Genomic DNA, 53,428 nt, shown 5'->3' with positions numbered 1-53,428 from the left:
CGGTCGCCTGCACACCAAAGACAATTTGATGGAAGAGCTGAAGAAAGTCCGCCGCGTGATCGGCAAGCTCGACGCCGACGCGCCGCACGAAGTGCTGCTGGTGCTCGATGCCGGTACGGGCCAGAACGCCATCAGCCAGGCCAAACAATTCAACCAGACGGTGCAACTGACCGGCCTGGCATTGACTAAGCTCGACGGCACGGCCAAGGGCGGTGTGATCTTCGCCCTGGCCAAACAGTTCGGGTTGCCGATTCGTTATATCGGCGTCGGTGAAGGTATCGACGACCTGCGCACTTTTGAAGCCGAACCCTTTGTACAGGCACTGTTTGCCGAGCGGGAGCGTTCATGATTCGATTCGAACAGGTCGGTAAACGCTATGCCAACGGGCATGTCGGCTTGCATGAGCTGAGCTTTCGAGTACGGCGGGGCGAGTTCTTGTTTGTCACCGGCCACTCTGGCGCCGGCAAAAGTACCCTGTTGCGCCTGCTGCTGGCCATGGAACGCCCGACCACCGGCAAACTGCTGCTGGCCGGCCAGGACCTGGCCACCATCAGCAATGCACAGATTCCGTTCCTGCGCCGCCAGATCGGCGTAGTGTTCCAGAACCACCAGTTGCTGTTCGATCGCACGGTGTTCAACAACATTGCCTTGCCGCTGCAGATCCTCGGGCTGTCCAAGGCCGAGATCGTCAAGCGCGTGGATTCGGCCCTGGAGCGCGTAGCGCTGTCGGACAAGACCGACCTCTACCCCGGCGACCTGTCCACCGGCCAGCAACAGCGCGTCGGCATTGCCCGCGCTATCGTCCACCGTCCGGCCTTGCTGCTGGCGGACGAACCGACCGGCAACCTCGACCCGCGCCTGGCGGCCGAGATCATGGGGGTGTTCGAAGACATCAACCGCCTGGGCACCAGCGTGCTGATCGCCAGTCACGACCTGGCCCTGATCGCGCGCATGCGCCATCGCATGCTGACCCTGCAGCGTGGCCGCCTGATCGGTGACGGGGAGGCCGGCGTATGAGTGCTACACGCAGCCCCAAGGTGTCCGAACGCGTGGCACCGAAACCGGCCGATCCGCAGCCGAAAAAGAAAAAACACGACGAAGACGACGGTCCTGACTTCAGCACCTTGCTGCGCGCCTGGATCGAAAGCCACCGCGCCAGCCTGCTGGACAGCCTGCGTCGCTTGGGCAAACAACCGATCGGCAGCTTTTTCACCTGCCTGGTGATGGCCGTGGCCCTGAGCCTGCCGATGGGCCTGTCGCTGCTGCTCAATAATGTCGAGCGCCTGGGCGGCTCCTGGCAGCGTGCGGCGCAGATTTCGCTGTACCTGAACCTGGATGCGAGCGCCAAAGACGGCGAGAGCCTGCGCGATGACATCAAGAACCTGCCGGGTGTGGCCGATGCCGAGTACATCAGCCGCGACCAGGCCCTTGAAGAGTTCCAGCAGCAATCCGGCCTGGGCGAGGCACTGAAGGAGCTGCCGCAGAACCCACTGCCGGGCGTGGTGCTGGTGACGCCGAATGAAGTCGACAAGCCGGCCCTGGAAGCCCTGCGACAAAAACTCGCAGAGCTGCCCAAGGTTCAACAGGCACAACTTGATCTAGTCTGGGTTGAGCGGCTGGCGGCAATTCTCAAGCTGGGTGACCGGTTTGTGTTCGGCCTGACGGTGTTGTTGGTGTCTGCATTACTTTTGGTGATAGGTAATACCATTCGTCTTCATATTGAAAACCGTCGCACCGAGATAGAAGTGATTAAACTGGTCGGCGGCACGGACAGCTATGTGCGTCGGCCTTTTCTGTACATGGGCGCGCTTTATGGCTTCGGTGCCGGGATTTTGTCCTGGGGTGTGCTGGCGTTTGGCTTGAACTGGCTGAACGACGCGGTAGTCGGGCTTGCCGGCTTGTACGGCAGTGATTTTGCCCTGGCCGGTGTGCCAGTGGCCGATGGTCTGTCGCTCTTGCTTGGCGCGGTCCTGTTGGGGTATATCGGTGCTTGGATTGCGGTCGCACGGCATTTACGTGAGTTGGCGCCGAAGTAGTTAATGTCAAGGTAATGTGGTTTCGTTTGTATTGACCGTATCAGTGGTTTAGGGAACTTGTCCTACGGTTCCCGGTCAATTTTCGCAGTGCTGAACTGCACGAGTTATGTGAGTCGGAGGTTTTTTCGTATGACCACTTCTTTGCAACCTGCTTATGCTTTGGTCCCGGGTGCGAACCTGGAGGCCTATGTGCACACGGTGAACAGCATTCCATTGCTGACACCGGAGCAGGAGCGTGAACTGGCCGAGAGTCTCTACTATGAGCAGGATTTGGGGGCGGCTCGGCAGATGGTGCTCGCCCACCTGCGTTTTGTCGTACATATCGCCCGTAGCTATAGCGGCTACGGCCTGGCCCAGGCTGACCTGATCCAGGAAGGCAACGTCGGCCTGATGAAGGCTGTGAAGCGCTTCAACCCTGAGATGGGTGTGCGCCTGGTGTCGTTTGCTGTGCACTGGATCAAGGCGGAAATTCACGAGTTCATCCTGCGCAACTGGCGCATCGTGAAAGTCGCGACCACCAAGGCCCAGCGCAAGCTGTTCTTCAACCTGCGCAGCCAGAAGAAACGCCTGGCGTGGCTGAACAACGAGGAAGTCCACCGCGTGGCCGAAAGCCTCGGCGTGGAGCCGCGTGAAGTGCGCGAGATGGAAAGCCGTCTGACTGGCCATGACATGGCGTTCGACCCGGCCGCCGAAGCGGACGACGACAGTGCTTTCCAATCGCCGGCCAATTACCTGGAAGACCACCGGTACGACCCGGCGCGTCAACTGGAAGACGCCGACTGGAGCGACAACTCCAACCACAACCTGCACGAAGCGCTGGAAGTGCTGGACGACCGCAGCCGTGACATCCTCTACCAGCGCTGGCTGGCGGAAGAAAAAGCCACGCTGCACGACCTGGCGCAGAAGTACAACGTGTCGGCCGAGCGGATTCGTCAGCTTGAGAAAAGCGCGATGAACAAGCTGAAGTTGTCGATCGCCGCCTAAAACGCTGCGAAAAGCTAAAAAAATGCCCCGATCGAAAGATTGGGGCATTTTTGTTTGTGCGCAAAACCCAGAGCCTCACGCAATCCCTGGTAGGGTCTCAGTCGGACCACGGCGCCTTGCGGGAGTTATTCAACTCCACCAAGTAACCATCCCCACCCAATTGGCTCATCTGCTGGCGAATCCACGCGGCTCTCCGCGCCACATAGGCAGTCGGATGGCTGGCACTCCACACCCGAGGGTTAGGCAGCACCGCCGCCAGGTAGCTGGCCTGCTGACGGGAGAGCGCCTTGGCACTCATCCCAAAGTGATGCCGCGCGGCAGCCTCGGCGCCAAATACGCCTTCATCCCATTCCACGCTGTTGAGGTACACCTCAAGAATCCGCTGTTTGGGCCAAAGCACCTCGATCAACCCGGTAAACCAGGCCTCCAGGCCCTTGCGCAGATAACTGCGGCCGGCCCACAGGAACAGGTTTTTCGAGACCTGCTGGCTCAGCGTACTGGCGCCACGGATCGAACCACCGCGCTCGTTGTGCAGGATCGCTGCCTGGATCGCGCCGAAATCAAAGCCCCAGTGTTGCGGGAAACGCTGGTCTTCACCGGCCATCACCGCCACTTTCAGGTCATCGGAGATCTGGTCCCACGGCACCCAGGTACGTTGCAGGTCAATCGGCTCACCGTCAAACCAGGATTCGACCTTGCGCTCCACCATCAACGCGGTGAAGGGGGGCGGGACGACACGAAACAGCAGCACCAGCAAGACACTGCCGATGGCGAACCATTTCACGACTTTGAGAAAACGATTGAAGAGGAGACGCAGCATAGAGATGGCTTGGCCGAACCCGTTGAGCGGGCCATTATACAGACCCGGCCCTTTGAGTCTGACTGGAGTTCCTCATGCTGCGTGGTTTTCTGATGTTGGCTGCCTTTTTCGGCTTCACCGGTGTTGCCCTCGGCGCCTTCGCCGCCCATGGCCTGAAAAACCGCCTGAGCGCCGACTACCTGGCGATCTTCCATACCGGCGTGACCTATCAGCTGGTACACACCCTGGCACTGTTTGGCGTGGCGCTGCTGGCCGCACATATTCCTGGCCGGTTGGTCGGCTGGGCGGGCATCTCCTTTGCCGTCGGCATCCTGTTGTTCTCCGGCAGCCTGTATGTGCTGACCCTGACCGGCATCAGCAAACTGGGGATCATTACGCCGTTCGGCGGGTTGGCGTTTCTGCTCGGCTGGTTTTTCCTTGGCCTCGCTGCCTGGCGCTTGCAGCTGACCGCTTGACGCTTGGAGCTGACCTTTGGGTCCCAATCGGGCTAGAATGCTGGCCCCTAAAAACGATGGCGGCCCGTGGCATGCGCATTCAGTTGAACGGCGAATCCTTTGAACTGCCCGACGGTGAAACCGTTGCGGCCCTGCTGACCCGTCTGGACCTGACCGGGCGTCGCGTCGCAGTGGAACTCAACCTGGATATCGTCCCGCGTAGCCAGCACGCCGAGACCGCGCTCACCGAAGGTGACCAGGTCGAAGTGGTCCACGCCATCGGCGGCGGCTAGCCCGCCCGGCGCCTGTGCGCCACCGCGTATTCTGCAGAACCTCACCCACACAGAGGATTTCCCATGAGCATCGTTCGTAGCGACAAGCCCTTCGTCCTGGCCGGTCGTACCTACCAGTCCCGCCTGCTGGTCGGCACCGGCAAGTACCGCGACATGGAAGAAACCCGCCTGGCCATCGAAGCCTCGGGTGCCGAGATCGTAACCTTCGCCGTGCGCCGCACCAACCTCGGCCAGATCGAAGGCGAGCCAAACCTGCTCGAAGTGCTGTCGCCGGATCGCTACACCTTCTTGCCCAACACCGCCGGTTGCTACGACGCCATCGAGGCCGTGCGCACCTGCCGCCTGGCCCGTGAGCTGCTCGATGGCCACAACCTGGTGAAGCTGGAAGTGCTGGCCGACCAGAAAACCCTGTTTCCCAATGTGATCGAAACCCTCAAGGCCGCCGAAACGCTGGTCAAGGAAGGCTTCGACGTGATGGTCTACACCAGCGATGACCCGATCATCGCGCGCCAACTGGCAGAAATCGGCTGTATCGCCGTGATGCCGCTGGCCGGCCTGATCGGTTCCGGCTTGGGCATCTGCAACCCGTACAACCTGCAGATCATCCTCGAAGAAGCCAAGATCCCCGTGCTGGTGGATGCGGGCGTGGGCACTGCGTCCGACGCCACCATCGCCATGGAGCTGGGCTGCGACGCGGTGCTGATGAACTCGGCCATCGCTCACGCCCAGCAGCCGATCATGATGGCTGAAGCCATGAACCACGCCATCGTCGCGGGCCGCCTGGCCTACCTCGCCGGTCGCATGCCGAAAAAACTCTACGCCAGCGCCTCTTCGCCGCTGGATGGTCTGATCAAGTAAGAGCTATTGATGACTGAATCAAACGAAACGCCGAACACCGTGGACGAAGGTGACGAGTCCAAGCACCGCCGCATCAAGAGCTTTGTGATGCGTGCCGGGCGCATGACCGAAGGCCAGCAAAAGGGCCTGGAGCAGGGCACGCCACTGTTCGTCCTGCCGCTGGCCGATGCGCCGGTGGACTACGACCACGTCTTCGGCCGTTCGGCCCCGCGCTCCCTGGAAATCGGTTTCGGCATGGGGCACTCGCTGCTGGAAATGGCCGCCGCCTCGCCGGAGCAGGATTTCATCGGCGTGGAAGTACACCGTCCGGGTGTCGGCGCGCTGCTCAATGGCGTGCTGACCCAAGGCCTGACCAACCTGCGGGTGTATGACTGCGACGCGATCGAAGTGCTCAACCGCTGCATCGCCGACAACAGCCTGGATCGCCTGATGCTGTTCTTCCCCGATCCATGGCACAAGGCCCGTCACCACAAGCGCCGCATCGTCCAGGCATCCTTCGCGGAACTGGTGCGCAGCAAGCTGAAAGTCGGCGGTATCCTGCACATGGCCACCGATTGGGAGCCGTATGCTGAATACATGCTGGAAGTGATGAACGTCGCCCCTGGCTACCGCAACCTGGCCGAAGACGGCAAATGCGTGCCACGCCCGGCCGAGCGGCCGATCACCAAGTTCGAGCGCCGCGGCGAGCGGCTTGGGCATGGTGTCTGGGATTTGAAGTTCGAGAAGCTGGCTTAATCAGCTGGAAACCTGAAGTGCAATCAACTGTGGGAGCTGGCTTGCCTGCGATAGCAACACCTGGGTATCACTGATACACCGAGGTGCCTGCATCGCAGCCAAGCCAGCTCCCACAGTTGTTTTGCGGTGCGCTTTAAATCAGCGGCGGTCCGCAACTACGCCAATCAATACCAGCACCACCACCAGCACCGGTGCGAGGCTGTAGTTATTGAACTGGCTCAGCCCCCGCACGATCCATGGCGTGGCGTAGATCAGCGCGGCGCCGCTGCCGATCATGCACACCAGGGCCATCAACGGCACGCGCAATGCCCCGGCGATGCTGCCCAGGCGCGCTTCGACCCAGCCTTTGATATCGGCGCCAAACAACACCAGCAAACAGCCGACCAGGGCCAGGGAGATTTCCGACAGGTTGCTACGGCTCCAGCGGGATACGGTGGCGAGCAGGTCGAGTACCAGATCCATTCGATTTCCTTAGAGCGATCAGCTCAAAAACTTCTGCAACAGGTCATTGAGAAAGAGTTGCCCGCGGTCAGTGGCCGCCAGGCGTGACGGTTCGACCTGCATTAAGCCACTTTGTTCTGCCTCGCGGCGCGCGGCGTCCAGGCTCGCCAGCTCAAGGCCGGTGCGTTCGGCGTAGAGCTTGGCGTCGACACCTTCAGTCAGGCGCAGGGCGTTCATCAGGAACTCGAACGGCAGCTCCTCATTGGTCAGTTCTTTCGCTCCGGCCTGGAAGTTTTTGGCCGGGTTGAGGTAGTCCTTCGGCGCACGGGTCTTCCAGGTGCGCACAATGCGCCCGTCCGGGTGGCTGAGCTTGCCGTGGGCACCGGCGCCGATACCGATGAAGTCGCCGAAGCTCCAGTAGTTCAGGTTGTGCCGCGCCGGGCGACCTGGCTGGGCATAGGCCGAGACCTCATATTGCGCGTAACCGTGTTCGGCCAGCAGCGCCTGGCCGGCTTCCTGAATGTCCCACAGCGTGTCGTCTTCCGGCAGCGCGGGCGGCTGGTTCCAGAACACGGTGTTGGGTTCCAGGGTCAGCTGGTACCAGGACAAGTGCGTCGGCTTCAGTGCGATGGCCTGGCGCAAGTCGCTCAAGGCGTCGTCCAGGGACTGATCGGGCAGCCCGTGCATCAGGTCCAGGTTGAAGTTATCAAACCCGGCCTGGCGCGCCATGCCGGCAGCGCGCACGGCTTCATCGCCATTGTGGATGCGCCCGAGCGCCTCGAGCTTTTCCTGCTGGAAGCTCTGGATGCCGATCGACAGCCGGTTGATCCCCAGCTTGCGGTAGGCCACGAACTTCTCTTGTTCGAAGGTGCCGGGATTGGCTTCCAGGGTGATCTCGATATCGCTGGCAAACGGGATGCGTGCTTCCACGCCCTTGAGCAGGCGGCCCAGCGCGGCGGCGCTGAACAGGCTCGGCGTACCGCCGCCAAAGAAGATCGAACTCAGTTCCCTGCCATAAACGGCATGCAGGTCTTGATCAAGGTCGGCCAGTAACGCGTCGACATACTCTTCTTCCGGCAGCACTGCGCTGGCGGTATGGGAGTTGAAGTCGCAATATGGGCATTTGCGTACGCACCACGGGATGTGGATATACAGCGCCAGGGGCGGCAGGTGGGGCAGGGCCGCCCGTGGTGTTTGCGTGCCACCGTGGATCAGTGGCTGCGCAGAGGTGTTCTGGGTCATTTCAGGCCCAGGCGTTGGCGCAGCAAATCCATTGCGCGGGCGCGGTGGCTGATCTGGTTCTTGTCGGCGGGGCTCAGTTCGGCGCTGGAAACATTACGCTCCGGCACCCAGAACAGGGGGTCATAGCCAAACCCGTGCTCGCCGCTGGCCGCGTGCAGGATGCGCCCGTGCCACAGGCCTTCGCAGAGGATCGGCAGCGGGTCATCGGCATGCCGAACCAGGGCCAGCACGCAGACGAACTGTGCGCCGCGCAGCGCGTCCGGTACGTCCTTGAGGGCGTCCAGCAGCTTGGCGTTGTTGGCCGCATCGCCTTTGCCGTCGGCATAGCGTGCCGAATAGATGCCAGGGGCGCCGCCGAGGAAGTCCACCGCCAGGCCCGAATCATCCGCCAGCGCCGGCAGGCCGGAGATGCGTGCGGCGTTGCGAGCCTTGAGGATGGCGTTTTCGACGAACGACAGGCCGGTCTCTTCCGGCTCGACCTGGCTGAATTCGCCAATCGAGCGCAGCTGCACGGACTCACCGAGCATGGCCTGGAGTTCTTTGAGTTTGCCGGCGTTATGGCTGGCCAATACGAGTTGGGTGAGGTTCATCATTGCGCCGGAAACAGTTCTTGGTTGAATTGGAAGCTATGAGCCTTGCCACCGGTTTCAACGTTGATGGTAAAAATCTTGACCTCTTGCTGCGGTACGGAATAAGGCGCCAGGTAATTGGTCGCGCCTTTTTCGGTGATCTGCTTGAACGTCAGCACTTCGCTCTTGCCACTCAAGTCCTTGATGGTGCCAGTCACCTGCGCCACCACGGGCGTTACGCCCTTGAATACCGAAACGTTGATCAACCCCTTGTTCTTGCTGCGTACAACGCCTACCTCCTGGGCGGTTTCCGGTTGCAGGAAACTCGAGGTAAACGTGTTGTAACGCACGGTGATATCGCCAAATTCTTTCGTGCGATTGGGGTCGATAGCGTCGGCAGCCATGGCATTGGCCCCAAGCAGTGTGGTCAGTAGAAAAATAGCCAGGCGACTCATGATCGTCCCTCTTGAAGGTGATTAGACGGCAATCTTGTGGTCCGTCAGGCCAGGACTGCTGACCCGGTAAATACCGATTTCGCCCAACAGATTGGGCCATAGCTTACTCGCCCAGCCGTGGCGGTGCTGTTGATCGACGGCAAGGCGGTTGATCACCTTGGCTTCACGCTCGCCACACAGGGCTTCGAAGTCTTCGAAGGTGCAGAAGTGAATGTTCGGCGTGTTGTACCAGGTGTAGGGCAGGAAGTCCGACACCGGCATGCGGCCTTTGGTGGCCAGGTACCAGCGGCAACGCCAGTGGCCGAAGTTGGGGAAAGTGATGATGCACTGGCGGCCTACGCGCAGCATTTCGTCGAGGATGCGGTCCGGGTAGTGCACGGCCTGCAGGGCCTGGGTCATCACCACGATGTCGAAGCTGTTGCTGGCAAAATTGCCCAGGCCCTTGTCCAGGTCCTGCTCGATCACGTTGATGCCCTTGGCCACGCACTGGGCGATGTTGTCCGGGTCGTTTTCCAGGCCGTAGCCGGTGACTTGCTTGTTGTCGCGCAGCCAGCTCAGCAGTTCGCCATCGCCGCAACCAAGGTCGAGCACGCGGCTGCCGGCGGGGATCCAGTCTTGGATGATTTCCAGGTCGGCTCTCATGGCGTTCTCACAAAGTAATGCGGTTCATGTAATTGCCGAACGCCTGCAGGTAACGCGGGATCGGGATCAGGAAGGCGTCGTGGCCTTGCGGAGCATCGATCTCCAGGTAGCAGACGTCTTTGCGCGCAGCCATCAGCGCGTCCACCAGCTCACGGGAGCGGGCCGGCGAGAAGCGCCAGTCGGTGGTGAACGACATCACGCAGAACTTGGCCGTGGCAGCTTCGAAGGTTTTCGCCAGGTCATCGTCATGGTTGGCTGCCGGGTCGAAGTAGTCCAGGGCCTTGGTCATCAGCAGGTAGGTGTTGGCGTCGAAACGCCCGGAAAACTCCTCGCCCTGGTAACGCAGGTAGCTTTCGACCTGGAACTCGACGCTGTGGAAGTCGTAGTTGAGCTTTTCACTCTTGAGGCCACGGCCGAATTTCTCGCCCATGGAGTCATCGGACAGGTAGGTGATGTGCCCGACCATCCGCGCCAGCATCAAGCCACGCTTGGGGATCACGCCGGCTTCCTGGAACGAACCGCCGTGGAACTCGGGGTCGGTGAGGATGGCCTGGCGCGCCACTTCGTTGAAGGCGATGTTCTGGGCCGACAACTTGGGGGCCGAGGCGATTGCCAGACAGTGGCGCACGCGATCCGGGTAGGTGATGGTCCACTGCAGGGCCTGCATGCCGCCCAGGCTGCCGCCAATCACGGCGGCCCATTGGGCGATGCCCAGCAGGTCGGCGAGGCGTGCCTGGCTGTGCACCCAGTCTTCCACGGTCAGCACCGGGAAGTCGGCGCCGAACGGCTTGCCGGTTTCCGGGTTGAGGCTGCTGGGACCGGTGGAGCCGTTGCAGCCGCCGAGGTTGTTCAGGCTGACCACAAAGAACGTGTTGGTGTCGATGGGCTTGCCGGGGCCGATGCAGCTGTCCCACCAGCCGGGCTTGCGCTCGTCGACGCTGTGGTAGCCGGCGGCATGGTGATGGCCGGACAAGGCGTGGCAGATCAGCACGGCGTTGCTCGCCGTGGCGTTCAACTGGCCGTAGGTTTCATAGATCAGGTCGTAGGCAGGCAGCGAACGGCCGCAGGCCAGGGCCAGCGGTTCGCTGAAGTGCGCCACTTGGGGCACGACCAGTCCAACAGAATCGGGGGGGAAGGCAGCTGGCATCGACCCTGCTCTCGTTTAAATGAGGCGTAAGTCTAAAGACCGCTGCACCCAGCGGCAAGCAAAGGCCTGCACCGGTAGGCAGATACAAAATGTGGGCGCCGATTTGCCTGCGATGCGGGCACCTCGGTGTTTGGGTTACACCGCTGTGCTGCTATCGCAGGCACGCCAGCGCCCACATTTGTTCAGCGTCAGATCAGGCCGAACAGTTCCTTGGGCATGAACGCATAGAACGCCAGGCGCGGAATCACCCAGCTTTGCACCAGCTGGATCGCGATGAACGCGAAGATCGGCGAAATATCCAGGCCGCCGAGGTTGGGGATCAGGCGACGGAACGGCGCCAGCACCGGCTCGGTGATCTGGTAGACCAGTTCGGCACCCGGGCTACGGCTGCCGGGAGCGACCCAGGAGAGGATCACGCTGATGATCATCGACCAGAAGATGATCTTCAAAAACAGCGAGAAGATGCCGATCAGCGCCCAAGGCAACAGCAACACAGTGAAGGCCTGGTAGCCATTGAGCATCAGGATCACCGCGAACAGCAGGATCTGCAGCAGCAGCGCCAGCACCAGCGACGACATGTCCAGGCCGAACAGGCTCGGGATCACCCGGCGCAGCGGCTTGAGCAAGGGCTGGGTGGCCTTGACCACGAACTGGCACAGCGGGTTGTAGAAGTTCGCCCGCACCAGTTGCAGGATAAAGCGCATCAGCACGATCAGCAGGTACAGGCTGCCCAGCGTCTGGATGATGAAAATGGCAGCGTCATTGATTCCGAGCATGTTTGTTTCCTATGTAGGGGACGACTATTTGCCCAGCTGCTCGGCCATCTCAGCCGAACGATGTGCCGCGGCACCCAGAGCTTTTTCGACCAGGGCTTCAAAGCCGCCGGCCTGGAACGATTCGATAGCCGCCTGGGTGGTGCCACCTGGAGACGTCACGCGACGGCGCAGCTCGGCGGCGTCAACTTCGCTGCCAACGGCCATCTTCGCGGCGCCGAGGGCGGTTTGCTCGGCCAGTTGCTCGGCGACTTCGTGGGGCAGGCCGAGTTTCACGCCAGCGGCGGTCATGGCTTCGATCAGCAGGAAGAAGTACGCCGGGCCACTGCCGGAGACGGCGGTGACGGCGTCCAGCTGTTGTTCCTGTTCCAGCCACAGGGCAATGCCCACGGCAGACAGCAACTCCTGGGCCTGGTCGCGCTGTTCGGCGCTCACTTCGGCGGTGGCGTACAGGCCGCTCACGCCCTGGCGCAGCAGCGCCGGCGTGTTGGGCATGCAGCGTACGATCGGCTGCGCGCCGAGCCAGTTGTTCATGCTGGCGCAGGTGATGCCGGCAGCGATGGACACCACCAACTGGTGTGGCAGCAGGCTCGGGCGCAGGCTTTCGCACACGGCTTTCATCGCTTGTGGCTTGACCGCCAGCACGATCACATCGACGCCGCTGATGGCCTCGGCGTTGTCAGCAAAGGTTTGAATACCGTGTTCGGCGCTGACGCGGGCACGGGTGTCGTGACCGGGGTCGCTGGCGCGGATCTGCGCGGCGTCCAGGCCTTTGGCCCGCAGGCCGCCGATCAGGCTGGCCGCCATGTTGCCGGCGCCGATAAAGGCAATACGCGTGTTGCTCATGACAGGTCCTTATTCAGATGGATGTCAGCCATTTCATGGCTGGCCGTAGTCGCGGGCGCCAAACAGGGCGGTACCGATCCGCACCCAGGTGGCGCCTTGGGCGATGGCCGACTCGAGGTCGTGGCTCATGCCCATGGAAAGTGTGTCGAGCGCCAGGTTCAGGCTGGCTTGCAGCTCGCGCACGGCAGCGAACGCTGCATCTTGTGCGCTCCGATCTTCAGTCGGCTCAGGGATCGCCATCAGGCCACGCAGTTTCAGGCGCGGCAGGGCGCTGATGGCGTTGGCCAGGGCCGGCAGGTCGGCGGGTGTACAGCCGGACTTGCTGGCTTCGCCGCTGACATTGACCTGGATGCAGATATTCAGCGGTGGCAGGTCGGCCGGGCGTTGTTCGGACAGGCGTTGTGCGATTTTCAGGCGGTCCACGGAATGCACCCAAGCGAAGTTCTCGGCGATCGCGCGAGTCTTGTTCGATTGAATGGGGCCGATGAAGTGCCAACTCAAGGGCAGGTCGGTTAATTGCGCCTGTTTGCCCAGGGCCTCCTGCAGATAGTTCTCGCCGAAGTCGAGCAGGCCGGCGGCATAGGCTTCGCGCACGGCTTGCGCGGGTTTGGTCTTGCTCACGGCCAGCAGGTGGATGCTGCTTGCGTCACGTTGCACGGCGTCGGCTGCGGCGCGGATGCGCTGGCTAACCAGGCCGATGTTGTCTGCTATCGTCGACATTCAAGATGCGCCCGTGGATATGGAGTCCGCGGCATTCTACTGGAAATGGAAAGCCCTATGGATATCACTGAATTGCTCACGGCCAGCGTGCGTCGTGGCGCCTCTGACCTGCACCTGTCGGCAGGCCTTGCACCCATGTTGCGAATCGATGGCGAGGTTTGGCCGCTGGATTGCCCGGTGCTTTCGGCCCCGCAAGTGGCGGACTTGTTGAGCCCGTTGCTGAACAAATACCAGCAAAAGGATTTCGAAACATCTCTTGAAACGGATTTCGCCTTCGCGCTGCCGGGGCTGGCGCGGTTCCGGGCGAATGTGTTCCAGCAGGATCGCGGCATGGCCGCGGTGTTTCGCACCATTCCCTCTGAAGTCCAGAGCCTGGAAGGCCTTGAGTTGGGCGAGGTGTTCCGGCGTATCGCCCAACTGCCGCGCGGCCTGGTGCTGCTGACCGGGCCGACCGGGTCCGGCAAGTCCACCACCCTGGCGGCGATGATCGACTACCTCAACCAGCACCGACGCCAGCACATCCTCACGCTGGAAGACCCGATCGAATTTATCCACACGCCGAACCTGGCGCTGATCAACCAGCGCCAGGTCCACCGCGATAGTCATAGCTTTTCCACGGCCTTGCGCTCGGCACTGCGCGAAGACCCGGATGTGATCCTGGTGGGTGAGCTGCGCGACCTGGAAACCATCCGCCTGGCGCTGACGGCCGCTGAGACCGGCCACCTGGTCTTTGGCACCCTGCACACGTCGTCGGCGGCAAAGACCGTGGACCGCCTTGTGGACGTGTTCCCGGCGGGAGAAAAAGCCATGGTCCGCTCAATGCTGTCGGAGTCGCTGCAGGCGGTAGTGGCCCAAGTGCTGGTCAAGAAGATCGGCGGCGGGCGGGTGGCGGCCCATGAAATCATGCTGGCCACGCCGGCCATTCGCAATTTGATCCGCGAAGACAAGGTGGCGCAGATGGTCTCGGCGATTCAGACCGGCGGGGCGTTGGGGATGAAGACGCTGGACATGAGCTTGAAGGCGCTGGTCAGCGAAGGGCTGGTCAGCCAAGCGGATGCACGGGAGAAGGCGAGGGTGCCTGCAGATATCTAGAGAGTGCTGATATCAATGTGGGAGCAACTGTGGAGCCCCATTGAGGCTGCGAAGGCGACGGCATTGCGGGCGTTATCTTTGGCTGACACACCGCTTTCGCAGCCTCGCCAAGGCTCGACAACTCCCACAGGGGATAATCCGCTGTGTGATCGCCATATTCGACGCGACGCAGGTTGAATGTGGGAGCTGGCTTGCCTGCGATAGCGCACTGTCAGACGACATCTCTGCCATTGACACACCGTCATCGCAGGCAAGCCCGCTCCCACATTTGATTGCATTTCAAACAGGAGGGCGGCTGCCGGTTGGATCTAGCGCTGCACGACGCGCAGGTTGCTGTTTTGCTCTTTAGGCAGAACGCGCTTGGCAATCACGTAGTTCTTGTCCCAGAACGGCTTTTTCAGCGTGTCGATGCTGACGGCCTTGCCACGGCGTGGTGCGTGGATGAAGCGGTCGTTGCCCAGGTAGATGGCTACGTGGTTGACCTGGCGGCTCTTGAGCTTGAAGAACAACAGGTCACCCGGTTTCAGGTCCTTGCGCTCGACCTTCTGTCCGTGGCCAGCGGCCATGGCGTTGGAAGTGCGTGGCAAATCCACTGCGGCGACGTCGTTAAACGCATATTTCACCAAACCGCTGCAATCGAACCCTTTACTTGGGCTGCTGCCGCCCCAACGATAAGGTGTACCGAGCACGTTGACGGCGCGGCTGAGGACGTTGCTGCTTTGCTTGGTGTTGGCGGCAACCAGGTGTGTCGACGATTTGCCGTGCACCGTGCTCAGTTGAGTCGGGCGGTTGACGGTCTGCTTTACCGACTTGGCCGTGCTTGGCGTGCTGTGGACTTTAGGGGTGAAACCGTTGACGTTAGGAAGTCGTTGCTCACGATTGGTGGCGTGGGCGGCCAGTGGCATTAATAGGCAGATGGTTAGCCATGTCTTGAAAAATGGTCGCATTAGGCGTGGCTCTTATGGGTTTGCGCGCAACTTTATAACAGCTTTTTGTGCTGTTCTCAGGCCGTTTGTCGACTGAACCTTGGGGTCAAATTCAGGAAAAACGCGACGAATCGCCGCAATTGTCCTACACAAGTCAGGTGGCATAAGGCTTTCAGGGCAGTGAAGATACCATTGGCCGTACGTCGGGCGCCCGTAAAAAAGTCACAAAGAAAGTGAAAAAATTTATCTATCGAGGCAAAAGAGGTACTGCATGAACACCTATCAACAGATTGGTCCGCAGCAAGATACCCACAGCAAGGTGATTGGTTACCTGCTCTGGATTTTCGGTTTTACCGGCGCGCACCGCTTCTATTACGGCAAGCCCGTGACCGGTACGATCTGGTTTTTCACCTTCGGCCTGCTGGGCATCGGCTGGCTGATCGACCTGTTCCTGATCCCGGCCATGGACCGTGAAGCGGACCTGCGTTTTACCGCCGGGCCCATCGAATACAACGTGGCGTGGATTCTGTTGGCGTTCCTTGGCGTATTCGGCGTGCACCGCATGTACCAGGGCAAATGGATCACCGGCCTGATCTACCTGCTGACCGGCGGGTTGTTCCTGGTGGGGGTGCTGTATGACTTCTGGACGTTGAATACCCAGGTCTCGATCCGCAATGCCGAGCGCAACAGCGGACGCTGAGACTTTCAAGCCTAATAGAGAGTCAATGTGGGAGCGGGCTTGCTCGCGAATACGGTGTGTCAGCCGCCAAACAGGCTGACTGATCCACCGCATTCGCGAGCAAGCCCGCTTTTTTACCGCGCCCGCTTCAGGCCTGGTAGCTGATCCGCCCATCCACCAAGGTGTAGCGCACCGTCGCCGGCAGGCTATGGCCGATGAACGGGCAGTTTTCACCCTTGGACAGCCAGTGCTCACCGGCCACCGTGGAGCTGGCCGGATCAAACAGCACCAGGTCCGCCGCTGCACCCACCGCCAGTTTGCCCGCCGGCAGGCGCAGGGCTTCGGCCGGGCCGGCACTGAGGCGTGCCAGCAGGGTTGGCAAGTCCAGCAGGCCGTCTTCCACCAGGGTCATCGCCAACGGCAGCAACAGCTCTACGCTGCTGATGCCCGGCTCGGTCGCGCCAAACGGCGCCAGCTTGGCATCACGCTCGTGGGGCTGGTGATGGCTGGAGATCGCCGAGACCACGCCGGATTTGACCGCCGCACGCAACCCTTCACGGTCGGCCAGGGTGCGCAGGGGCGGTTGTACGTGGTACAGGCTGGAGAAGTCGATCAGCGCCTCGTCCGTCAAAATCAGCTGGTACAGGGCGACATCCGCCGTCACCGGCAAGCCGCGAGCCTGCGCCTGGGCGATCAGGGCCACGCCGCGAGCGCTGGTCAGCTGGCTGAAGTGCGCGCGCACGCCGCTTTGTTCCACCAGCAGCAGGTCGCGGGCCAGGGCCACGGTTTCCGCCGTTTCCGGAATGCCCGGCAGGCCGAGGAAGCTGGCGACCGCGCCTTCATGGGCCAGGCCGCCTTCCGCCAGGTCGCGGTCCTGGGAGTGGAAGATCACCGTCAGGTCGAAGGTGGCCGCGTATTCCAGGGCACGGCACAGCGTGCGGGTGCTGCGAAAGCTTTCCAGGCCGTTGCCGAAGGCCACGCAACCGGCGTCGCGCAGGGCGATCAGCTCGGCGAGTTGTTCGCCTTCCAGGCCTTTGCTCAGGGCGCCGATGGGGAACACCTTGCAATTGCCGGCTTCGCGGGCGCGGTCGAGGATCAGCTCGGTCACGGCCGAGGTGTCCAGCACAGGCTTGGTGTGTGGCGGGCAGCACAGGCTGGTCACGCCACCGGCAGCGGCGGCGCGGGTTTCGCTGGTGATGTTGCCTTTGCGGCTGTAACCCGGCTCGCGCAGGGCGACGTTCAGATCGACCAGCCCAGGCGCGGCCACCAGGCCTTTGGCGTCGATGGTCTCGCTGGCGGCGAAGCCTGCGGGCGCCGCGCCGAGGGCGATGATCTTGCCGGCTTCCAGATGAAGATCGGTAACTTGATCCAGGCCACTGGCCGGATCGATGACTCGGGCGCCGAGAATGCTGAGCTTCACTGGGCCTTCTCCTGCTCGAATTGACGTTGCGCGGTTTGCCCGCTCATGGCCATGGACAACACCGCCATGCGCACGGCGATGCCGTAGGTCACCTGGTTGAGAATCACCGACTGGTTGCCGTCGGCCACCGCCGACTCAATCTCCACCCCGCGGTTGATCGGGCCGGGGTGCATCACGATGGCATCCGGCTTGGCCCCGGCCAGGCGCGCGGTGGTCAGGCCGAACAGGCGGTAGAACTCGCCTTCGCTCGGCAGCAGGCCACCGGCCATGCGCTCGCGCTGCAGGCGCAACATGATCACCACGTCCACGTCCTTGAGGCCTTCGGTCATGTCGGTGTAGACCTTCACGCCGTATTGCTCGATGCCGATCGGCAGCAGGGTTTTCGGCGCGATCACGCGGATGTCCGGGCAACCCAGGGTCTTCAGGGCCAGCATGTTCGAGCGCGCGACCCGCGAGTGCAGGATGTCGCCGACGATGGCCACCGAGAGGTTTTCAAAGCTGCCCTTGTGCCGACGGATGGTGAGCATGTCGAGCATGCCTTGGGTCGGGTGGGCGTGACGGCCGTCGCCGCCGTTGATGATCGCGACCTGCGGGCACACGTGCTCGGCGATGAAGTGTGCGGCACCGGAGTCGCCGTGGCGGACCACGAACATGTCGGCGGCCATGGCTTCCAGGTTGCGCAGGGTGTCGAGCAGGGTCTCGCCCTTGCTCGCCGACGACGTCGACACGTTCAGCGTGATCACGTCGGCCGACAGCCGCTGGGCCGCCAGTTCAAAGGTGGTGCGGGTGCGGGTGGAGTTCTCGAAGAACACGTTGCAGATGGTCTTGCCGCGCAGCAGCGGGACCTTCTTCACCGCCCGCCCACCGACTTCGAGGAACGAGTCGGCGGTGTCGAGGATTTCGGTGAGCAGTTCGCGGGGCAAACCGTCGAGGGACAAGAAATGTTGCAACTGGCCCTGAGCATTGAGCTGCAGCGGGCGCTTGGCATCTAGAGGCGTCATCGCGGGGACTCTTTACAAGGCGGTTTAAAGGGCAAGGTCTTGCAGTTCGAGTTCGAGCGGCGTAGGACCGGACAATTTTACCCGCTGATGGGCTGAAAGCGACAGGGTGGCGCCGACCACATCCGGGCTGATCGGCAGTTCGCCGGCGTCCAGGTCCAGCAGGCAGACCAGGGTCACGCTGGCTGGGCGGCCGTAGTCGAACAGCTCGTTCATGGCGGCGCGGATGGTGCGGCCGCTCATCAGCACGTCGTCGATCAGCACCAGGTGCTGGCCTTCGATCTCGAATGGCAGGGCCGATGGGCGCACTTGTGGGTGCAGGCCGTTCTGGCTGAAGTCGTCGCGGTAGAAGGACACATCCAGTGTGCCCAGGGGCGAATCGCTGCCCAGTGCTTCCAGCAACGCCTGGGCCACCCACACACCGCCGGTGCGAATGCCGATGAAGCGCGGTTCGCTGATGGCGCGGTGTTGCAGATGGGCCGTCAGGCTCGTCGCCATCTGGCTGATCAGTTCGGCGGGATTGGGCAGGCTCATGGTGGCTCCTTCTAGGCCTTGCGCGGCGGGGTGACGGCAAGGTCCGGGCTCAAACGTAAAAAGACGCGGCAAGCCGCGTCAGTCAGGATTCAAATAAAGCGGTGTTTTCATCCAGCCAACCCTGCAACAGCAAGGCGGCGGCGATGGCGTCCACGGGGTTGTCGCGGTAGCTGCCCTTTTGCCCGCCACGGGCCAGGCGCTCACCCTTGGCTTCGAAGGTGGTGAGGCGTTCGTCGTGGGTATAGAAGGGCAGGTTGTAGCGGCCATTGAGGCGACGCGCGAACTTCTCGGCGCGCAGGCACATGTCGCTGGGTGTGCCGTCCATGTTCAAGGGCAGGCCAACCACGACGGCGTCGGGCTTCCACTCCTTGATCAGGGCTTCGACCTGGTTCCAGTCCGGCACGCCGTTCTGGGCTTTAAGGGTGCACAACTCGCGGGCCTGGCCGGTGATGACCTGGCCGACCGCGACGCCGATCTGTTTGGTGCCGTAGTCAAACCCGAGGATCAAGCGCAAAGCCATCAGGCGTGCCCCGCCTGGCTGGTGAGCAGGCTGAGGTTGACGCGCAGCTTGGCGGCGGCCGCCTCCAGGCGCAGTTCGCTGGCGGTGTGAAACAGGATGTCGGCGTCGAACGGGCAGGTCAGCCAGGCATTGCTGGCCAGTTCGGCTTCCAGCTGCCCGGCCTCCCACCCTGCGTAACCGAGGGTGATGACACTGTGCTCCGGGCCGACGCCGTCGGCGATGGCGAACAGTATGTCCTGGGAGGTGGACAGCGACACACCTTCCAGGTCAACCGTGGCCTGGAACTTTGGCCCGGTGGGGTGCAGCACAAAACCGCGATCCGTCTGCACCGGCCCGCCGATATAAATCGGCACGCCCTGGCAACGCGCCGGCGGGTCGATCTCGGGGCGCAGTTGCTCGAGGATATCCGCCAGGTTCAGCTCCTGCGGGCGGTTCACCACCAGCCCCATGGCACCATTGGCCGTGTGCTCGACTATATAGGTCAAGGTCTGCGCAAAGTTCGGGTCGGCCATATGGGGCATGGCGATCAGGAATTGGTGCTTGAGGTAGGTCGGGCTGACATTTTTCATGTCCGCTAGTGTGGCGGGGGAGGCGCGAACTGACAAGCTGCGGCGGGCCCTAATTGTCACGAGCGGGGCTGCTGTGGTGGGCGGGCTCACTGTGGCGAGCGGGCTTGCCCCGCGTTGGGCTGCGCAGCGGCCCTAAAATCTGACACTGCGGTTTTTCAGCAGGAGCGCGATGAGAAGAGTGGGGCTGCTGCGCAGCCCAACGCGGGGCAAGCCCGCTCGCCACAATAAGCCTGTTCGCCCTATTAGTCCTGCTGGCTGCCAGGGGGCGGTGTGTCAGTTACTGGACAGCCGGTCGCCCTTGGCAAACTTCCAGGTGCGGATGATTTCCAGGCGGTCGACGTCATTCAGGTCGCCGGTGAACGGCGCAAAGGGCGCGGCCAGGCGCACGATGCGCTGGGCAGCCTGGTCGAGCAGCGGCTGGCCGGAGGACTCCAGCACCTGCACCTCATATAACGTGCCGTCGCGGTTGATCGACACCAACAAGCGCAAATTGCCATAAATCTGCTGGCGTCGGGCTTCATCCGGGTAATTCAGGTTGCCGATGCGCTCGACCTTCTTGCGCCACTCATCCTTATACCAGGCGCCCTTGTCGCGCATGGTCGACGCGGCGTTCAACCGGTAGATGCGCGGGCGCTTGGCGTAGAGCTGCTGTTCGTTGGCCAGTTCGGCTTCGAGGCTGGAGATCTGGTCGGAGAGCTGCGAGCTGTCGAACGTGGGCGCCGGCTTTACAGGCTCGGGTTGCGGTTCGGTCTTGGCCTTTTCGCGCTGGGTCGGGGCTTTTTGCGGTTTGGGCGCGACGGTGGTCACGGCGGCCTTGGGCGCAGCCTGTTTGACTTCGGGCTTGGGCGCAGGCGGTGGCGGGGTGACTTTATTGACCTTGTTGTCCTGGAACGGCGCCACTTCGGTGGTCTTGGGCACCGCTTTCTTGTCGAGCGTGCCGCTGCCCTGCTGGTTGTCCTGGGCGAGAAAGTCAGCCTTTTCGGGCGGTTTTTCACTCTTGAACGTGGCGAGGGTGATTTCCAGGGTCTGGGTGATCTGCTTGGGTTCGACCATGGTGAACCCCACGCCGAGGATCAAGGCCAGGTGAATCAGTGCAGCGAGGAACAGGGTAAATCCGAGCCGATCAGCCGGGCGCACGCCGCTGTGGGAGAGTTCGGGGGGCAGATCGGACGGGAGTGTCATGACAAGAAAACCAACATCGCGCGTTTCACAGGTGGCGCATGATAACGCAATGTTGGTTTATGTCCGGCTGTTCTATGTCACTTGGCCTGGAGCTTGCGCTCAATCGCCGCCATCAGCATTTCACCAATATTGGTGCCGAACGCATTGTCGATCTCGCGGATACAGGTGGGGCTGGTGACGTTGATTTCAGTGAGGTTTTCACCAATCACGTCGAGGCCGACAAACAGCAGGCCCTTTTCGCGCAGGGTTGGGCCGACCTGGGAAGCGATCCAGCGGTCCTTGTCCGACAGCGGCCGCGCTTCACCACGGCCACCCGCGGCGAGGTTGCCACGGGTCTCGCCGGCCGCCGGGATGCGCGCCAGGCAATAGTCCACCGGCTCGCCGTCGATCATCAGGATGCGCTTGTCGCCATCCTTGATCGCCGGCAGGTAGGCCTGGCCCATGATCTGCTGGGTGCCCAGCGCGGTCAGGGTCTCCAGGATCACCGACAGGTTCGGATCCCCTGCACGGTGACGGAAGATCGAGGTACCGCCCATGCCGTCCAGCGGCTTGAGGATCACGTCGCCGTGCTTGGCGGCGAATTCACGCAGCACATCGGCGCGGCGGCTGACCACGGTCGGTGGCGTGCACTGCGGGAACAGCGTGGCGAACAGTTTTTCATTGCAGTCGCGCAGGCTCTGCGGCTTGTTGACGATCAATACCCCGGCGCGCTCGGCCTGCTCCAGCAGGTAAGTGGAGTAGACGAATTCCATGTCGAACGGCGGGTCCTTGCGCATCAGGATCACGTCCAGGTCGCTCAGGGGGCTGTCGATTTCGTCCGAAAGCTCGAACCACTTCTCGGGGTTGGCAAACACCTGCAGCGGGCGCATGCGCGCGCGAGCCTGGCCGTCACCCTGGTAAAGATCCGGCTGTTCCATATAGAACAGGCTCCAGCCGCGGGCCTGGGCGGCCAGGAGCATGGCCAGCGAGCTGTCCTTTTTATAGGAGATGCTGGCGATAGGGTCCATGACAATGCCGACGCGAACGCTCATGGGGGATTTCCTCTAGCAAATTAGGCGCATAAAAGTGGCGTCAGAGTGGCGCTGCGGCTGTTGTGGGTCAAGGAAAAACCACCTGGCCGGTTGCTCGATAGATTGCGCCCGGAGACTGTGCTAAAAAGACTGCCACGGCGCAGCAGCCCTTGAATTCCAAGGCTTGCGGCGCTCATCCTGTGCAACATCAGGCAGTACACACCGAAAACCGATTCGCTGTGGCGATGGTAGAGCAGATATGGAACAGCATTCCAACGCCTTGAGAGTGATGGTGATCGACGATTCGAAAACGATCCGCCGCACCGCCGAGACCCTGTTGAAGAACGTGGGGTGCGATGTCATCACGGCCATCGACGGTTTCGATGCCCTGGCCCGGATTGTTGATCATCACCCGCACATTATCTTTGTCGACATCATGATGCCGCGCCTGGATGGTTATCAGACCTGCGCCCTGGTGAAGAACAACCCGGCGTTCAAGTCGATCCCGGTGATCATGCTGTCCTCCAAGGACGGCCTGTTCGACAAGGCCAAGGGGCGCATCGTCGGTGTCGATCAGTTTTTGACCAAGCCTTTCAGCAAGGAAGAACTGCTGGGCGCGATCAAGGCCTACGTGCCTGGGTTCGCCGCAGTAGAACAAGCACACTGACGCCGCCCCACAAGGGCTGGCGCCGACCAATGTAGTGGGGAAAACCATGGCACGCGTTCTGATCGTCGACGATTCGCCGACTGAAATGTACAAACTCACCGGCATGCTGGAAAAGCATGGCCACCAGGTGCTCAAGGCCGAAAACGGCGCGGACGGCGTGGCCCTGGCCCGCCAGGAAAAGCCCGATGCCGTGCTGATGGACATCGTGATGCCGGGGCTCAATGGCTTCCAGGCCACGCGCCAGCTGTCCAAGGAGCCGGAAACCAACGGCATCCCGATCATCATCATCACCACCAAGGATCAGGAAACCGACAAGATCTGGGGCGCGCGCCAGGGCGCCAAGGATTACCTGACCAAACCGGTGGATGAAGAAACCCTGATCGCCACGCTGAACAAGGTGCTGGCCGGCTAAAGGCTCGCGATGATGACCGAGTCGCAAACCGCCTTCGAGCTGCTGCTGGACATCGACCGCCGCTGCCGCCTGCTGGCCGCCGACCTGCCGTCGCAGGAAACCCGCCTGCAGCGCTGGAGCGGGATCGGTTTTCGCCTGGGGCCGCATTGGTATGTGGCGCCCATGGGCGAAGTCGCCGAGGTCTTGCACGAGCCGCGCTGCACCTTGATGCCGGGGGTAAAGCCGTGGGTCAAGGGCGTGGCCAATCTGCGCGGGCGTTTGCTGCCGGTGATGGACCTGGGCGGGTTTCTCGGCCTGGAACTGTCCCGGGCGCGCAAGCAGCGGCGGGTGCTGGTAGTGGAATTCAACGACCTGTTTGTCGGGCTGCTGGTAGACGAGGTGGTAGGCATGCAGCATTTCGCACAAGACGCACTGCGGGCGAGCGCAGCTTTCGCCGCACCGTTTATCCAGGGCCAGTTCGATGGCGACCAGCAGTGGCAGGTGTTCAGCCCCTTCGCCCTGGCCCAGGCCCCAGGCTTCATGGATGTTGCCGCATGAGCACCCCGACCACGCCCAAACCCCAGGCCGCTTCACGCAGCCGCTCGCAGATCATCATGCTGTTTATCGCGCTGATCGTGTTCATCATGCTGTTGTTCGCCAACTTCGCGTACCTCAATACCCAGTCCACCTACGACAAGCAGTACATCGGCCACGCCGGTGAGTTGCGCGTGCTGTCCCAGCGCATCGCCAAGAACGCCACCGAAGCGGCTGCCGGCAAGGCGGCTGCGTTCAAGCTCTTGAGCGATGCGCGCAACGACTTCGCGCAACGCTGGGGCTACCTGAAAAAAGGTGACATTGAGACCGGGCTGCCCGCCGCGCCCAATGCTGTACGTGCGGAAATGCGCGCGGTACAGACCGACTGGGAAGCGCTGCTGAAGAACACCGACGCGATCCTCGCCAGCGAGCAGACCGTGCTGTCCCTGCACCAGGTGGCCGCAACCCTGGCTGAAACCGTGCCGCAGTTGCAGATGGAGTCGGAAAAAGTCGTCGATATCCTGCTGCAACGCGGCGCCCCGGCCAGCCAGGTGGCCTTGGCCCAGCGCCAGTCGCTGCTGGCCGAGCGCATTCTCGGCGCGGTGAATACCGTGCTCGCCGGCGACGAAACCGCCGTGCAGGCCGCCGACGCTTTCGGCCGCGACGCCAACCGCTTCGGCCAGGTGCTCAACGGCATGCTCCAGGGCAACGCCGGGCTGCGCATCACTCAGGTCGAAGACCGCGACGCCCGTGCGCGGCTGGCAGAAATTGCCGAGCTGTTCGAGTTTGTCTCCGGCTCCGTGGATGAAATCCTCGAGACCTCGCCGCAGCTGTTCCAGGTGCGCGCTTCGGCGAGCAATATTTTCAACCTGTCGCAAACCCTGCTCGATGAAGCCTCGCACCTGGCCACCGGTTTTGAAAACCTCGCCAGCGGGCGCAGCTTCGACACCATCGGCGGCTACGTGCTGGGCCTGCTGGCGCTGACCTCGATCATCCTCATCGGCCTGGTCATGGTGCGCGAGACCAACCGCCAGCTGCATGAAACCGCCGAGAAGAACGAGCGCAACCAGAACGCGATCATGCGCCTGCTGGATGAAATCGAGGACCTGGCCGACGGCGACCTCACCGTGACGGCGTCTGTGACCGAGGACTTCACCGGCGCCATCGCCGACTCCATCAACTATTCCGTCGACCAACTGCGCGACCTGGTCGCCACCATCAACCTCACCGCCGGGCAAGTCGCCGGCGCGGTGCAGGACACCCAGGCCACCGCCATGCACCTGGCCCAGGCCTCGGAGCATCAGGCCCAACAGATCGCCGAAGCCTCCACCGCGATCAACCAGATGGCCCAGTCCATCGACCAGGTCTCGGCCAACGCCGCTGAATCCTCGGCGGTGGCCGAGCGTTCGGTGGAGATTGCCAACAAAGGCAACGAGGTGGTGCACAACACCATCCACGGCATGGACAACATTCGCGAGCAGATCCAGGACACCGCCAAGCGCATCAAGCGCCTGGGCGAGTCGTCCCAGGAGATTGGCGATATCGTCAGCTTGATCGATGATATCGCCGACCAGACCAACATCCTCGCCCTCAACGCGGCGATCCAGGCGAGCATGGCCGGTGATGCCGGGCGCGGTTTTGCGGTGGTGGCCGATGAAGTGCAGCGGCTCGCCGAGCGTTCTTCCGCCGCCACCCGGCAAATCGAAACCCTGGTGCGGGCGATCCAGGCCGACACCAACGAAGCGGTGATCTCCATGGAGCAGACCACCACCGAAGTGGTGCGCGGCGCGCGGCTGGCGCAGGACGCCGGGGTGGCGCTGGAAGAGATCGAAGGCGTGTCGAAAACCCTCGCGGCACTGATCCAGAGCATCTCCAATGCGGCGCAGCAGCAGACCTCGTCGGCGGGGCAGATCTCGCTGACCATGAACGTGATCCAGCAGATCACCACCCAGACGTCGTCGGGCTCCACCGCCACTGCGGAAAGCATCGGCAACCTGGCGAAGATGGCCAGCCAGTTGCGCCGGTCGGTATCGGGGTTCACCTTGCCGCCGCCAAAACAGGTGGATGATTGAAAGGCTATCTGGAGAACACCACAGTCCAACTGTGGGAGCTGGCTTGCCTGCGATAGCGGACTGTCAGTGGATACATCTGCAGCTGACCCACCGCCATCGCAGGCAAGCCAGCGCCCACATGGATCTCCAGGGTTCTTGGCAACACACGCAATTCACGAAATCTAAGCGGAGCAGTTATGGTTGATCGGCACGACTACGTGGCCCTCGAATGGGTCAAGGGCGACATTGCCGAAACCCTGAAGCAGGCCCGGTCGGCGCTCGATACCTATGTCGACACCAGCGATGGCGACGCGATCGCCGAGTGCCTGGCCGGTATCCACCAGGTCCACGGTGCGCTGCAAATGGTCGAGTTCTACGGCGCGGCGCTGCTCGCCGAAGAGATCGAAGAACTGGCCCTGGCCCTGCAGGCCGGGCGTGTCAGCCGGCGCGATGAAAGCATCCGCCTGTTGCAACAGGCCCTCGGTCAATTGCCGTTGTACCTGGACCGCATCCACAGCGCCCGCCGCGACCTGCCGTTGGTAGTGTTGCCGCTGCTCAACGACCTGCGCACCGCACGCGGTGAAAGCCTGCTCTCGGAAACCAGCCTGTTCAGCCCGCAACTGCTGTCGATTGCACCGCTGCCCGACGAAGCCCTGGCCCAGCGCGCCGCCCCTGACCTTGCCGAGCAACTGCGCCAGTGGCACCAATTGCTGCAACAGGCCCTGGCCGGCCTGCTGCGTGAAGACCACGGCCCGAGCAACCTGGAAGACATGGCGCGGGTCTTTGCCCGCCTCGAAGCCCTGTGCCAGGGTGCGCCGCTGTTGCCGCTGTGGCAGGTCACCTCGGCGCTGGTCGAGGGCATGCTCACCGGCGTGATCGCCAACAGCCCGGCGCTGCGCAGCCTGCTCAAGGCCAGTGACAAGGAACTCAAGCGCCTGCTGGCCCAGGGCATTGGCGCGATCAACCGGCCGGCGCCGGATGAATTGCTCAAGAGCCTGCTGTTCTACGTGGCCAAGGTCACCCGGCCGACGCCGCGCATGCAAAGCCTCAAGGAGCGCTACGGCCTGGATGAGGCCTTGCCCGACAGTGCCGTGGTCGATGCCGAACGCGCGCGCCTGGCCGGGCCGGACCGCAATGCCATGGGCTCGGTACTCGGTGCGTTGTGCGAGGAACTGGTGCGGGTCAAGGAACGTCTCGACCTGTTCGTGCGCAGCGACCGCCAGCACACCAGCGACCTCGACGCGCTGCTCGCGCCGTTGCGGCAGATCGCCGATACCCTGGCCGTGCTGGGCTTTGGCCAGCCACGCAAAGTGATTATCGACCAGCTCGCCGTGGTGCTGAGCCTGGCCCAGGGGCAGCGCGAGCCGAATGACGCGGTGCTCATGGATGTCGCGGGTGCCTTGCTGTATGTCGAAGCGACGCTGGCCGGCATGGTCGGCACCGTCGAGCCGGAAAGCCGCGAAGAGAGCCGCCTGCCGACCACGGACCTGACCCAGATTCATCAACTGGTGATCCGCGAGTCCTGCCAGTGCCTGCGCCAGGCCAAGGAGTTAGTGATTGATTGCATCGAAGCGCAGTGGGGCCGCCAGCGCCTGGAATCCCTGCCGGAGCTGCTGAGCCAGGTACGCGGTGCGCTGGCGATGATTCCGCTGCCACGGGCGGCGAGCCTGATGCGCGGTTGCACCGATTATGTCGATGAACAGTTAATGACCCACGACAGCCCGCCTTCCGAGGCGCAGTTGGGGCATTTTGCCGATGTGATCAGCAGCCTGGAATACTACCTCGAACGCATGCTCCAGGACCCCGACGCCGCCGGCGAACGAGTGCTGGAGCTGGCCACCCAGGGCTTGGCCGCGCTGGGTTATCTGCCCGCCGAAAAGCCTTGGCGCCAGGCGCTGGTCGCGCCGGACGGGGCACTCTCGACCGAGATCGCGCCCAGCCAATCCCAATTCGACGCCCTGGCCAGCCCCACTTCGCGCCTCAACCCGCCGGCCCTGCAGCGTCCCGGCAGCCTGCTGCCGCCGCCGGCCGATGAGGAACCGATCGACGACGAGCTGCGTGAGGTCTTCCTCGAAGAAACCGACGAAGTCCTTGAGGTGCTGCACCGCTCCTTGCCCAACAGCGGCGATAAAACCGCCCAGGGCGAAATGCGTCGCGCCTTCCACACCCTCAAGGGCAGCGGCCGCATGGTGCGCGCGCTGGTGCTGGCCGAGCTGGCCTGGGCCGTGGAGAACCTGCTCAACCGCGTGCTGGAGCGCAGCGTGGCGCTCGGTCCCGAGGTACAACAGGTGCTGGACGAGGCGGTGGATTTGCTGCCGGAACTGATCGCCGATTTTGCCACCGACGACCAGCACCAGCGTGATGCAGTCGACGCCCTGGCCGCTCGCGCCCACGCCTTGGCCAGCGGTGCGCAGGCGCCGGTCGCCGAAGCCCATGACCCGATGCTGCTGGAGATCTTCCGCAACGAAGCCCAGAGTCACCTGGAGAGCCTCAACCACTTCCTGCAAGAAGCCGCCGAGCATGTGCCGCTGCAAGTCAGCGATGAATTGCAGCGCGCCCTGCATACCCTCAAGGGCAGCGCCTACATGGCTGGCGTGCTGCCTATCGCCGAGCTGGCGCGTCCGCTCGATCACCTGACCCGCGAGTACAAGGCGCACCGCCTGCCACTGGACCTGGACGAAGTGGAGTTGCTGCTCGAAGCCGAGGGCCTGTTCCAGCGCGGGCTGCGCCGCCTGAGCGATCCCCTGGCGCCGATCCAGGGCGCGCAGGACCTGATCAATCGGACCCAAAGCCTGCTCGATCAACAGCTCGCAGCGCTGCTCGATGCGCCCAACACCGGCCTGCGCATCAAGCGCGACCCGCAGTTGATCGCCAACTTCCTGGCCCAGGGCATGGACATCCTGCTGGACGCCGAAAGCCTGCTGCGCCGCTGGCAACAGCATCCCGGCGAACGCCAGGAGCTCACCGCGCTGCTCGACGAACTGACTACGCTGGGCGAGGGCGCGCACGTCGCCGACCTGCACGCCATCGACGAACTGTGTGAAGCCTTGCTCGACCTGTATGGCGCCGTGGAAGAGAGCAGCCTGGCGGTCAGCGAGCGGTTTTTCCATGAGGCCGAGCAGGCCCATGAAGCGTTGATCAGCATGCTCGACCAACTGGCCGCGGGGCAGGAAATCAATCCGGCGCCGGCACGGGTCGAGGCGCTGCGTGAACTGTTGGATGAGGCGCTCGACCCGTCCGCCACCGGCCTGATCAAAAGTGATGGCAGCCGCGCCCTGAGCATCTCCGAACTGGGCGCCGCGACGCAGCAGTTGGAGCACGACACCGTCATGGACGACGAGATCGTCGAGATCTTCCTGGAAGAGGCGGTGGATATCCTCGACAGCGCCGGGCAGTCCCTCAAGCGCTGGTTGCTGGAGCCCGACAGCGCGGCGCCGTTGTCCTCATTGCAGCGCGACCTGCACACCCTCAAGGGCGGCGCGCGGATGGCCGAAATCGGCCCGGTGGGCGACCTGGCCCATGAGCTGGAATGCCTTTACGAAGGCCTGGTGGACCGTCGCTACAGCTACTCCCCCGAGCTGTCCCAAGTACTGATGGCCAGCCATGAACGCTTGGCGCTGCAGTTGGAAGAGCTGCAACACCATCAGCCCCTGAGTGACAGCGCCGAGCTGATCGCCAAGGTGCGCGCGCTGCGCCAGGGCGGTACGCCCTCCGCCGCGGCGCAGGCCGCTGAAACTTCGAGCGCCGACCCGGAGTTGCTGGATATCTTCCTTGAAGAGGCCGCCGACATTCTCGACAGTTCCGGCAGCGCGTTGCTGCGCTGGCAGGCCGAGCCGAACAATCGCCAGGAAGTCGAAACCCTGCTGCGCGACCTGCACACCCTCAAGGGTGGCGCGCGCATGGTCGAGATCGGGCCGATTGGTGATCTGGCGCATGAACTGGAGTTTCTCTACGAGGGTTTGTCCGCCGGCTTGCTGGCGCCGTCCGACGAGTTGTTTGCATTGCTGCAAGGCTGCCATGACCGCCTGGCGCAGATGATCGATGCGGTCGCCGATGGCCTGCCGGTGGGTTCGGTGGACAAGCTGATCGAGCGCATCAAAAGCCTCGTGCACCCCAGCGATGAACCGGTGGTGCCGGTGGCATTGCCGGCGGGCAAGGTCGAAGCCGCGGTAGACCCCGCTGCGGACATGGTGAAAATCTCCGCCGACCTGCTCGACGACCTGGTCAACCTCGCCGGTGAAACCTCGATTTTTCGTGGCCGGATCGAGCAGCAGGTCAACGACGCGCGCATCGCTCTGACTGAAGTGGAAACCACCATCGAGCGCATGCGCGACCAACTGCGCCGCCTCGACACCGAGACCCAGGGCCGCATCCTCAGTCGCCAGCAGGCCGAGGCCGAACGCCTGGGGTATGAAGAATTCGACCCGCTGGAAATGGACCGCCATTCACAGTTGCAGCAATTGTCCCGCGCACTCTCTGAATCGGCCTCCGACCTGCTCGACCTCAAGGACACGCTCGAACGCCGCAACCAGGACGCCCACGACCTGTTGCAGCAACAGGCACGCATCAACACCGAGTTGCAGGAAGGCCTGATGCGCACGCGCATGGTGCCGTTCGAGCGCATGCTGCCGCGCCTCAAGCGCATCGTGCGCCAAGTGGCGGGCGAGCTGGGCAAGGACGTGGAATTCATCGTCGGCAATGCCGAGGGTGAGATGGACCGCAACGTGCTGGAGCGCATGGCCGCGCCGCTCGAACATATGCTGCGCAACGCCGTCGACCATGGCCTGGAATCCCGCGACGCACGCTTGGCCGCCGGCAAGCCGGAGAAGGGGCGCATCACCCTGGACCTGACCCACGAAGGCGGCGACATCGTCTTCGACATGCGCGACGACGGCGCCGGCGTGCCCCTCGAAGCGGTGCGGCGCAAGGCGATCAAGCGTGGCCTGCTCGATCCCAATCAAGAGATCAGCGACCGCGATGTCTTGCAGTTCATCCTGCAGCCGGGGTTCTCCACGGCGGAAAAAATCACGCAGATTTCCGGGCGTGGCGTGGGCATGGACGTAGTGCATGAAGAGGTGCGTCAACTCGGCGGCTCGATGTTCATTGATTCGACGCCGGGCGAGGGCGTGCACTTTCGCATTCGCCTGCCCTTCACCGTGTCGGTCAACCGCGCGCTGATGGTGCAATGCGCAGACGATCAATACGCGATCCCGCTCAACACCATCGAGGGCCTGGTGCGCGTGCTGCCGCACGAGTTGGCCGGGCACTATCAGCAAGACCCGCCGCGCTACGAATACGCCGGCCAGCGCTACGAGCTGTTCTACCTCGGCGACCTGCTACACACCGTTGCCCGTCCGAAATTGCTGGGTCAGTACCAGCCGGTGCCGGTGCTACTGGTGCAGTGCAACGAGCGCCGCGTGGCGGTGCACGTGGATGCCATGGCCGGCACGCGCGAGATTGTGGTCAAGGGCCTGGGCCCGCAGTTTGCCGGGGTCCAGGGCTTGTCCGGGGCGACCATCCTCGGCGATGGCCGCGTGGTGCTGATCATCGATTTGCTCGCGCATATCCGCGCGCGGCAACCGGCGTTGCCCGCGCAGACGGTTGATGCACCACTGATCCTCAACGACCCGCTGAAAAAGCGCCCATTGCTGGTGTTGGTGGTGGACGACTCGGTCACCGTGCGCAAAGTTACCAGCCGCCTGCTGGAGCGCAACGGCATGAACGTGCTCACGGCCAAAGACGGCATCGACGCCATCGCCGTGCTCGAAGAACACACCCCGGACCTGATGCTGCTCGACATCGAAATGCCGCGCATGGACGGTTTCGAGGTGGCCATCCAGGTGCGCAACGACCCGCGCCTGATGCGGCTGCCGATCATCATGATCACCTCGCGTACCGGCCAGAAACACCGCGACCGCGCCATGGCGATTGGCGTCAACGACTACCTCGGCAAGCCGTATCAAGAGTCGGTGCTGCTGGAAAGCATCGCCTATTGGAGCAAGTCCCATGCTTGACCACCGCACCAGCCAACTCACCGGCCTGCTCCTGCCCCTGGCCGACCGCCACCTGGTGCTGCCCAACGTCGCCATCGCCGAGCTGATCGACTTCCAACGCGGCGAACCGGCCAGTGATGCGCCGCCATGGTATTTGCGGCAAGTGACGTGGCGTGATCGGCAATTGCCATTGATCAGCTTCGAAGCGGTATGCGGCGAGGCCATCGTGACGGGAGAGCGCTCGCGCATTGTGGTGTTGAACGCCTTGGGCGGGCGGCCGACGTTGAAGTTTATTGCGCTGGTGATTCAGGGAATTCCGCGTTCTTACAAGCTCGATAGCCAGTTGAGCTATGTCGATGTACCGCTGTGCCCGCTGGAACTGGCAGCGGTACAGGTGGGTGAGCATGTGGCGAAGGTGCCGGATTTGATGGGGTTGGAGGCGCTGCTGGTGGAGTCCGGGTTGGCCTGAACCCCACACTCAAATCCCGTGAAGATCAAAATGTGGGAGCTGGCTTGCCTGCGATGGCGGCTTGTCAGTCGCAACATCAACAACCGACCCGCCGCTATCGCTGGCAAGCCAGCTCCCACACTGAATTGTGCTCGGCCCAAGATCTCAATCAATCCGCGCAAACGGCTCAATCATCGGCTGCTCCCGATGCTCGGCCTGCCACAAGTCGTAGGCGCTTTGCATCGACAGCCATAGGTGCGCGGTACTCACGCCGGCTCGCTCAAACCTCACGGCAAGGCCGGGGCTGAGAGGCGCGTGGCCATGCAAGATCCTTGAAAAGGTTTCGCGGGCGAAGCCAAGGTGCCTGGCCATTTCGGTGATGGTGATGCCCAGGGCAGGGACCACATCCTCTAGCAGGATTTCACCCGGGTGAGGTGGGTTGTGCATACCCATATAGGTACTCCTACTCAGTGGTAGTCAAGATAATCGACTATTTCGGCTGGGTCTTTGAGCCATAGCCTGAAAAGCCTATCCGAACATTCTTCGCTGTCTGTCGGAGGACACGGCGACACGTCCTCGCAGACCATGCAAATGATCAAAGAATGTCGGAATGGTATGAGTTGGCTGTAGGCGAGTTCTGCATTTGATTGAGCGGGTATTCAAGCCTGGGTGGGATGGCTAGCTTCTTAGCTCCTCACTGCCAGCTAGGACTCGCAATGGCCGTACCGTTAATGCCGCCTGGTGTTTCAATTCTTGAAAACATGGCGATATCTACATGCAAACGCATTCATCTCAAGCCCGGGTCGGCATTCGCCTACTCCTGGTTTTATTCTCAGGTTCGTGCCGCCGGCCCCTGGAACTACAAGAGGCGGGGACGTCAATACGAGGCTTTTGGTAATTTCAATTACGGTGCAACAGGCGCCGTGCTGGGGATTCCAGAGCATGTGCTGTTGCGGGCGGCAGGTGTTGCTCAAACCCTCGCAAAAACCACGCTTCCGGATTTTGGATTATGGTGGGGCGGTGAGCCTTTTGGTGACGACCCGCGAGATCAATATTGGATAAGGAGAGGTATTGAGTATGCAATTTCTCAAGGCCATTAAGGGACTCACACCTGTTCTGCGTAATTGCTTGCTGGCGGTCTGCCTGATCTATATCGGCGGCAGTTGGCTGATGTCACCCGGAGCGCCGGCTCTGGACGAAGTGGTGTTGAAGTATTCCTTGGGCAACGGTAATTCGATTTACGGTGCGCGAGATGGCCAAGGCGGAGCGACGGTGGGCTTTTCCTACAGATACTACGTCCATAAGGATCTGGGTAATGATCAGGAAATACTCACCACATTAGTGTCGGCACATCCCTTTCTGAAAACCCAAGAGCCCACTGTGCAAGTGAGTGAGCAGGATGGCGAGCTTCGATTGGATGTTCAGGGGCGGGTGTATGAGTACAAGAGTTATGCCCTCGAAGGCCTGGGAGGGGCCAAGGTAGTCATGGCGTTGTGATTCTCGATGCTGCGCGCGAGGTTGGGCAATATCAATGTGGCGAGCGGGCTTGCCCCGCGTTGGGCTGCGCAGCAGCCCCAAAACCTGCCCACGGTTTACATCTGATACACCGCATTGATCTGCCTGGGGCTGCTTCGCAGCCCAACGCGGGGCAAGCCCGCTCGCCACAGCCACAGGAAGTGCTTTGCCTTGAGAGTTGTGGTGAGCCTTCGGATTTTTCCTGCAGGATTTTGAGCCTTGCATGAACTTGTCGCGTGCAGTCAGCGCGCCTAGTCTTCGTCCCGTCATCGCAAAAAACGGTGACACGGACGTGCAAGTCCGACGAAACTGTTTAGGCGTACAAACGCCCTGCCAACCAACGGGCGTTTTTTGTGCTCGCTGCTTTATGGCGGCTGCGCGCAGGAGGTCTTCGGACCTGCTGGGTGTCCTAAACAGGCCCGGTCTTGCACACCTGCGCACGGTCGCCACCCTCATTCGCGTGCAAGCGAACGGTGGCGCTCCTTACTGACTGTTTAGGAGCTTCATCATGTTCAAACCTACGCCCAATCCGCCCCTCTTCACCGTAACCCCCCACCAAGAAACCGAAACCCTGCTGGTCAACGCCAGTGAAACCCTGTCCTCCCTCAACGCGCTCACCTGCAACCTGGCCTTCGACCTGGACACTTCTCAGCGCGCCATCCTGCTCGGGATCCAGCAAATGGCCGAGATGGGGCAGTTGTTGGTGGATCAGGCGCTGGAGCAGATTTCCCCCTCCCCAGCGGCTTAAAACTTGATCGTTCCCAAAAAGGGACCTATCGTTCCCTTTTTGGGACTCTTTGGCCGCCGTCATGCACACCTTACCGCTCAGCACCGCGCTCTTCACTGTCACCCAGCAAAAAGTGCTGGGCCTGCTTTTCGGTAAGCCCGACAAAAGCTTCTTCACCAATGAAATTGCGCGGTGGGCTCAGGTGGGCAAAGGCAGTCTCACCCGTGAACTGGAGCGCTTGCAGTCAGCGGGCATTTTGAGCATGACGCGCCAGGGCAACCAAACCCACTACCAGGCCAACCCCCAATGCCCGATCTACTCGGAGCTGTTAGCCATTGTGCGCAAGACGCTGAGCCTGGATGAGCCATTGCGCAATGCGCTGGCACCGTTCGCCGAGCACATAACCTGGGCCTTTATCTACGGCTCCATCGCCAAGGGCGAGGCGCACTCATCCAGTGACATAGATCTGATGCTGATTGGCGAAAGCCTCAGCTACAGTGAAGTCATGGAGCGGCTTATACCGTTGGAAGAGCAGCTGGGGCGCCCCATCAACCCGACGCTTTACACCCCTGAAGACTGGATTGGCAAATGGAATGCCGGGAACAGTTTTGTGCAGCGGGTCGTGCAGCAGGACAAGATCAATCTGATGGGGGGCAACCCCCTGGTATCCACGGATGGACAGCAAAGCAAACCTGGAGAATCTGCAACGTAGCGGTGGCTTGAAAGCTGAGCCGCCGGATCGCAAGGAGTGTGATGGGCTGATGCGTTCGGCCAGGGATCGGTTGAAGGACGCCGGTAATGCCGCGTTATCGTTCGCCAGTCGTTTCGACCTGGCTTATAACGCCGCCCATGCTCTCGCACTCACGGCCTTGCGCCTGCAAGGCTATCGCTCGGACAAACGCTATCTGGTCTTTCAATGTCTGGTTCACACCACCGACGTGGGCAAGGTGGCGGTAAGGTTGTTGGCCCTGTGTCATGAGCGTCGAAACCTGTCGGAATATGAAGGGTATATGGATGAGGATGAGGCGCTGCTAGGCCAGTTGGTTGATAGCGCGACGGCACTGCTGAATAAAGTGGAAGTTATGTTGGCTGGCCATGAGTGGCGATAGGGAGGGGCCGGCGCCCGCTTGCGAAAAAGGTCCCAAACAGGGACTGATCAGCCCCTTTTGGGGACCGCTATCTCACAGACACCACTGAACAAATGTGGGAGGGGGCTTGCCCCCGATGTCTGAGTGTCAGTTGATACATCACTTGGCTGACCCACCGCCCTCCCGGGCAAGCCCCTTCCCATATTTTTGATCTTCGCTGGCCCCGGATCAGCGTTTGCTGATGCTCCATTACTCCAGCCGTAATGATCCGTCGCCCAGCTTGATTGATGGCCCCCCGAATCACTCCTAAGGTACAGCCCACGACAGCAAACCCGTGGAGCGACCATGACAACGACAATAACCCCCGACTCGCGCTGGACGCGGCGGCGCGACGAGAAGCAGCGGCGGCTCGGGCTGGTCAAGCACTTTGCCGACGGGGCCGTGTTGCCCAGTGACAAGATCGTCGCGGCGCTTGAGGCGTTGATCCTCCCCGGCGACCGCGTGGTGCTGGAGGGCAACAACCAGAAGCAAGCCGATTTCCTCTCGCGCTCCCTGGCCAAGGCCGACCCGGCCAAGCTCCACGATTTGCACATGATCATGCCCAGTGTCGGCCGCTCCGAGCACCTGGACCTGTTTGAAAAGGGCATCGCGCGCAAGCTGGATTTCTCCTTCGCCGGCACTCAATCCCTGCGCATCAGCCAGTTGCTGGAAGACGGCCTGCTGGAAATCGGCGCGATCCATACCTACATCGAACTCTACGCGCGGCTGGTGGTGGACTTGATCCCCAATGTGGTGCTATCTGCCGGGTTCATGGCCGACCGCGCCGGCAATATCTACACCGGTGCCAGCACTGAAGACACCCCGGCATTGATCGAGCCTGCCGCGTTCAGCGATGGCATCGTGATCGTGCAGGTCAACCAGTTGGTGGATGACGTCAGCGACTTGCCCCGCGTGGACATCCCCGCCAGTTGGGTGGATTTCGTGGTGGTGGCCGACAAGCCGTTCTACATCGAACCGCTGTTCACCCGTGACCCGCGCCACATCAAGCCGGTGCATGTGCTGATGGCGATGATGGCGATCCGTGGCATCTACGAAAAACACAATGTGCAATCGCTCAACCACGGCATCGGCTTCAACACCGCCGCCATCGAGCTGATCCTTCCCACCTACGGCGAGTCCCTGGGCCTTAAGGGCAAAATCTGCCGCAACTGGACCCTCAACCCGCACCCGACCCTGATCCCTGCGATCGAAAGCGGCTGGGTGGAAAGCGTGCATTGCTTCGGCACCGAACTGGGCATGGAAAACTACATCGCCGCGCGCCCGGATGTGTTCTTCACTGGCCGCGACGGCTCGATGCGCTCCAACCGGATGTTCTGCCAACTCGCTGGCCAGTACGCGGTGGACCTGTTTATCGGCGCGACCCTGCAAGTCGACGGCGACGGCCATTCCAGCACCGTGACCCGTGGGCGTCTCGCCGGGTTTGGTGGCGCACCGAACATGGGCCACGACCCGCGCGGTCGTCGCCACGGCACACCGGCCTGGCTGGACATGCGTCACGACGATGCGCCAGAAGCCTTGCTCGAACGCGGCAAGAAGCTGGTGGTGCAGATGGTCGAGACCTTCCAGGAAGGCGGCAAGCCGACCTTCGTTGAGACCCTCGACGCGGTGGAAGTGGCGCGCAAAAGCGGCATGCCGCTGGCGCCGATCATGATCTACGGCGACGACGTGACCCATCTGCTCACCGAAGAAGGCATCGCCTACCTGTACAAGGCGCGTTCACTCGAAGAACGCCAGGCAATGATCGCCGCCGTCGCCGGGGTGACGGCCATCGGCATGCGCCACAACCCAAAAGACACCGCACGCATGCGTCGCGAGGGCTTGATTGCCTTGCCCGAAGACTTGGGCATTCGCCGCACCGACGCCACTCGCGAGTTGTTGGCGGCCAAGAGCGTCGCCGACCTGGTGGACTGGTCGGGTGGTTTGTACAACCCGCCCGCCAAATTCAGGAGCTGGTAAATGCGCGCCCTCAAACTGCATGAACTGAGCCTGGCTGATCGCCTGGCAGACATGGCCGTCGACGCATTGATCGATGAGGCTGACTTGTCGCCCAAGCCCGCCCTCGTGGATCGGCGTGGCAATGGTGCCCACAACGATTTGCACCTGGGCCTGATGCACGCGTCGGCGCTGTCGCTGTGGCCGATGTTCAAGGAAATGGCCGAGGCAGCGATTGACGTCGGTGAAGTCGGCCTGCCCTTGCGCGAAGCCCTTGGGCGTATCGGCCGCGAAGGTGAGCAAGCCATGCTCGCCACTACCGGCGGCGTGAATACCCATCGCGGTGCGATCTGGGCGCTTGGCTTGCTGACCGCAGCGGCGGCGTTGGAGCCGCGCGCCGTGACACTCACCGCGGCCAAGCTGGCCTTGCTCACCGACCGCTACGCCCCACAACCGATGAGCCACGGCGCCCAGGTCGCACAGCGCTTCGGCGCACGGGGCGCCCGTGAGGAAGCGCAACTGGGCTTCCCTTCGGTGGTGCAACGCGGCCTGCCGCAACTGCACAAGAGCCGCCGGCAAAACGTTGGCGAACAGAACGCGCGCCTGGATGCCTTGCTCGCGATCATGACGGACCTGGCCGACACCTGTGTGCTCTATCGCGCCGGCCTGGAAGGCCTGCATGCCATGCAGCGTGGCGCACAGGCCGTGCTCGATGCAGGCGGCAGCGCGACCCTCGCCGGTCGTCGTCAGCTGCATGAATTGGACCACCAACTGCTGGCCCTGAATGCCTCCCCCGGTGGCGCCGCCGACCTGTTGGCCGCCTGCCTGTTTATCGACCGCCTCGACGGAGCGTTGTGATGGAAACCTTATCCTTTGAATTCCCCGCCGGGCAACCGCCAAAAGGCCGTGCGCTGGTGGGTTGCGTCGGCTCGGGTGACCTGGAAGTCCTGCTGGAACCGGGTACGCCCGGCACGCTGACCATCGAGGTGCAGACCTCGGTGAATGGCGCCGCACTCCGCTGGCAGCATCTGTTCGAACGGATCTTCCAGGAGCAGACGCCACCGGCCTTGAAGATTGATATTCACGATTTCGGCGCCACCCCAGGCGTGGTGCGTCTGCGCCTGGAGCAGGGCTTCGAGGAGATCGGCCATGACTGACCTCACCAAACACAGCTTTGTCGAACTGGGCGCCCGGCAGCGGGCCAAGTCCTTGTTGGACGCCGGTTCCTACCGCGAACTGATCGACCCATTCCAACGCGTCATGTCGCCCTGGCTCAGCCGCCAAGGCGTGGTGCCGCAGGCGGATGACGGGGTGGTGATCGCCAAGGGCAGCATCGACGGAAAACCGGTGGTGATTGCCGCCATCGAGGGCAACTTCCAGGGCGGCAGCCTTGGCGAAGTAGGCGGTGCGAAAATCGCCGGCGCTTTGGAGCTGGCAGCCGAGGACAATCGCAAGGGCATCCCGACCCGCGCCGTGCTGTTGCTGGAGACTGGCGGCGTGCGCCTGCAGGAAGCCAACCTGGGCCTGGCCGCGATTGCCGATATCCACGCGGCGATTGTCGACCTGCGCCAGTACCAGCCGGTGATTGGTGTGGTGGCGGGCAGTGTCGGGTGCTTTGGCGGCATGTCCATCGCCGCCGGGCTGTGCAGCTACCTGGTCGTGACCCGCGAAGCACGTCTTGGCCTCAATGGCCCGCAAGTGATCGAACAGGAAGCCGGCCTGGAAGAATACGACTCGCGCGACCGCCCGTTTATCTGGAGCCTGACCGGCGGCGAGCAGCGCTTCAACAGCGGCCTGGCCGACCGTTACGTGGCAGACGATGTGACGCAGATCCAGCAGACCGTTACTGCATTGCTGCAACAAGGCTTGCCTGCTCAGCAGCGCAGCCGTCAGGCCGAACATTACCTGGCGCGTCTTGGGCAACTGGACGCCACGCCGCAAATCGACGCGGCAACGGTGCGTGACCTGTATCAAGGAGAACGCTCATGAGAGGCTTGCAGTGGTTCAACGCATTGAGCGCCGGCGCCACCCCTGTCGACGGTTTGCCGCAGTCGCTGAGGGTTGCCGACGGTCTCTTGGGTGAGCAGACAGTGCGCTTCGTCGCCGTGGTCAGCGACCCTCAGAACCGCTTCCCGCGCGCCCGTAACGGCGAAGTCGGGTTGCTCGAAGGCTGGGGCCTGGCCAAGGCGGTGGATGAAGCCATCGCCCACGGTGACCAGCGTCCGATCATCGCCATCGTCGATGTACCGAGCCAAGCCTACGGCCGTCGCGAAGAAGCCCTCGGCATTCACCAGGCCCTGGCCGCCGCCGCCGACAGCTACGCACGCGCCCGGTTGGCCGGCCACCCGGTGATCGCGCTGCTGGTGGGCAAGGCGATGTCCGGGGCGTTCCTCGCCCACGGCTACCAGGCCAACCGCCTGATCGCCCTGCGTGACCCCGGTGTGATGGTGCACGCCATGGGCAAGGCCTCGGCGGCGCGGGTGACCCTGCGCAGTGTCGAGGAACTGGAAGCCCTGGCCGCCAGCGTGCCGCCGATGGCCTATGACATCGACAGCTATGCCAGCTTGGGGCTGTTGTGGGAGACCTTGTCGGTCAGCCAGATTGAACAGCCCACGCCGGACGATGTGGCGCGGGTCAGCGATTGCCTGGTCAACGCGATCAAGGATATCGACGGCCGCGATTTGAGCGGGCGTCTCGGCGCAGCGAATCGCGCCGCCTCCAGCCATGTACGCCAGCTGCTGCGGGAGCAATGGTGAACGCCCACGATTTGCTCTGGGGCATGACCCCGGCGCACGTGCCTGCCGACGCACCGGCCTGGGTGCTGGAGGCCGTCGCCTCTGGCCATCCGGTGGTGGTGCGCCGCGCCATGGCCGAGCCGGGTCATGTGCCCGTCGGCGTACGCGGGCGGTTGCGTGAGCAGCGTTATGCCGCCCAGATGCCGCTGGCGGCCGTGCAGCGGCGTGTGATCCCCGAGGATTTGTGTGGTGTGGTCTCGCCACGGGATTTACCCGCGCTGCGCGCGCTCGATCTATTGCGCCCGGTGCTGGCGCAGGAGGCCTGGGGCGTCACGGGCAGCGCGGGTTTCGAGTTGGCCAGCGGGATTCAAGCGCTGCACGCGCAGAGTGATCTGGATTTGATCCTGCGTACGTCCGAGCGACTTGAGCGCGGTGATGCCGAGGATCTGCTGGCGATATTGAACACCGCACCGTGCGCCGTGGATCTGCAACTGCAAACCCCGTTTGGCGCCGTCGCCTTGCGCGAATGGGCAAGTGGGTCACGCCGCGTGCTGCTCAAGACCGCCAGCGGTGCACACCTTGTGCAGGACCCTTGGCAGGCCGTGGCATGAGCAGCCTCCTGGTTTTCCCGGGGCAGGGCGCCCAACGGCCGGGCATGCTTCATCAGCTGCCCGTGGAGGTGTTGGAGCAGGCCAGTGAGGCCTTGGGCGAAGACGTCCTGGCGCTCGACTCGGCGCAAGCCCTTGAGTCGACCCGCGCCGTACAACTCTGCCTGTTGATCGCCGGTGTGGCCCACGCCCGCCTCCTGCAACACACCCCGGATTATGTCGCGGGCCTGTCCATCGGTGCCTACCCGGCGGCGGTGATTGCGGGCGCGCTGGACTTCGACGAGGCCATCAAACTGGTCAGCCTGCGTGGCGAGCTGATGCAAAACGCTTATCCACACGGCTACGGCATGACCGCAATCATCGGCCCGGCGTTATCCACGGTGGAAAACCTGCTGGCCGAAATACACAGTGCTGAAACGCCGGTGTACCTGGCCAATATCAACGCCGACAACCAGACCGTCATTGCCGGCAGCGATGCAGCAATGAAGCTTGTCGCAGAACGCATCCAGGGCAACGGCATCGCCAAGCGCCTGGCGGTCAGCGTGCCGTCCCATTGCGCGCTGCTGGATGCGCCTGCCCAGCGCCTGGCCCAGGCGTTCGGTGCACTCAAGCCGCCGCGCATCACCTACCTGAGCAGCACGCGTGCGCGGCCGATCCACAACCCCGAGCAATTGCGCGACGACCTGGCCTTCAATATGTGCCGCGTCGTCGACTGGCGCGGCACCGTGCAAAGCGCCTACGAGCGCGGCGTGCGCCTGCAGATCGAACTGCCGCCGGGCGCCGTGCTCACCGGCCTGTCGCGCCGCGTGTTTGAACAAGGCACGGTGATCGCCTGTGAAGGCGCACGCCTGGACACCTTGCAGGCCTTGCTGGAAGAGGAGGAGCGCCGCCACCGATAAAGCACCACCCAAGGCTTTCGAAGCACAAAAACAACAATTTCGATCGAGCACTTTGAGGACAACAACAATGATTATTTACGGTGTGGCATTGCTGGCGATCTGCACGCTCGCGGGCGTGATCATGGGCGACATGCTTGGCGTGTTGCTCGGCGTCAAATCCAACGTGGGCGGGGTGGGGATTGCGATGATCCTGCTGATCTGCGCCCGCCTGTGGATGCAAAAACGCGGCGGCATGACCAAGGATTGCGAAATGGGCGTGGGCTTCTGGGGCGCGATGTACATCCCCGTGGTCGTGGCGATGGCCGCGCAACAGAACGTCGTCACCGCCCTGCACGGCGGCCCGGTCGCGGTGCTCGCGGCGATTGGTTCGGTGGTGGTGTGCGGGTGCACCATTGCCCTGATCAGCCGCACGCACAAGGGTGAACCTTTACCCGATGAAGAGCCGCTGATCACGCCGACACCTGTCGTGGGAGGCCGCTGATATGTGGGATCTCATTGAAAAAGGCTTGGAACATAACGGCCTGATCACCGCGTTTGCCTTCGTTGGCGTGGTCATGTGGATTTCCGTGGTGCTGTCCAAGCGACTGACCTTCGGGCGCATCCACGGCTCGGCGATCGCCATCGTCATTGGCCTGGTGCTGGCCTGGGTCGGCGGCACGATCACGGGCGGACAAAAAGGCCTGGCCGACCTGGCACTGTTTTCCGGCATCGGCCTGATGGGCGGTGCGATGCTGCGTGACTTCGCCATCGTCGCCACCGCGTTTGAGGTGCAGGCCACCGAAGCGCGCAAGGCCGGCATGATTGGCGTGATTGCCTTGCTGCTGGGCACGATCCTGCCGTTTATCGTCGGCGCGAGCATGGCCTGGGTGTTTGGCTACCGCGATGCAATCAGCATGACCACCATCGGCGCGGGCGCGGTGACGTACATCGTCGGCCCGGTGACTGGCGCGGCGATTGGCGCGACCTCGGATGTGATGGCGCTGTCGATTGCCACCGGGTTGATCAAGGCGATCCTGGTGATGGTCGGCACGCCCGTGGCGGCGCGTTGGATGGGCTTGGATAACCCGCGCTCGGCGATGGTGTTTGGCGGCTTGGCCGGCACCGTGAGTGGAGTGACGGCAGGCTTGGCGGCAACGGATCGGCGATTGGTGCCGTATGGCGCGCTGACGGCGACGTTCCATACCGGGCTGGGGTGTTTGCTCGGGCCTTCGCTGCTGTACTTCATCGTGCGTGGGTTGGTGGGCTGACCCCCGATAGCGGAGTGTCAGGCTGTCCCCTGCCGATTGGCATACATCCGACACTCCGCCAACAACGCCAGCAAGTTCGGGTCTCTTTCCTTGGCCTTCAGGAACACCACGCCGATATGCTGCTGCAACCGATACCTGGGTTGCAGCGGTATCAGCTTCACGCGGTTCTCGTACACCGCCGCAATCCTTCCCGGCAGCAGCGCATAACCCACGCCCGAACTGACCATGCTCAACAGCGTGAAGATGTCATTGACCTGCATCGCCACCTTCGGCTCGAACCCCGCCTGCTTGAACACGCGATTGCCATCCTGGTGCGTGGCGAAGCCCTGGGTGAGGGTGATGAAGGTCGCGTCGCGCACGTCGGCAAGGTCGATTTCCCGCTCGCGGTCGAAGGGCGAATCGGCCGGGGTGGCGAGGAAGATGTCGTCGCTGAACAAGGCAATCTGTTCGCAGTCGGGATCGTTGGCGTGCTCATCCAGAGAGATGAGGATCGCGTCCACTTCCATGTTCTTGAGCTTGTACAGCAGGTCGAAATTCGAGCCCAGGATCAGGTCGATATTGAGCTCGCTGCGCCTGATTTTGAGGCCCATGATCAGTTGCGGCACGGTCTTGACGGTCAGCGAGTACAGCGAGCCAAGCTTGAAGCGCTCGGCGGAGAACCCGGCGGCTTCGCGGGTCAGGCGTACGCTGTCGACCACATCGGCGATGAGTTTTTGCGCGCGTTCTTCAAGCACGTAGGCGCTTTCCAGCGGCGTGAGGTTGCGCCCTTCGTGTTTGAACAGCGGGCAGCGCAGGGCATTTTCCAGCGAGTGAATGGCGCGGTGCACGCTGACGTTGCTGGTTTGCAGCTCGGCGGCGGCGCGGGCCAGGTTGCCGGTGCGCATGAACGCCAGGAAGATCTCGAGCTTTTTGAGGGTGAATTCTTCGTCGATCAGCATGGCCATTGGCTCTTGTTCGAATGCCGTCGATTGTGCCCCTAAAACCAGTTCACTCCCAGCCATGCGCTGCACAGGCCCAGCACCACGCCGAGGATGATCAGCCAGATCGCGTTCAGGCGCGTGTAATACACCACGGCAGCACTGGCCAGCGTCAGCACCAGGCTGGTGGCATTGTTTTCCAGGCTGTTCATCAGGATGTAGGTCGAGGCGAGAATCAAGCCGATGGAGAGCGGCAGCAGGCTGCGCTTGACGCGCTGCACCCAGGGCGTGCGGGTGTGACGCTCCAGCCAGCCGGCGCCGACGTAGGTCAACACCGAGCAAGGCACCAGTTTGGCGGCCAGCGCCACCAGCGCGCCGGGCAACCCTGCCGCCTGCTGGCCGATAAATACTAGGAACATGCCGTTGGGCCCCGGCAGCGCCTGGGACAGGGCGAAGAACGCGACGAATTGCGCGTCGGTGATCCAGTTCATGTCAGTGACGGCGTAGCGGTGGATATCACTGATGGCCACGGTATTGCCGCCAATCGACATCAGCGACCACAGCGCGCATTGGATCATCAGGTGCAGCAGCACGGTTTGCATCAGCCGGCCACCTTGTGTGTGCTGACAAAACTCAGGGCCAGCGAGCTGGGGATGCAGATCAGCAGCACCATCCACAGCGGCAGCACGAAAACCGCCATCAGCACGAAAGTCAGCACGAACGCGCTGTAGTTGGCGAGGGTGCGAGGCATGGCCTTGAGCAGGCGCAGGGTGGTACCGAGCATCAGCCCGGTGGCGATCGGCATCACGGCGCCGAAGATCTGCTGCACCACCTCGTTGCTCCACCACTTGGCGTAGGCGAAACCGGCGAACACGGTGATCAGCGAGGGGAACAGGTACAGCCCGCAGACGGTCACAATCGCACCCGGCAAGCCATGCAGGCGCCGGCCGTAGATGATGCCGACGTTGGCGATGTTGGGGCCGGGGAAGAACTGGCCGGTGGTCAGCAGCTCATTGAAGCCTTGCTCGCTGACCCAGCGGCGGCGGTCGACCATCATCTGCCGCGCCCAAGGCATCACGCCGCCAAAGCCGAACAGGCCGACCATGGCGAAGTTGTAAAACAGTTGCCATAGGCTGGGTTGCGGCATGTCGGGTTCAAGCTCAGGCATTGTCGATACCATTGGGGGCAGGTGCACCCTTGCAGGGGCCGGCTTGCCGGCGATGAGGCCCTTGAGCCCTGTGCCGGCAAGGACGGTGTGAATCATCCGATGGGCAGTGGTGTCAGGGCAAATGAAGAAAGGTTGTTACCCGATAGTGAGTGACTGCGGTCAGAATGCTCAAGGTGATAACGGTTATTCGAGGTGAGTGACACATGTATCACGGGGAACGATTCAACGCCTGGAGCCATTTGCTCGGGGCGGTTGCAGCTTTTGTCGGTGCGGTATGGATGTTGGTGGTGGCGAGCCTGGACGGCAGCCCCTGGAAAATCGTCAGCGTGGCCATTTACGGCTTTACCCTGCTGGTGCTGTACAGCGCGTCCACCGTGTACCACAGCGTGCAGGGGCGACGGAAAGAGATCATGCAGAAGGTCGATCACTTCTCGATCTACCTGTTGATTGCCGGCAGCTATACGCCGTTCTGCCTGGTCACGCTGCGCGGGCCATGGGGCTGGACGCTGTTCGGGATTGTGTGGGGGCTGGCGGTGATCGGCATCCTGCAGGAGATCAAGCCGCGTTCCGAGGCGCGCATCCTGTCGATCGTGATCTACGCGGTGATGGGCTGGATCGTGCTGGTGGCGGTCAAGCCGCTGCTCGCCGCGCTGGGCACGGCGGGGTTCGCCTGGCTGGCGTCGGGCGGAGTGCTGTATACCGTGGGCATCATCTTTTTTGCCCTGGAGGATCGCCTGCGGCATTCCCATGGCATCTGGCACCTGTTCGTGATCGGCGGCAGCCTGCTGCATTTTGTGGCGATCATGCACTACGTGCTGTGACCGTCACTTGCCGGCGCTTACGCTTACAGGCGTTCCAGTAGCTCGCGGGCACGCTTGCCGAAAATCTGCAGCAGGTTCGCCAGCATGTGCGGCGGTGGTTCGTCGGCGCGGGTGAGGGCGTACAAGGTGATCGGCAAGGGCGGCGTGAGCGTGCGGATGCGCGTGGTGGCGGTCGAGGCTCCCAGCGCGGTGAAGGGGTCGATCACCGTGAGCCCGGCGCCGGATTCCACCATGGCCCGGGCCAGCGAATAGGTTTGCACCGAGATCGTCACCTGGGGCGGCGGGTCGACGTTTTCCAGATAACTGTCGAGTTTCGCGGCCAGCGGGTCGGCGCTGGACAGCCCGATCAGCGGCGCACCCGCCAGGTCGGCGAGCGGCAGCGGCTGGCGAGTTTCAGCCTCGGACCAATAGCCTTTGGACGCCAGCGCCACCAGCACGCCATTGGCCAACACCTGGGTGGTCAACCCCGGATGGCCGGAGAAGTTGAGCGTCAATGCCAGGTCGATCTCGCGCATCAACAGTTTCTGCACCAGCTCGCGGCTGTGGTCGCTGGATAGTTCGCAGGCGATGTCCGGGTAATCGTGCTTCCACTCCAGAATCGCCGGCGGCAGCAGCGACAGCGCCAGGGCCGGGATCGCGCCAATGCGCACACTTTGGCCCGGCTCGCGGCGCAAACTCTTGGCCAGGCGTCGCACGCCTTGCAGGCTCTGGGTGACTTTTTCCACTTCGCTTTCGAGCGCCAGGGCTTCCGGCGTGGGTTGCAGCTTGCCGCGCACCCGCAGGAACAGCGGAAAGCCCAATTGTAACTCCGCGTGTTGCAACACCTTGGTCACGGCCGGCTGCGACACATGCAGCAACTGCGCGGCAGCGCTGATGGAGCCGGTCTGGCGGATGGCCTGGAAGATCTCGATATGACGCAAGCGCATGGCGTGTCCATAACCTTTGTTTATAGGTGACCCATCTTTATTCATTGTCGGTGACCTGTCACCTGCCCCTAGGCTTGAGCCTTCTTATTCAACGGCTGGGGGCTGGCATGGCCAGGCAGGTTTGCATCATCGGTGGAGGGGTTATCGGCCTGGCGAGTGCCTACGCGTTGGTGCGCGCCGGCCATGAAGTGACGGTGATCGAGGCACGCGACAGCCTGGGCAGCGAAACCAGTTTTGCCAATGGTGGGCAGTTGTCCTACCGCTACGTCGCCCCGCTGGCAGACGCCGGCGTGCCGCTGCAGGCGATTGGCTGGTTGCTGCGCGGCGATTCGCCGCTCAAGCTGCGCCCGCGCCTGGACCCCCAGCAATGGCGCTGGATGGCGGCCTTCATCGGCGCCTGCCGCGGCTCGGTGAACAAACGCAACGCCGCGCACTTGCTGCGCCTGGCGAGCCTGAGCCAATCCACCTTGCAGCAATGGCGCGTCGATGACGGCCTGGACGGTTTCGACTGGCGACGCAACGGCAAGCTGGTGACTTTTCGCAACGCCGATACCTTCGAGCGGGCGCGCAGCAAGGTCACCGACGTCCTGCAGCAGCAGGTGCTGTCGGCGGTAGATTGTGCGCGCCTGGAGCCGACACTCGCGGCAGGTGGGTTTGTCGGCGGCATCTACACGCCCAATGAGGAAGTGGCGGACTGTCATGCCTTCTGCCAGCAGTTGGCGGCGCGTCTTCAAGCGTCGGGGCGCTGCACCTTCATACTGGGGCGCAAGGTCACCGGGATCCTGCATGCCGACGGTGCGGTACAGGCTATCGAACTGGGCGGCGAAGTGATGCCGGTACAGCAATTGGTGCTGGCTGCCGGGCATCGCAGTGCCGAGTTGGCGTTGCCGGGCTTGTCACTGCCGCTGTACCCGCTCAAGGGCTATAGCCTGAGCGTGCCGATTGGCGCGCAGCACCGCGCGCCGAACGTGAGCATCACCGACTACGACCGCAAGATTGTCTACGCGCGCATCGGCGAACAACTGCGGGTGGCGGCGATGGTGGATATCGTCGGCTTCGACGCCAGCCTTGAGCCCAAGCGCCTGGCACTGATCAAGCGCCAGGCAATCGAGACATTTCCTACAGCTGGCGACTACACGCATGCGCTGGAATGGGCCGGCATGCGCCCGGCTACCCCGACCGGCGTGCCGCTGATTGGCGCCAGCCTCTATCGCAACCTGTGGCTGAACCTGGGCCACGGTGCCCTGGGCTTTACCCTGGCGTGCGGCAGCGGCCAATTGCTCGCCGAGTTGATCGGCCAACACGTCCCTTCCATTGATATGCAGGGCCTGGCGCCCCGCGCCGCATAAGGATGCACCCATGACCATCACGCGAATCAGCAGCAACGAACGACTGTCCGGCGCCGTCACCTTCAAGGACCTGGTATTCCTCTCGGGCCAGGTGCCGGGCGAGGGTGTCGACGTGGCGACCCAGACCCGCGAAGTGCTGGCGAAGATCGACGGGCTGCTGGCCCAGGCCGGCAGTGACAAGGATCATGTCTTGAATGCGACCATTTACTTGAAAGATATCGGCAACGGTTTCGCCCCAATGAATGATGTGTGGTCTGCCTGGCTGTCGCCGGGCATGGCGCCGACGCGCACCACCTTGCAGGCGGAACTGGCGCGACCGAGTGTGCTGGTGGAAATCAGCGTGATTGCTGTCCGTAAATAACTCAAAGACCAACGGAGAATAACAATGAAAAAAATCCTGTTGACCGGTTGCACCCTGGGGCTGTTGCTGGGGGCGCAGGCCCATGCCAACCAAGCGCCGCTGGACGGCACGCTGGGCAAGATCGCCAGCGCCAAGTCGATCACCCTGGGCTATCGCGATGCGTCGGTGCCGTTTTCCTACGTGGGGGATAGCAGTGGCAAGCCCATGGGGTATTCGGTGGACCTGGCGAGCAAGATCGTCGAGCGCATCCAAGAGAAAACCGGGGTGGCCGATCTCAAGGTGAAATACAACCTGGTGACTTCCCAGACGCGCATCCCGCTGGTGCAGAACGGCACCGTCGACCTCGAATGCGGCTCCACCGGGGTGACTGCAGAGCGCCAGCAGCAGGTGGCATTTTCCTACGGCTTTATCTACGTGAAGGGGCAGTTGCTGACCGCCAAGGACAGCGGTATCCAGGGCTTTGACGACCTCAAGGGCAAAAACGTGGTGACCACCGCCGGTACCACCAACGAGCGGTTTCTCAAGAACTACAACGCCGAGCACAAGACCAATATGTTCGTGATCAGCGCCAAGGACCACGGCGAGGCGTTCAAGATGCTCGAGACCGGTCGCGCGGCGGCGTTCTATATGGACGATGCGCTGCTCTACGGTGAGCGCGCCAAGGCCAGGGATCCGCACAAATGGGTGGTGGTCGGCAAAGAGCAGTCGCGGGAAATCTACAGCTGCATGGTGCGTAAGGGCGACCCGCAGTTTCTCGCGGTGGTCAACGAGGCACTGGGCGACCTGTACCGCTCGGGGGCGATCAACGGGATTTACCAGCGTTGGTTTGAACAGCCGATTCCGCCCAAGGGCTTGAACCTGGAGTTCCCGATGACCAGCGAGTTGAAGGCGATCATTGCCACGCCGGTGAGTGACCCGGTGGAGTGATCACCCGATCAACCGTAGGCGCCGGCGTGCCGGCGCTTACATTGGAGGCGGGGTTAGAAATCGCCCCAGAGTTGCTGCGCCACCGCCAACGCGACGACGGGCGCCGTCTCGGTCCGCAATACGCGCGGGCCCAGGCGGGCGGCATGGAAGCCGGCGTCTTGCGCGGTTCGCACTTCATTGTCGGTCAACCCGCCTTCAGGGCCGATCAGGAAGGCCAGGCTGGCAGGCTTGGCATGGCTGACCAGCGGCTCGGCCACCGGGTGCAGGACCAGTTTCAAGTCGGCCTCGGTCTGCTTCAACCAGTCCGCCAGCAGCAGCGGTGGGTGAATCACTGGCACTGTCGAACGCCCACATTGCTCGCACGCGCTGATTGCCACCTGGCGCCAGTGCAGCAGGCGTTTGTCGGCGCGTTCATCCTTGAGGCGCACTTCGCAGCGCTCGCTGAAAATCGGCGTGATCGCGTTGACGCTCAGTTCGGTGGCTTTCTGTATCGCCCAATCCATGCGCTCGCCCCGCGACAGCCCCTGGCCGAGGTGGATGTGCAGCGGCGATTCGGCCTGCCCGGCGAAGCTTTGCGTGAGTTGCACGCTGACGCGCTTCTTGCCGACATCCAGCAAAGTGCCCAGGAACTCCTGGCCGGAACCGTCGAACAATTGCACGGCGTCGCCTTCGTTCATGCGCAGTACACGGCTGATGTAGTGCGCCTGGGCTTCGGGCAGTTCGTGCTCGCCAAGGCTCAGCGGGGTGTCGGTGAAAAAGCGGGACAGTCTCATTTCTGTTCTCTGGAAAATAGGGTGTTTCTGCAGGCGCCGGCTTGCCGGCGCCTGCAAGGGTGTGATCAGCCGGGATCGCGGAAGCCTGGGTGGAAGTCCTTCGGCACGGCGACACTGACTTTGCTGTTGGTGGCAATGTCGATGCCTTCACTGGCCACCTCGGCCAGGAAATCGATCTGCTCCGGTGTGATCACATACGGCGGCAGGAAATACACCACGCTGCCCAAGGGCCGCAACAGCGCACCGCGTTCCAGGGCATGCTCGAAGACCTTCAGTCCACGGCGTTCCTGCCACGGGTAGGCGGTCTTGGTGGCTTTGTCCTGGATCATCTCGATGGCCAGGACCATGCCGGTCTGGCGCACTTCCGACACGTGCGGGTGGTCCACCAGGTGCGCGGTGGCGGTGGCCATGCGCTGGGCCAGGGCCTTGTTGTTCTCGATGACGTTGTCTTCTTCGAAAATATCCAGGGTCGCCAAGGCGGCCGCGCACGCCAGCGGGTTGCCAGTGTAGCTGTGGGAGTGCAGGAAGGCGCGCAGGGTCGGGTAGTCGTCGTAGAAGGCGTCGTAGACATCATCGGTGGTGACCACCGCCGCCAACGGCAGGTAGCCGCCGGTGAGGGCCTTGGACAAACACAGGAAATCCGGGCGGATACCGGCCTGCTCGCACGCGAACATGCTGCCGGTGCGGCCGAAGCCCACGGCGATTTCATCGTGGATCAGGTGCACGCCATAGCGGTCACAGGCTTCGCGCAGCAGCTTGAGGTACACCGGGTGGTACATGCGCATACCGCCGGCGCCCTGGATCAGCGGCTCGACGATCACCGCCGCAACGCTGTCGTGGTTGTCGGCGAGGGTCTGTTCCATGGCCTGGAACATGTTGCGCGAATGCTCTTCCCAGCTCATGCCTTCGGGCCGCAGGTAGCAATCCGGGCTCGGCACCTTGAGGGTGTCCAAGAGCAGCGCCTTGTAGGTTTCGGTAAACAGCGGCACATCGCCCACCGACATCGCGGCGATGGTTTCGCCGTGGTAGCTGTTGGTCAGGGTGACGAAGCGCTTTTTGTTCGGCAGGCCGCGGTTGAGCCAGTAGTGAAAGCTCATCTTCAGCGCCACTTCGATGCACGACGAACCGTTGTCGGCATAGAAACAGCGGGTCAGGCCTTCGGGCGTCATCGCCACCAGGCGCTCGGACAGTTCGATCACCGGTTGGTGGCTGAAACCGGCGAGGATCACGTGTTCGAGTTGGTCGACCTGATCCTTGATGCGCTGGTTGATACGTGGGTTGGCGTGGCCGAACACGTTGACCCACCAGGAGCTGACGGCATCGAGGTAGCGCTTGCCTTCGAAATCTTCCAGCCACACGCCTTCACCGCGCTTGATGGGGATCAGCGGCAGTTGCTGGTGGTCTTTCATCTGGGTGCAGGGATGCCACAACACGGCCAGGTCGCGTTGCATCCACTGGTTGTTCAAGCCCATCGGTCATCTCCTCGAAGCGGTCCTGCGTGTGGCGCAGGTGAAACAGTCGCGCAAGCCTATGCAATGCAGGCCTGTGTCACAACCCATTGCGAGTTTGAAGCGTAAATTGGTGGTAAACGCAGGACAGTCCGTCACGTTTCTTCTGGATAGTCCTTAATCTCTTGTTAACTTACTCTGCATACGCTCTTGATCGTATTTCTCGATATTTCAAAGCGAAATTTTCCGCTTTAATTCGATAGGTAAATCGATAGTCTTGCCACAGCTCTTACGGGATTTGGGACATGCAACTACGTAATTCACCGGCCCGCTATGGCTGGGTCAGCATCGTTTTGCACTGGGGCGTGGCCCTGGTGGTGTTCAGTCTGTTCGCATTGGGCCTGTGGATGGTCGGTCTCGACTACTACAGTGCCTGGCGCAAAGACGCCCCGGACCTGCACAAGAGCATCGGCATTACGCTGTTCGCCATCATGCTCGTGCGGATCGTCTGGCGCCTGGTCAGCCCGCCGCCGCCACCGCTTGCCAGCTATAGCCGCATGACGCGTCTGGGGGCTGCGTTTGGCCACGCGTTCCTGTATCTCGGGCTGTTTGCCGTGATGATTGCCGGTTACCTGATTTCCACCGCAGACGGTGTCGGGATCCCGGTGTTTGGCTTGTTTGAGATTCCTGCGCTGGTTTCCGGGCTACCGGACCAGGCAGACACTGCAGGCGTGGTGCATTTGTACCTGGCCTGGGTATTGGTGGTGTTCGCCGGCCTGCATGGCGTGGCCGCGCTGAAACACCATTTCATTGATCGTGATGTGACCCTGGTTCGTATGCTGGGGCGCAAAGCCTGATGTTCAACCTCGACTCACAAGGAATAGAAAGCATGTTGAAAAAGACGCTCGCCGCTCTGGCAATCGGTACCGCCCTGCTGTCTGCTGGTCAGGTGATGGCCGCCGACTACAAGATCGACAAGGAAGGCCAGCACGCCTTCATCGACTGGAAAATCAGCCACCTCGGCTACAGCTACATCCACGGTACCTTCAAGGACTGGGATGGCTCGTTCAGCTGGGATGCCGCCAAGCCTGAAGCCAGCAAAATCGCGGTCGACGTGAAAACCGCCAGTCTGTGGTCGAACCACGCAGAACGTGACAAGCACATCGCCAGCAAGGACTTCCTCGACGTTGGCAAGTTTGCCGATGCCAAGTTCGTGTCCACCGCTGTTAAATCCACCGGCGAAAAAACCGCTGACGTGACGGGCGACCTGACTTTCCACGGCGTGACCAAGCCTGTGACCTTCAAGGCGACCTTCAACGGTGAAGGCAAGGATCCATGGGGCGGCGAACGTGCTGGCTTCAACGCCACCACTACCGTCAACCTGAACGACTTCGGCATCAAAGGCCCAGGCCCGTCCTCGCAGACTGTGGACCTGGACATCTCGCTGGAAGGCGTCAAGCAGAAGTAATTTCTGTTTTTACCCGAAAAAACCGGATCCTGAGATCCGGTTTTTTTATGCCTGGAATGCACGCAATGTGGGCGCTGGCTTGCCTGCGATGCGGGCGCATCGAAGCATCAGGCACACCGAGTCGATACGATCGCAGGCAAGCCAGCTCCCACAGTTGATCAGTGTCGAGTCAAAAAAAATGCCCCGTCTCGAAAGAGGCGGGGCATTTTTTGTGGTGCTTTGAAACTCAGCGGTTGCGGGTCAGCAGCGCAGGTTTTTCACCACGAGGACGGCCTGGCAGTTGATCCAACTGCTCCGGTGTCGGGAAGCGGTCGGCTTTCGACTCCTTGTGGATGATCTTCGGCGCCGGGCCACCGCGCGGGTTCTGCACGGCGGGTTCGGACAAGCGTGGCTGGTCGTCACGGGCCGGGCGACGGTTGTTGCTGCGCGAATCATCGCGACGGGCCTGGC

At 62.5% G+C, this 53,428-nt stretch carries 62 protein-coding genes (2 of these 62 only partly in view); 36 read left to right on the top strand and 26 right to left on the bottom strand.

Going from position 1 to position 53,428, the window contains the following annotated elements:
• From ftsY to rpoH, 4 genes are all read left to right on the top strand, one after another.
• Positions 1-349: the 3' portion of a signal recognition particle-docking protein FtsY gene (gene ftsY, locus BBG20_RS15645; RefSeq protein WP_065902171.1), read on the top strand. It extends 1,058 nt beyond the left edge of the window; only the last 349 of its 1,407 coding nucleotides appear in the window; its start codon lies off the left edge, out of view; the stop codon is at positions 347-349.
• Complete coding sequence (gene ftsE, locus BBG20_RS15640) at positions 346-1,017, top strand: cell division ATP-binding protein FtsE (RefSeq protein WP_003213784.1); 672 nt, start codon at positions 346-348, stop codon at positions 1,015-1,017. The genes ftsY and ftsE overlap by 4 nt, the downstream gene beginning before the upstream one ends.
• Entirely contained in the window at positions 1,014-2,036 is a 1,023-nt protein-coding gene (gene ftsX / locus BBG20_RS15635; protein ID WP_065902169.1) for a permease-like cell division protein FtsX, read from the top strand. Before ftsE ends, ftsX begins: the two co-directional genes overlap by 4 nt.
• Positions 2,037-2,165: 129 nt before the next feature.
• Positions 2,166-3,020 (top strand): RNA polymerase sigma factor RpoH, encoded by an 855-nt coding sequence (rpoH, locus tag BBG20_RS15630; RefSeq protein WP_003176698.1) that lies wholly within the window; start codon positions 2,166-2,168, stop codon positions 3,018-3,020.
• Positions 3,021-3,117: 97 nt separating this feature from the next.
• Here the strand turns inward: rpoH and mtgA are convergent, their stop codons facing one another.
• Positions 3,118-3,840: a monofunctional biosynthetic peptidoglycan transglycosylase gene (gene mtgA / locus BBG20_RS15625; protein WP_065902167.1), complete on the bottom strand. Its 723-nt coding sequence runs from the start codon at positions 3,838-3,840 to the stop codon at positions 3,118-3,120.
• A 74-nt stretch (positions 3,841-3,914) separates the two neighbouring features.
• Between mtgA and BBG20_RS15620 the strand changes: the two genes are divergently transcribed.
• From BBG20_RS15620 to trmB, 4 genes are all read left to right on the top strand, one after another.
• Positions 3,915-4,295 (top strand): DUF423 domain-containing protein, encoded by a 381-nt coding sequence (locus BBG20_RS15620; protein ID WP_065902165.1) that lies wholly within the window; start codon positions 3,915-3,917, stop codon positions 4,293-4,295.
• 71 nt (positions 4,296-4,366) lie between these two features.
• Entirely contained in the window at positions 4,367-4,567 is a 201-nt protein-coding gene (gene thiS / locus BBG20_RS15615) for a sulfur carrier protein ThiS (protein WP_032865944.1), read from the top strand.
• Positions 4,568-4,630: 63 nt separating this feature from the next.
• Positions 4,631-5,425, top strand: a complete 795-nt coding sequence (locus BBG20_RS15610) for a thiazole synthase (protein ID WP_015886353.1) — start codon at positions 4,631-4,633, stop codon at positions 5,423-5,425.
• Positions 5,426-5,434: 9 nt separating this feature from the next.
• Positions 5,435-6,160 carry a tRNA (guanosine(46)-N7)-methyltransferase TrmB gene (gene trmB / locus BBG20_RS15605; RefSeq protein ID WP_065902164.1) on the top strand — a complete coding sequence of 242 codons (726 nt, stop codon included), beginning with the start codon at positions 5,435-5,437 and terminating at the stop codon, positions 6,158-6,160.
• A 138-nt stretch (positions 6,161-6,298) separates the two neighbouring features.
• Here trmB and BBG20_RS15600 read toward each other — a convergent pair whose 3' ends face one another.
• The 9 genes from BBG20_RS15600 to BBG20_RS15560 form a co-directional block, all read right to left on the bottom strand.
• A complete protein-coding gene (locus BBG20_RS15600; protein WP_016972961.1) occupies positions 6,299-6,622 on the bottom strand; it encodes a DUF3392 domain-containing protein in 324 nt (107 codons plus the stop codon).
• Positions 6,623-6,640: 18 nt separating this feature from the next.
• Positions 6,641-7,843, bottom strand: a complete 1,203-nt coding sequence (gene hemW / locus BBG20_RS15595) for a radical SAM family heme chaperone HemW (protein WP_065902162.1) — start codon at positions 7,841-7,843, stop codon at positions 6,641-6,643.
• Positions 7,840-8,436: an RdgB/HAM1 family non-canonical purine NTP pyrophosphatase gene (rdgB, locus tag BBG20_RS15590; protein ID WP_065902158.1), complete on the bottom strand. Its 597-nt coding sequence runs from the start codon at positions 8,434-8,436 to the stop codon at positions 7,840-7,842. The genes hemW and rdgB overlap by 4 nt, the downstream gene beginning before the upstream one ends.
• A complete protein-coding gene (locus BBG20_RS15585; protein ID WP_065902156.1) occupies positions 8,433-8,867 on the bottom strand; it encodes a DUF4426 domain-containing protein in 435 nt (144 codons plus the stop codon). The genes rdgB and BBG20_RS15585 overlap by 4 nt, the downstream gene beginning before the upstream one ends.
• A gap of 21 nt (positions 8,868-8,888) precedes the next feature.
• Positions 8,889-9,509: a methionine biosynthesis protein MetW gene (gene metW / locus BBG20_RS15580; protein WP_016972957.1), complete on the bottom strand. Its 621-nt coding sequence runs from the start codon at positions 9,507-9,509 to the stop codon at positions 8,889-8,891.
• A gap of 7 nt (positions 9,510-9,516) precedes the next feature.
• Positions 9,517-10,656, bottom strand: a complete 1,140-nt coding sequence (gene metX, locus BBG20_RS15575) for a homoserine O-succinyltransferase MetX (RefSeq protein WP_065902154.1) — start codon at positions 10,654-10,656, stop codon at positions 9,517-9,519.
• Positions 10,657-10,844: 188 nt separating this feature from the next.
• Positions 10,845-11,432 carry a YggT family protein gene (locus BBG20_RS15570; RefSeq protein ID WP_065902151.1) on the bottom strand — a complete coding sequence of 196 codons (588 nt, stop codon included), beginning with the start codon at positions 11,430-11,432 and terminating at the stop codon, positions 10,845-10,847.
• Positions 11,433-11,456: 24 nt separating this feature from the next.
• On the bottom strand, positions 11,457-12,275 hold the full coding sequence (proC, locus tag BBG20_RS15565) for a pyrroline-5-carboxylate reductase (RefSeq protein WP_065902149.1): 819 nt from the start codon (positions 12,273-12,275) through the stop codon (positions 11,457-11,459).
• 33 nt (positions 12,276-12,308) lie between these two features.
• Positions 12,309-12,995 carry a YggS family pyridoxal phosphate-dependent enzyme gene (locus tag BBG20_RS15560; RefSeq protein WP_065902147.1) on the bottom strand — a complete coding sequence of 229 codons (687 nt, stop codon included), beginning with the start codon at positions 12,993-12,995 and terminating at the stop codon, positions 12,309-12,311.
• A gap of 57 nt (positions 12,996-13,052) precedes the next feature.
• Here BBG20_RS15560 and BBG20_RS15555 point away from each other — a divergent pair, with 57 nt between their 5' ends.
• Positions 13,053-14,087 (top strand): type IV pilus twitching motility protein PilT, encoded by a 1,035-nt coding sequence (locus tag BBG20_RS15555; protein WP_065902145.1) that lies wholly within the window; start codon positions 13,053-13,055, stop codon positions 14,085-14,087.
• Positions 14,088-14,395: 308 nt separating this feature from the next.
• On the opposite strand, the gene BBG20_RS15550 is transcribed toward BBG20_RS15555, so the two are convergent.
• Entirely contained in the window at positions 14,396-15,034 is a 639-nt protein-coding gene (locus tag BBG20_RS15550) for a C40 family peptidase (RefSeq protein WP_065902143.1), read from the bottom strand.
• A 250-nt stretch (positions 15,035-15,284) separates the two neighbouring features.
• On the opposite strand from BBG20_RS15550, the gene BBG20_RS15545 reads away from it, so the two are divergent.
• A complete protein-coding gene (locus tag BBG20_RS15545; protein WP_065902141.1) occupies positions 15,285-15,713 on the top strand; it encodes an NINE protein in 429 nt (142 codons plus the stop codon).
• A 127-nt stretch (positions 15,714-15,840) separates the two neighbouring features.
• Here the strand turns inward: BBG20_RS15545 and BBG20_RS15540 are convergent, their stop codons facing one another.
• The 7 genes from BBG20_RS15540 to gshB all read right to left on the bottom strand — a co-directional run bounded on the left by BBG20_RS15540 (position 15,841) and on the right by gshB (position 21,946).
• The gene (locus tag BBG20_RS15540) at positions 15,841-17,112 is read right to left on the bottom strand and encodes a dihydroorotase (RefSeq protein ID WP_065902139.1); all 1,272 of its coding nucleotides are present in this window, start codon (positions 17,110-17,112) and stop codon (positions 15,841-15,843) included.
• Entirely contained in the window at positions 17,109-18,113 is a 1,005-nt protein-coding gene (locus BBG20_RS15535) for an aspartate carbamoyltransferase catalytic subunit (RefSeq protein WP_065902138.1), read from the bottom strand. Before BBG20_RS15535 ends, BBG20_RS15540 begins: the two co-directional genes overlap by 4 nt.
• A 24-nt stretch (positions 18,114-18,137) precedes the next feature.
• Positions 18,138-18,644, bottom strand: a complete 507-nt coding sequence (gene pyrR, locus BBG20_RS15530) for a bifunctional pyr operon transcriptional regulator/uracil phosphoribosyltransferase PyrR (protein ID WP_065902137.1) — start codon at positions 18,642-18,644, stop codon at positions 18,138-18,140.
• An 82-nt stretch (positions 18,645-18,726) separates the two neighbouring features.
• Positions 18,727-19,164, bottom strand: a complete 438-nt coding sequence (gene ruvX / locus BBG20_RS15525) for a Holliday junction resolvase RuvX (RefSeq protein WP_065902131.1) — start codon at positions 19,162-19,164, stop codon at positions 18,727-18,729.
• The gene (locus BBG20_RS15520; RefSeq protein ID WP_065902129.1) at positions 19,164-19,733 is read right to left on the bottom strand and encodes a YqgE/AlgH family protein; all 570 of its coding nucleotides are present in this window, start codon (positions 19,731-19,733) and stop codon (positions 19,164-19,166) included. Before BBG20_RS15520 ends, ruvX begins: the two co-directional genes overlap by 1 nt.
• A gap of 273 nt (positions 19,734-20,006) precedes the next feature.
• Complete coding sequence (locus BBG20_RS15515; protein WP_065902126.1) at positions 20,007-20,915, bottom strand: energy transducer TonB; 909 nt, start codon at positions 20,913-20,915, stop codon at positions 20,007-20,009.
• A gap of 77 nt (positions 20,916-20,992) precedes the next feature.
• Entirely contained in the window at positions 20,993-21,946 is a 954-nt protein-coding gene (gene gshB, locus BBG20_RS15510; protein ID WP_065902124.1) for a glutathione synthase, read from the bottom strand.
• A gap of 238 nt (positions 21,947-22,184) precedes the next feature.
• On the opposite strand from gshB, the gene pilG reads away from it, so the two are divergent.
• The 6 genes from pilG to BBG20_RS15480 all read left to right on the top strand — a co-directional run bounded on the left by pilG (position 22,185) and on the right by BBG20_RS15480 (position 32,030).
• Complete coding sequence (gene pilG, locus BBG20_RS15505) at positions 22,185-22,592, top strand: twitching motility response regulator PilG (RefSeq protein ID WP_010564379.1); 408 nt, start codon at positions 22,185-22,187, stop codon at positions 22,590-22,592.
• Positions 22,593-22,638: 46 nt separating this feature from the next.
• The gene (gene pilH, locus BBG20_RS15500) at positions 22,639-23,004 is read left to right on the top strand and encodes a twitching motility response regulator PilH (protein ID WP_014720320.1); all 366 of its coding nucleotides are present in this window, start codon (positions 22,639-22,641) and stop codon (positions 23,002-23,004) included.
• A gap of 12 nt (positions 23,005-23,016) precedes the next feature.
• Positions 23,017-23,541 (top strand): chemotaxis protein CheW, encoded by a 525-nt coding sequence (locus tag BBG20_RS15495; protein WP_065902122.1) that lies wholly within the window; start codon positions 23,017-23,019, stop codon positions 23,539-23,541.
• The gene (locus BBG20_RS15490) at positions 23,538-25,589 is read left to right on the top strand and encodes a methyl-accepting chemotaxis protein (RefSeq protein WP_065902120.1); all 2,052 of its coding nucleotides are present in this window, start codon (positions 23,538-23,540) and stop codon (positions 25,587-25,589) included. Before BBG20_RS15495 ends, BBG20_RS15490 begins: the two co-directional genes overlap by 4 nt.
• A gap of 176 nt (positions 25,590-25,765) precedes the next feature.
• Positions 25,766-31,582, top strand: a complete 5,817-nt coding sequence (locus BBG20_RS15485; RefSeq protein ID WP_065902117.1) for an Hpt domain-containing protein — start codon at positions 25,766-25,768, stop codon at positions 31,580-31,582.
• The gene (locus BBG20_RS15480) at positions 31,575-32,030 is read left to right on the top strand and encodes a chemotaxis protein CheW (protein WP_065902115.1); all 456 of its coding nucleotides are present in this window, start codon (positions 31,575-31,577) and stop codon (positions 32,028-32,030) included. The genes BBG20_RS15485 and BBG20_RS15480 overlap by 8 nt, the downstream gene beginning before the upstream one ends.
• Positions 32,031-32,174: 144 nt before the next feature.
• On the opposite strand, the gene BBG20_RS15475 is transcribed toward BBG20_RS15480, so the two are convergent.
• Complete coding sequence (locus tag BBG20_RS15475) at positions 32,175-32,462, bottom strand: HigA family addiction module antitoxin (RefSeq protein WP_065902113.1); 288 nt, start codon at positions 32,460-32,462, stop codon at positions 32,175-32,177.
• Positions 32,463-32,725: 263 nt separating this feature from the next.
• Between BBG20_RS15475 and BBG20_RS31845 the strand changes: the two genes are divergently transcribed.
• The 14 genes from BBG20_RS31845 to madM all read left to right on the top strand — a co-directional run bounded on the left by BBG20_RS31845 (position 32,726) and on the right by madM (position 42,820).
• The gene (locus BBG20_RS31845) at positions 32,726-33,109 is read left to right on the top strand and encodes a polymorphic toxin type 44 domain-containing protein (RefSeq protein WP_083221346.1); all 384 of its coding nucleotides are present in this window, start codon (positions 32,726-32,728) and stop codon (positions 33,107-33,109) included.
• Positions 33,087-33,506, top strand: a complete 420-nt coding sequence (locus BBG20_RS15470; RefSeq protein WP_065902111.1) for a hypothetical protein — start codon at positions 33,087-33,089, stop codon at positions 33,504-33,506. The genes BBG20_RS31845 and BBG20_RS15470 overlap by 23 nt, the downstream gene beginning before the upstream one ends.
• Before the next feature lie 526 nt (positions 33,507-34,032).
• Positions 34,033-34,272 (top strand): DUF6124 family protein, encoded by a 240-nt coding sequence (locus tag BBG20_RS15465; protein ID WP_065904909.1) that lies wholly within the window; start codon positions 34,033-34,035, stop codon positions 34,270-34,272.
• A gap of 61 nt (positions 34,273-34,333) precedes the next feature.
• The gene (locus tag BBG20_RS15460) at positions 34,334-34,963 is read left to right on the top strand and encodes a nucleotidyltransferase domain-containing protein (protein WP_065904908.1); all 630 of its coding nucleotides are present in this window, start codon (positions 34,334-34,336) and stop codon (positions 34,961-34,963) included.
• On the top strand, positions 34,926-35,360 hold the full coding sequence (locus BBG20_RS15455; RefSeq protein WP_065904907.1) for a hypothetical protein: 435 nt from the start codon (positions 34,926-34,928) through the stop codon (positions 35,358-35,360). Before BBG20_RS15460 ends, BBG20_RS15455 begins: the two co-directional genes overlap by 38 nt.
• A 324-nt stretch (positions 35,361-35,684) precedes the next feature.
• Positions 35,685-37,355 (top strand): malonate decarboxylase subunit alpha, encoded by a 1,671-nt coding sequence (mdcA, locus tag BBG20_RS15450; protein WP_065904906.1) that lies wholly within the window; start codon positions 35,685-35,687, stop codon positions 37,353-37,355.
• On the top strand, positions 37,356-38,189 hold the full coding sequence (locus BBG20_RS15445) for a triphosphoribosyl-dephospho-CoA synthase (protein ID WP_065904904.1): 834 nt from the start codon (positions 37,356-37,358) through the stop codon (positions 38,187-38,189).
• Positions 38,189-38,488, top strand: a complete 300-nt coding sequence (locus tag BBG20_RS15440; protein ID WP_065904902.1) for a malonate decarboxylase subunit delta — start codon at positions 38,189-38,191, stop codon at positions 38,486-38,488. The genes BBG20_RS15445 and BBG20_RS15440 overlap by 1 nt, the downstream gene beginning before the upstream one ends.
• Positions 38,481-39,320 (top strand): biotin-independent malonate decarboxylase subunit beta, encoded by an 840-nt coding sequence (locus BBG20_RS15435; RefSeq protein ID WP_065904901.1) that lies wholly within the window; start codon positions 38,481-38,483, stop codon positions 39,318-39,320. Before BBG20_RS15440 ends, BBG20_RS15435 begins: the two co-directional genes overlap by 8 nt.
• Positions 39,317-40,087: a biotin-independent malonate decarboxylase subunit gamma gene (gene mdcE / locus BBG20_RS15430; RefSeq protein WP_065904899.1), complete on the top strand. Its 771-nt coding sequence runs from the start codon at positions 39,317-39,319 to the stop codon at positions 40,085-40,087. Before BBG20_RS15435 ends, mdcE begins: the two co-directional genes overlap by 4 nt.
• Entirely contained in the window at positions 40,081-40,677 is a 597-nt protein-coding gene (locus tag BBG20_RS15425) for a malonate decarboxylase holo-ACP synthase (protein ID WP_065904897.1), read from the top strand. The genes mdcE and BBG20_RS15425 overlap by 7 nt, the downstream gene beginning before the upstream one ends.
• Positions 40,674-41,573 (top strand): malonate decarboxylase subunit epsilon, encoded by a 900-nt coding sequence (gene mdcH, locus BBG20_RS15420; protein WP_065904895.1) that lies wholly within the window; start codon positions 40,674-40,676, stop codon positions 41,571-41,573. Before BBG20_RS15425 ends, mdcH begins: the two co-directional genes overlap by 4 nt.
• 67 nt (positions 41,574-41,640) lie before the next feature.
• Positions 41,641-42,054, top strand: coding sequence for a malonate transporter subunit MadL (gene madL / locus BBG20_RS15415; protein WP_064454526.1), 414 nt, complete (start codon positions 41,641-41,643; stop codon positions 42,052-42,054).
• A 1-nt stretch (position 42,055) separates the two neighbouring features.
• Positions 42,056-42,820, top strand: coding sequence for a malonate transporter subunit MadM (gene madM, locus BBG20_RS15410; RefSeq protein ID WP_058426582.1), 765 nt, complete (start codon positions 42,056-42,058; stop codon positions 42,818-42,820).
• Positions 42,821-42,837: 17 nt separating this feature from the next.
• Here madM and BBG20_RS15405 read toward each other — a convergent pair whose 3' ends face one another.
• Genes BBG20_RS15405 through BBG20_RS15395 form a run of 3 tightly spaced genes read right to left on the bottom strand, consistent with a single transcriptional unit; the run spans position 42,838 to position 44,905 of the window.
• Positions 42,838-43,758: a LysR family transcriptional regulator gene (locus BBG20_RS15405; protein WP_065904893.1), complete on the bottom strand. Its 921-nt coding sequence runs from the start codon at positions 43,756-43,758 to the stop codon at positions 42,838-42,840.
• A 38-nt stretch (positions 43,759-43,796) separates the two neighbouring features.
• Positions 43,797-44,339 carry a chromate transporter gene (locus tag BBG20_RS15400; protein WP_065904891.1) on the bottom strand — a complete coding sequence of 181 codons (543 nt, stop codon included), beginning with the start codon at positions 44,337-44,339 and terminating at the stop codon, positions 43,797-43,799.
• The gene (locus BBG20_RS15395; RefSeq protein WP_065904889.1) at positions 44,339-44,905 is read right to left on the bottom strand and encodes a chromate transporter; all 567 of its coding nucleotides are present in this window, start codon (positions 44,903-44,905) and stop codon (positions 44,339-44,341) included. Before BBG20_RS15395 ends, BBG20_RS15400 begins: the two co-directional genes overlap by 1 nt.
• Before the next feature lie 203 nt (positions 44,906-45,108).
• Here BBG20_RS15395 and trhA point away from each other — a divergent pair, with 203 nt between their 5' ends.
• Complete coding sequence (gene trhA / locus BBG20_RS15390) at positions 45,109-45,726, top strand: PAQR family membrane homeostasis protein TrhA (RefSeq protein WP_065904887.1); 618 nt, start codon at positions 45,109-45,111, stop codon at positions 45,724-45,726.
• Between the two features lie 23 nt (positions 45,727-45,749).
• Here trhA and BBG20_RS15385 read toward each other — a convergent pair whose 3' ends face one another.
• Positions 45,750-46,652, bottom strand: coding sequence for a LysR family transcriptional regulator (locus tag BBG20_RS15385; RefSeq protein WP_065904885.1), 903 nt, complete (start codon positions 46,650-46,652; stop codon positions 45,750-45,752).
• 107 nt (positions 46,653-46,759) lie between these two features.
• Here BBG20_RS15385 and BBG20_RS15380 point away from each other — a divergent pair, with 107 nt between their 5' ends.
• The 3 genes from BBG20_RS15380 to BBG20_RS15370 are packed head-to-tail and all read left to right on the top strand — an operon-like array spanning position 46,760 to position 49,289.
• A complete protein-coding gene (locus BBG20_RS15380) occupies positions 46,760-48,001 on the top strand; it encodes a D-amino acid dehydrogenase (protein ID WP_065904883.1) in 1,242 nt (413 codons plus the stop codon).
• 10 nt (positions 48,002-48,011) lie between these two features.
• Positions 48,012-48,362, top strand: coding sequence for a RidA family protein (locus BBG20_RS15375; protein ID WP_065904878.1), 351 nt, complete (start codon positions 48,012-48,014; stop codon positions 48,360-48,362).
• A gap of 24 nt (positions 48,363-48,386) precedes the next feature.
• Positions 48,387-49,289 carry a transporter substrate-binding domain-containing protein gene (locus BBG20_RS15370; protein ID WP_065904876.1) on the top strand — a complete coding sequence of 301 codons (903 nt, stop codon included), beginning with the start codon at positions 48,387-48,389 and terminating at the stop codon, positions 49,287-49,289.
• Between the two features lie 53 nt (positions 49,290-49,342).
• On the opposite strand, the gene BBG20_RS15365 is transcribed toward BBG20_RS15370, so the two are convergent.
• A complete protein-coding gene (locus BBG20_RS15365) occupies positions 49,343-50,062 on the bottom strand; it encodes a 16S rRNA (uracil(1498)-N(3))-methyltransferase (RefSeq protein ID WP_065904875.1) in 720 nt (239 codons plus the stop codon).
• A gap of 65 nt (positions 50,063-50,127) precedes the next feature.
• The gene (locus BBG20_RS15360; RefSeq protein ID WP_065904874.1) at positions 50,128-51,534 is read right to left on the bottom strand and encodes an adenosylmethionine--8-amino-7-oxononanoate transaminase; all 1,407 of its coding nucleotides are present in this window, start codon (positions 51,532-51,534) and stop codon (positions 50,128-50,130) included.
• 281 nt (positions 51,535-51,815) lie between these two features.
• Here BBG20_RS15360 and BBG20_RS15355 point away from each other — a divergent pair, with 281 nt between their 5' ends.
• Positions 51,816-52,367 (top strand): cytochrome b, encoded by a 552-nt coding sequence (locus BBG20_RS15355; RefSeq protein ID WP_065904873.1) that lies wholly within the window; start codon positions 51,816-51,818, stop codon positions 52,365-52,367.
• A gap of 32 nt (positions 52,368-52,399) precedes the next feature.
• Positions 52,400-52,978: a YceI family protein gene (locus BBG20_RS15350; protein WP_065904872.1), complete on the top strand. Its 579-nt coding sequence runs from the start codon at positions 52,400-52,402 to the stop codon at positions 52,976-52,978.
• 226 nt (positions 52,979-53,204) lie between these two features.
• Here BBG20_RS15350 and BBG20_RS15345 read toward each other — a convergent pair whose 3' ends face one another.
• Positions 53,205-53,428, bottom strand: the 3' end of a protein-coding gene (locus tag BBG20_RS15345) for a DEAD/DEAH box helicase (RefSeq protein ID WP_065904871.1). 1,663 nt of this gene lie beyond the right edge of the window; only the last 224 of its 1,887 coding nucleotides appear in the window; the start codon falls outside the window, past its right edge; its stop codon occupies positions 53,205-53,207.

It is taken from the genome of Pseudomonas aylmerensis (assembly GCF_001702265.1).
In the GTDB taxonomy this organism is placed as follows: Bacteria; Pseudomonadota; Gammaproteobacteria; order Pseudomonadales; family Pseudomonadaceae; genus Aquipseudomonas; species Aquipseudomonas aylmerensis.
Note: the sequence above shows the minus strand (reverse complement) of the source record. Positions and strands in the feature narration are given on the sequence as shown.

What these genes read in the sequence shown, in the direction of transcription:
- ftsE (WP_003213784.1), top strand. Translation starts at nt 346, where the DNA reads ATGATTCGATTCGAACAGGTCGGTAAACGCTATGCCAACGGGCATGTC.
- ftsX (WP_065902169.1), top strand. Translation starts at nt 1,014, where the DNA reads ATGAGTGCTACACGCAGCCCCAAGGTGTCCGAACGCGTGGCACCGAAA.
- rpoH (WP_003176698.1), top strand. Translation starts at nt 2,166, where the DNA reads ATGACCACTTCTTTGCAACCTGCTTATGCTTTGGTCCCGGGTGCGAAC.
- mtgA (WP_065902167.1), bottom strand. Translation starts at nt 3,840, where the DNA reads ATGCTGCGTCTCCTCTTCAATCGTTTTCTCAAAGTCGTGAAATGGTTC.
- BBG20_RS15620 (WP_065902165.1), top strand. Translation starts at nt 3,915, where the DNA reads ATGCTGCGTGGTTTTCTGATGTTGGCTGCCTTTTTCGGCTTCACCGGT.
- thiS (WP_032865944.1), top strand. Translation starts at nt 4,367, where the DNA reads ATGCGCATTCAGTTGAACGGCGAATCCTTTGAACTGCCCGACGGTGAA.
- BBG20_RS15610 (WP_015886353.1), top strand. Translation starts at nt 4,631, where the DNA reads ATGAGCATCGTTCGTAGCGACAAGCCCTTCGTCCTGGCCGGTCGTACC.
- trmB (WP_065902164.1), top strand. Translation starts at nt 5,435, where the DNA reads ATGACTGAATCAAACGAAACGCCGAACACCGTGGACGAAGGTGACGAG.
- BBG20_RS15600 (WP_016972961.1), bottom strand. Translation starts at nt 6,622, where the DNA reads ATGGATCTGGTACTCGACCTGCTCGCCACCGTATCCCGCTGGAGCCGT.
- hemW (WP_065902162.1), bottom strand. Translation starts at nt 7,843, where the DNA reads ATGACCCAGAACACCTCTGCGCAGCCACTGATCCACGGTGGCACGCAA.
- rdgB (WP_065902158.1), bottom strand. Translation starts at nt 8,436, where the DNA reads ATGATGAACCTCACCCAACTCGTATTGGCCAGCCATAACGCCGGCAAA.
- BBG20_RS15585 (WP_065902156.1), bottom strand. Translation starts at nt 8,867, where the DNA reads ATGAGTCGCCTGGCTATTTTTCTACTGACCACACTGCTTGGGGCCAAT.
- metW (WP_016972957.1), bottom strand. Translation starts at nt 9,509, where the DNA reads ATGAGAGCCGACCTGGAAATCATCCAAGACTGGATCCCCGCCGGCAGC.
- metX (WP_065902154.1), bottom strand. Translation starts at nt 10,656, where the DNA reads ATGCCAGCTGCCTTCCCCCCCGATTCTGTTGGACTGGTCGTGCCCCAA.
- BBG20_RS15570 (WP_065902151.1), bottom strand. Translation starts at nt 11,432, where the DNA reads ATGCTCGGAATCAATGACGCTGCCATTTTCATCATCCAGACGCTGGGC.
- proC (WP_065902149.1), bottom strand. Translation starts at nt 12,275, where the DNA reads ATGAGCAACACGCGTATTGCCTTTATCGGCGCCGGCAACATGGCGGCC.
- BBG20_RS15560 (WP_065902147.1), bottom strand. Translation starts at nt 12,995, where the DNA reads ATGTCGACGATAGCAGACAACATCGGCCTGGTTAGCCAGCGCATCCGC.
- BBG20_RS15555 (WP_065902145.1), top strand. Translation starts at nt 13,053, where the DNA reads ATGGATATCACTGAATTGCTCACGGCCAGCGTGCGTCGTGGCGCCTCT.
- BBG20_RS15550 (WP_065902143.1), bottom strand. Translation starts at nt 15,034, where the DNA reads ATGCGACCATTTTTCAAGACATGGCTAACCATCTGCCTATTAATGCCA.
- BBG20_RS15545 (WP_065902141.1), top strand. Translation starts at nt 15,285, where the DNA reads ATGAACACCTATCAACAGATTGGTCCGCAGCAAGATACCCACAGCAAG.
- BBG20_RS15535 (WP_065902138.1), bottom strand. Translation starts at nt 18,113, where the DNA reads ATGACGCCTCTAGATGCCAAGCGCCCGCTGCAGCTCAATGCTCAGGGC.
- pyrR (WP_065902137.1), bottom strand. Translation starts at nt 18,644, where the DNA reads ATGAGCCTGCCCAATCCCGCCGAACTGATCAGCCAGATGGCGACGAGC.
- ruvX (WP_065902131.1), bottom strand. Translation starts at nt 19,164, where the DNA reads ATGGCTTTGCGCTTGATCCTCGGGTTTGACTACGGCACCAAACAGATC.
- BBG20_RS15520 (WP_065902129.1), bottom strand. Translation starts at nt 19,733, where the DNA reads ATGAAAAATGTCAGCCCGACCTACCTCAAGCACCAATTCCTGATCGCC.
- BBG20_RS15515 (WP_065902126.1), bottom strand. Translation starts at nt 20,915, where the DNA reads ATGACACTCCCGTCCGATCTGCCCCCCGAACTCTCCCACAGCGGCGTG.
- gshB (WP_065902124.1), bottom strand. Translation starts at nt 21,946, where the DNA reads ATGAGCGTTCGCGTCGGCATTGTCATGGACCCTATCGCCAGCATCTCC.
- pilG (WP_010564379.1), top strand. Translation starts at nt 22,185, where the DNA reads ATGGAACAGCATTCCAACGCCTTGAGAGTGATGGTGATCGACGATTCG.
- pilH (WP_014720320.1), top strand. Translation starts at nt 22,639, where the DNA reads ATGGCACGCGTTCTGATCGTCGACGATTCGCCGACTGAAATGTACAAA.
- BBG20_RS15495 (WP_065902122.1), top strand. Translation starts at nt 23,017, where the DNA reads ATGACCGAGTCGCAAACCGCCTTCGAGCTGCTGCTGGACATCGACCGC.
- BBG20_RS15490 (WP_065902120.1), top strand. Translation starts at nt 23,538, where the DNA reads ATGAGCACCCCGACCACGCCCAAACCCCAGGCCGCTTCACGCAGCCGC.
- BBG20_RS15485 (WP_065902117.1), top strand. Translation starts at nt 25,766, where the DNA reads ATGGTTGATCGGCACGACTACGTGGCCCTCGAATGGGTCAAGGGCGAC.
- BBG20_RS15480 (WP_065902115.1), top strand. Translation starts at nt 31,575, where the DNA reads ATGCTTGACCACCGCACCAGCCAACTCACCGGCCTGCTCCTGCCCCTG.
- BBG20_RS15475 (WP_065902113.1), bottom strand. Translation starts at nt 32,462, where the DNA reads ATGGGTATGCACAACCCACCTCACCCGGGTGAAATCCTGCTAGAGGAT.
- BBG20_RS31845 (WP_083221346.1), top strand. Translation starts at nt 32,726, where the DNA reads ATGGCCGTACCGTTAATGCCGCCTGGTGTTTCAATTCTTGAAAACATG.
- BBG20_RS15470 (WP_065902111.1), top strand. Translation starts at nt 33,087, where the DNA reads ATGCAATTTCTCAAGGCCATTAAGGGACTCACACCTGTTCTGCGTAAT.
- BBG20_RS15465 (WP_065904909.1), top strand. Translation starts at nt 34,033, where the DNA reads ATGTTCAAACCTACGCCCAATCCGCCCCTCTTCACCGTAACCCCCCAC.
- BBG20_RS15460 (WP_065904908.1), top strand. Translation starts at nt 34,334, where the DNA reads ATGCACACCTTACCGCTCAGCACCGCGCTCTTCACTGTCACCCAGCAA.
- BBG20_RS15455 (WP_065904907.1), top strand. Translation starts at nt 34,926, where the DNA reads ATGGACAGCAAAGCAAACCTGGAGAATCTGCAACGTAGCGGTGGCTTG.
- mdcA (WP_065904906.1), top strand. Translation starts at nt 35,685, where the DNA reads ATGACAACGACAATAACCCCCGACTCGCGCTGGACGCGGCGGCGCGAC.
- BBG20_RS15445 (WP_065904904.1), top strand. Translation starts at nt 37,356, where the DNA reads ATGCGCGCCCTCAAACTGCATGAACTGAGCCTGGCTGATCGCCTGGCA.
- BBG20_RS15440 (WP_065904902.1), top strand. Translation starts at nt 38,189, where the DNA reads ATGGAAACCTTATCCTTTGAATTCCCCGCCGGGCAACCGCCAAAAGGC.
- BBG20_RS15435 (WP_065904901.1), top strand. Translation starts at nt 38,481, where the DNA reads ATGACTGACCTCACCAAACACAGCTTTGTCGAACTGGGCGCCCGGCAG.
- mdcE (WP_065904899.1), top strand. Translation starts at nt 39,317, where the DNA reads ATGAGAGGCTTGCAGTGGTTCAACGCATTGAGCGCCGGCGCCACCCCT.
- BBG20_RS15425 (WP_065904897.1), top strand. Translation starts at nt 40,081, where the DNA reads ATGGTGAACGCCCACGATTTGCTCTGGGGCATGACCCCGGCGCACGTG.
- mdcH (WP_065904895.1), top strand. Translation starts at nt 40,674, where the DNA reads ATGAGCAGCCTCCTGGTTTTCCCGGGGCAGGGCGCCCAACGGCCGGGC.
- madL (WP_064454526.1), top strand. Translation starts at nt 41,641, where the DNA reads ATGATTATTTACGGTGTGGCATTGCTGGCGATCTGCACGCTCGCGGGC.
- madM (WP_058426582.1), top strand. Translation starts at nt 42,056, where the DNA reads ATGTGGGATCTCATTGAAAAAGGCTTGGAACATAACGGCCTGATCACC.
- BBG20_RS15405 (WP_065904893.1), bottom strand. Translation starts at nt 43,758, where the DNA reads ATGCTGATCGACGAAGAATTCACCCTCAAAAAGCTCGAGATCTTCCTG.
- BBG20_RS15400 (WP_065904891.1), bottom strand. Translation starts at nt 44,339, where the DNA reads ATGCAAACCGTGCTGCTGCACCTGATGATCCAATGCGCGCTGTGGTCG.
- BBG20_RS15395 (WP_065904889.1), bottom strand. Translation starts at nt 44,905, where the DNA reads ATGCCTGAGCTTGAACCCGACATGCCGCAACCCAGCCTATGGCAACTG.
- trhA (WP_065904887.1), top strand. Translation starts at nt 45,109, where the DNA reads ATGTATCACGGGGAACGATTCAACGCCTGGAGCCATTTGCTCGGGGCG.
- BBG20_RS15385 (WP_065904885.1), bottom strand. Translation starts at nt 46,652, where the DNA reads ATGCGCTTGCGTCATATCGAGATCTTCCAGGCCATCCGCCAGACCGGC.
- BBG20_RS15380 (WP_065904883.1), top strand. Translation starts at nt 46,760, where the DNA reads ATGGCCAGGCAGGTTTGCATCATCGGTGGAGGGGTTATCGGCCTGGCG.
- BBG20_RS15375 (WP_065904878.1), top strand. Translation starts at nt 48,012, where the DNA reads ATGACCATCACGCGAATCAGCAGCAACGAACGACTGTCCGGCGCCGTC.
- BBG20_RS15370 (WP_065904876.1), top strand. Translation starts at nt 48,387, where the DNA reads ATGAAAAAAATCCTGTTGACCGGTTGCACCCTGGGGCTGTTGCTGGGG.
- BBG20_RS15365 (WP_065904875.1), bottom strand. Translation starts at nt 50,062, where the DNA reads ATGAGACTGTCCCGCTTTTTCACCGACACCCCGCTGAGCCTTGGCGAG.
- BBG20_RS15360 (WP_065904874.1), bottom strand. Translation starts at nt 51,534, where the DNA reads ATGGGCTTGAACAACCAGTGGATGCAACGCGACCTGGCCGTGTTGTGG.
- BBG20_RS15355 (WP_065904873.1), top strand. Translation starts at nt 51,816, where the DNA reads ATGCAACTACGTAATTCACCGGCCCGCTATGGCTGGGTCAGCATCGTT.
- BBG20_RS15350 (WP_065904872.1), top strand. Translation starts at nt 52,400, where the DNA reads ATGTTGAAAAAGACGCTCGCCGCTCTGGCAATCGGTACCGCCCTGCTG.